Genomic DNA, 57671 nt, shown 5'->3' with positions numbered 1-57671 from the left:
GGGAGTTGGCGAAGTCGCGGCTGCCCCGCGGGCGGGCGGGACGCACGGACGAGGCGGCGGCGCGGGCCACCGCCGCGCACGGCACCACGGCCGCGTTGCCGTGGTTCACCCCGGACTCGGCTCCGGGCGCACCAGGAGCACCGCACCGGCTCTCCGCACCGCAAGAGGACCGACCGACGGCACCAGGGAAGGGAAACACGTGACCACTCAACGGAGAGCGAGTGCGCTCGGTGTCGCGCTCATGCTCGGCGGCGCGGGGATCGTCCTCGCCGCGAGTCCGGCGCAGGCCGCCGAGACCGCGTACAAGACGGAGTGCATACCCCCGGCGATCTCCGGGATGGACCCGGTGCACGGCACCACGAAGGTGGAGATCGTGGCGCCGGCCGAGGCGAAGGTCGGCGACGAGGTCGAGGTGGTGTGGAAGACCACGCAGGCCGCGTCGAAGAACCCCGACGTCATCGACCTGGAGAAGGACACCGTCAAGCCGACCGGCACCGTGAAGGTCGGCGGCGCGCAGACCGCCGACCTGGCGATGGAGGGCGAGCGGAAGAACCCGCCGATCAAGAAGAACAGCCCGATGGTGCTGTCCGACATGAAGGGCAAGTTGAAGCTGACGGCGCCCGGCGAGGTCACGCTGACCCCGGACGCGTACAACATCAACGTCAGCAAGCCGATGTCGACGGACACCAAGTGCAGCCCGGAGGAGGCGGTGCAGTCCGCCCACACCATCAAGGTCTCGGGCGGCGGCCCCGGCGGGGTGACGGGCGGGCTGCCGACGACACCGCCGACCGGCCTGCCCACGGGCCTGCCGACCGGGCTGCCCACCGGCGGCGCGGCGGGCGGCGGCGACGCGGGCGGCTCGGACTCGGGCGGCGGCGACAGCGGCGGAAGCGCGGGCGGGGGCGACTCCGGCGGCTCGACGGGCGGTGACTCCGGCGGCGGGAGCGGCCAGGCGGACTTCAAGGGCAAGGAGGTCCAGGTCCCGTACAAGTGCAAGACGCCCATCGGCGACAAGGAGGCCACGTCGCCCGTGCAGATCGACGCGGCGAAGAGCGGCGGGAACTTCGACCTCACCGTGAAGTTCAAGAAGTCCGTGATGGACAGCCCCGCCGACATCCCGAAGGACTCGGTCAAGCCGTCGATGGAGGTGAAGCTCGGCGGCGCCGACAAGGGCACCGTGCACGTGGAGGGGCCCACCAACAAGGAGGCGATCAAGTCCGGCGACCCGATCGAGATCCCGGACCTGAAGGGCACGTACAAGCCGGGCGCCGACGGCAAGTCCACGCTGTCGCCGGGCGTCCTCACGGTGAAGGCCCTCGGCACGACGACCACCTGCACCCCGGCCAGGACCGAGGTCTCCCTGGAGCTGGACACCTCGGCGCAGCCGGGCGGCGCGGCGGGCGGCTCGGGTTCGGGCTCGGCGGGCGGCTCGTCCGGCGGCGGCCTCGCGGAGACCGGCGCGAGCGACGACGGGGCGCTGCGCGCGCTCGGCCTGGTCGCCGGGACGGTGATCCTGCTCGGCGGCGCGGTCTTCACGTTCATGCCGCGCCGGTTCGCCACGGGCCTCGCGAGCGTCCGCAGGCGCTAGCCGCCCCCTCCGCGCGGGCGGGCCCCTCCGCGCGGGCGGGCCCGCCTCGACCGGCCGGTCCCGCCCGCGAGTTGGGCGTACGTATTCGGGCGGGGCGGAGGCTCAGGCGTGTGTGCGCAGCCAGCGCAGCACGGAGCGGCGGATGCCGGGGTCGTCCAGGAGCTTCGCCCCGTGCGCCGAGCCCGGCACGACGCGCAGCCGGGTGTCCTCGCTCCCGGCGACGCTCTGCGCGACGGACAGGTCGTGGGAGTGCGTCGACGGCACGAAGTCGTCGGCCGAGTGCAGCAGGAACAGCGGGGCGTCCTCCTCGCCGGAGGCGTGCGTACGGGCCGCCATGTCCGCCCAGCGCAGCCAGCAGCGGCGCCCCTGCCGTTCCGGGTCGCAGCCGGCGAGCCTGCGGGCCTCCCGGCGGAGCCGTCGCCGGTCCCGGTCGGCGTCGGCGCGGGCCCCGTCGACCCAGGCGCGGTACGGCGTGGCCACCGGGGAGAGGGCGACGACGCCGCGGACCCGGGACTTCCCGGCGCCGTACGTCCCGGCGACCGTGGCGATCTGGCCGCCCGCCGACGAGCCGAGGAGCAGCGGGCGGGCGCCGCCGTTGCGGTCGGCGACCCAGCGCAGGGCGGCCACGGCGTCGTCGCGCTGGGCGTCCCAGGTGGCGTCGGAGTTGAGCCGGTAGTCGGCGTCGTACACCCGGAAGCCGCGCTCGGCGAACCAGCGGGCCCAGTCGCTCCAGTCGGTGTCGTCGGCCCAGAAGCCGCCGTGCAGGATCACGAGGGCGGGCCCCTTCGTGCCGTACACGGTGATGGTCTGGCGGGGGTGCTGCCCGTACGCGTAGCCCCGTACCGCGGGACCGGGGGAGGCCTGGACGGCGACCGAGCTGCCGGAGAGCAGCGTTCCGCAGACGGCGAGGGCGAGCAGGGCGCGGCGCATGGCGTGATGCTGCCCTCCGGCCGGGTGCGGACCGACCAGAAACGGCGGAGGGCCACCGCACCGAGTGGTGCGGCGGCCCTCCGTTCGACCCAGTGGGCGGTCCGATTCGAACCGGCCGCCCTCATCGGGGGACGGGCGTCAGCGGACGTTGCCCATCAGTGCGATGACCTTCTTGCGGTACGTGAAGATCCCGAGACCGGCGAGGCAGGCCACGGCCGCCTCGGCGGCGACCACCGGCCAGGTGTTGAGGTCGACGCCGCCGATGGACAGGAGGCTCATCACGGAGTCACCGGCGGTGACGGCGAGGAACCAGACACCCATCATCTGCGAGGCGTACTTGGCCGGGGCCAGCTTCGTGGTCACGGACAGGCCGACCGGGGAGAGGCAGAGCTCACCGATGGTCTGCGCCAGGTAGATGGAGACCAGCCACATCGGGCTGACCTTCGTACCGTCGCCGGCCATCAGCATCGGCACGACGAAGATGAAGAACGAGACGCCGATCAGCCACAGGGCCATGGCGAACTTGACCGTGGTGCTGGGCTCCTGGTTCTTACGGGCCAGCCACAGCCACACCCAGGCCAGGACCGGGGCGAGCGCCATCACGAACAGCGGGTTCAGCGACTGGAACCAGGTGGCCGGGAAGTCGATGCCGAAGACCTGGCCGGAGGTGGAGCCCTTGCCGAAGACGGAGAGCGTCGAGCCCGCCTGGTCGAAGATCATCCAGAAGATCGCGGCGACGGCGAAGAACCAGATGTAGCCGCTCATCTTGGACTGCTCGGTGGTCGTCAGCTCCTTGTCGCGCTTGATGCGGACGAGGACGGCGATCGGGATGATCAGGCCGATGAGCGCGAGCGGGACCAGCGCCCAGTTCAGGGTGAACGCGCCGAGCGCCACGACTCCGCCGTAGAAGACGGCGGCGACGACGACCGCGATCAGGGACTTCAGCAGGACGCCCTTGCGCTCCGCCGGGGTCAGCGGGTTCGGGACCTCGCTGCTGCGCGGGTTGAGGTGCTTGGTGCCGAGCAGGAACTGGATCAGGCCGAGCGCCATGCCGACGCCGGCGAGCGCGAAGCCGACGTGCCAGTTGACGGTCTCGCCGACGGTGCCGATGACCAGCGGGGCCACGAAGCCGCCGATGTTGATCGACATGTAGAAGACGGTGAAGCCGCCGTCCCGGCGCGGGTCGTCCGGGCCGTCGTAGAGCTGGCCGACCATCGTCGAGATGTTGGCCTTCAGCAGACCGGAACCGGCCGCGACGAGCGCCATGCCGACGAAGAACATCGCCTGGCCGGGCAGCGCGAGCGTGAGGTGACCGGCGATGATCACGACGCTGGCGATCGTGACGGTCTTGCGCGGACCCCAGACCCGGTCGCCGAACCAGCCGCCGGGCATGGCGAGCAGGTACACCATCGCCAGGTACACGCCGTAGATAGCCGTCGCCGTGGCCATCGTCATGGCGAGGCCGCCGCCGTGGATGCCTTCCTTGCTGCCGTCGGCACCGCCCGAGATCAGGTAGTACACGAGGAGAGCCCTCATGCCGTAGAAGCTGAAGCGCTCCCACATCTCGGTCATGAAGAGAGTGGCCAGGCCGCGGGGGTGGCCGAAGAAGGTCTTCTCGGCGCCGGGGGTACCGGCCGAGTCCTTCGTCAGGCTGGACGCCATGGGTGTTCCTTCTACGCTCGGGGAAGCGCCGCGCAAGCGCACGCGCGCCCGGGTGGGGGTGGCCGGCACAGCGCGCGGTGGCGCGGGAGACGGCTAACGGTCAATCACTAGCTGGATCACTAGCTGGAGACTGAACAGTCAGTGCCCGTACACCGCGGTTCAGGGGCGGAGCGGAACTCCGGAATTTCCGCAATGTACGCAAGGGCGTTGACACTCCATTACGGCATCTTAAAGCGGGCTATGTGAAGACCTTGAGAGATGGATCACAGGGATCGATGGAACCATGCCCGCGAATTCGAAGGTAATGCGTGGACTTTCCGCCCATAGCCGCAGGGCCGTAAGTCCCGGCCCCGCCCGCCCTTGGTCCCGCCGCCCCGGCCGTGGCCCGATCCACCCGATCCGCCCAAGTCGGCGCTGTGGCGCGGATTACCATCACTGCATGACCCGTGTACTGCTCGCCGAGGACGACGCATCCATCTCGGAACCACTGGCCCGCGCCCTGCGCCGCGAGGGGTACGAGGTGGAGGTGCGGGAGGACGGGCCGACCGCCCTCGAGGCCGGGCTCCAGAACGGCTCCGACGGCGTCGACCTGGTGGTCCTTGACCTCGGCCTGCCCGGCATGGACGGTCTGGAGGTGGCCCGCCGGCTGCGCGCCGAGGGGCACACGATCCCGATCCTGATCCTCACCGCCCGCGCGGACGAGGTGGACACGGTGGTCGGCCTGGACGCCGGCGCCGACGACTACGTGACGAAGCCGTTCCGCCTCGCCGAGCTCCTCGCCCGGGTGCGGGCCCTGCTCCGCCGCGGCGCCGCCGAGCCCGTCCAGGCCCCGGCCACGCACGGCGTCCGCATCGACGTCGAGTCGCACCGCGCCTGGATGGGCGAGGAGGAACTGCAGCTCACGGCGAAGGAATTCGACCTCCTGCGCGTCCTGGTCCGGGACGCGGGCCGGGTCGTCACCCGCGACCAGCTGATGCGCGAGGTCTGGGACACGACGTGGTGGTCGTCCACGAAGACCCTCGACATGCACATCTCCTGGCTCCGCAAGAAACTCGGCGACGACGCGGCGAACCCGAGGTACATCGCGACGGTCCGCGGGGTGGGCTTCCGCTTCGAGAAGAGCTGAGCCTCATCGGGTACGGGGGTTCCCACTGGAGCCCGTCCGGCGATTGAGGACGAGGCCGCAGGCCGATCGACGGCGCCCACGTCAAGGGCAACCAGAACACCCCCGTAAGACACCGCACCCCCCGGAGAGAACATGCGGCGCCGTCTGATCAACTCCACCCTCGCCGTGGTCCTCGTCGTGATCGCCGTCTTCGGGGTCTCCCTGGTGATCGTCGAGACCCGCACCATCACCGCCGGCGCCCAGGAGCGCGTCGAGTCCGAGGCGGGCCGGCTCGTCGCGATCGTCGACAGCCGCCTGATGGCCGCCGACCGCATCACCGAAGGCGTACTCCAGGACCAGGTCGGCACCGAGCGGTACGCGCGCATCGAGATCCCGGAGCGCGCCCCCATCGAGATCGGCTCCAAGCCCGCGGGCGACGTCATCCAGGCCACCGCCACCGGCGAACAGGGCGAGACCGTGACCGTCCAGGAGCCCCGCTCCGCCGTGACCGGCGAGGTCGGCCGCACCATGCTCATGATCGGCCTGGTCGCCCTGCTCGCCGTGATCGCCGCCGTACTCCTCGCCCTGCGCCAGGCCAACCGGCTCGCCTCCCCGCTCACCGACCTCGCCCAGACCGCCGAACGCCTCGGCTCCGGCGACCCGCGCCCCCGGCACCGGCGGTACGGAGTGCCCGAACTCGACCGCGTCGCGGACGTGCTCGACAGCTCGGCCGAGCGGATCGCGCGGATGCTCACCGCCGAACGCCGGCTCGCCGCGGACGCCTCCCACCAGCTGCGCACCCCGCTGACCGCGCTGTCCATGCGTCTGGAGGAGATCACGCTCACCGACGACCCGGAGACGGTCAAGGAGGAGGCGACGATCGCGCTGGCGCAGGTCGAGCGCCTCACCGACGTCGTCGAGCGGCTGCTCACCAACTCCCGCGACCCGCGCACCGGCTCCGCCGTCACCTTCGACCTGGACGAAGTCGTCACCCAGCAGATCGCCGAGTGGCTGCCCGCCTACCGCAGCGCCGGCCGCGCCCTCGTCCGCTCCGGCAAACAGCACCTGATGGCGACCGGCACGCCCGGCGCGGTCGCGCAGGTGCTGGCCGCGCTGATCGAGAACTCGCTGATGCACGGCGGCGGCACCGTCGCCCTGCGCACCCGCGTCACCGGCAACCAGGTCGTCATCGAGGTGACCGACGAGGGCCCCGGCGTCCCGCCCGAGCTCGGCGCGCGGATCTTCGAGCGCACCATCAGCGGCCGCAACTCCACCGGCATCGGCCTCGCCGTGGCCCGCGACCTCGCCGAGGCGGACGGCGGACGCCTGGAGATGCTGCAGCAGAAGCCGCCGGTCTTCGGCCTGTTCCTGTCCCGCTCCCGCCCCGAGCCCGGCGACCGCGCGGAACACGAGCCGACGGTCCGCTGAACCCCGGCAGGGCCCCTACGGGTTCAGTTGACCCGCTGGTGATGCCGCCGCTGCTCCCGCTCCAGATGCCGCACACCCGTGCTCCCCGACGGGACGGGCGCGCCGCCCGACCCGCTCCTGGCCGACGGCGCCGGGGCGCTCTCCGACCTCAGGAACGATTCGGCATGCGCCACCGTCTCCCGGGCGGGCAGCGCCTTGAACACCCAGGTGCGGTACGACCAGAAGCGGAACAGCGTCGCGATGCCGATGCCGAGGAACTTGAAGACGTTGCTCTGCAGCCGGCTGTCCCAGCCGAACCCGTACGTCGCCGCGTAGAGCACGCCGTTCTCGATCACCAGGCCGACCACGGAGAACAGCAGGAAGAGCGTCATCTCCTTCGTACGACCGCTCTTGTCCCGGTCCCGGTACGTGAAGTAGCGGAAGCCGATGTAGTTGCAGCCGATCGCGACGACCGTGGCGATGATCGAGGCCCGGACCACCGGGATCTCCGTGGTGTTGCGCACGAGGTTGAACACCCCGAGGTTCACCAGCGTGCCGATCCCGCCCACCACGCCGAACTTGGCGATCTCTCGGATGAGCTGATCCAGTCGCACGCGCAGCGCGCCCCGCTCACTCATGGTGACGCTCAGCCCCGTCCGTTCGGTGGTCGGCCTCTCGGATAACGCGTTCATGCTAACCAGCGCGCCCATCCGGTGCCCGGCCTGTGGACAACCCGCGCACACGGTGTGACGCGCGTAGCCCTTCCGCCGCAGGCCGAGCGGGCCCCGCTGCTGTGAGATGTGACGCAGGACTCGTGGCTCTCTACGTATCTCGGGGCCCCTTACTCTGGAGGATGTGACGTTCCCCGTAGTCGGCATGGTCGGCGGTGGGCAGCTCGCGCGCATGACGCACGAAGCAGGCATCCCGCTCGGCATCAGGTTCAAGCTCCTCAGTGACACTCCCCAGGACTCGGCGGCCCAGGTCGTGAGCGATGTCGTGATCGGCGACTATCGCGATCTGGACACGCTGCGCGAGTTCGCGCGCGGCTGTGACGTGATCACCTTCGATCACGAGCACGTCCCCACCGAGCATCTGCGCGCCCTGGAGGCGGACGGCATTCCCGTGCGCCCCGGCCCCGATGCGCTGGTGCACGCCCAGGACAAGGGCGTGATGCGGGCGAGGCTCGACGCGCTCGGCGCCCCGTGCCCGCGCCATCGCATCGTGAGCGATCCGCAGGACGCGGTCGCGTTCGCGGAGGAGGGCGAGGGTTTCCCCGTCATCCTCAAGACGGTGCGCGGCGGGTACGACGGCAAGGGCGTGTGGTTCGTGCGCTCCGCCGACGACGCGGCGCTCGCCGAGCCGTTCAAGGCCGGCGTCCCGGTCCTCGCCGAGGAGAAGGTCGCGTTCGTGCGCGAGCTCGCGGCCAACGTGGTCCGCTCGCCGCACGGCCAGGCCGTCGCGTACCCGGTGGTCGAGTCCCAGCAGGTCGACGGCGTCTGCGACACGGTCATCGCGCCCGCGCCCGGCCTCTCCGAGGAGCTGGCGGGCCGCGCCCAGGAGCTGGCCCTGCGGATCGCGGACGAGCTCGGCGTGGTCGGCCACCTCGCGGTCGAGCTCTTCGAGACCGAGGACGGCCGCATCCTCGTCAACGAACTCGCCATGCGGCCGCACAACTCCGGGCACTGGACCCAGGACGGCGCGGTCACCTCGCAGTTCGCCAACCATGTGCGCGCGGTCCTCGACCTGCCGCTCGGCGACCCGCGCCCCCGCGCGCAGTGGACGGTCATGGCGAACGTCCTCGGCGGCGACTACCCGGACATGTACCAGGCGTACCTGCACTGCATGGCCCGCGACCCGCAGCTCAAGATCCACATGTACGGCAAGGACGTGAAGCCCGGCCGCAAGGTGGGCCACGTCAACACCTACGGCGACGACCTGGACGACGTGCTGGAGCGCGCCCGTCACGCAGCCGGCTACCTCAGGGGAACGATCACCGAATGAGCACGTCCACGGACAGGACCGCGGTTCAGCCCGTCGTAGGCATCGTCATGGGCTCCGACTCCGACTGGCCGGTCATGGAGAACGCCGCGAAGGCCCTCGACGAGTTCGAGATCCCCTACGAGGTCGACGTGGTCTCCGCGCACCGCATGCCGCGCGAGATGGTCGCGTACGGCGAGAACGCGGCCGAGCGCGGACTCAAGGCGATCATCGCCGGCGCGGGCGGCGCGGCCCATCTGCCCGGCATGCTCGCCTCGGTGACGCCGCTGCCGGTCATCGGCGTGCCGGTGCCGCTGAAGTACCTGGACGGCATGGACTCGCTGCTGTCCATTGTGCAGATGCCCGCGGGCGTGCCGGTGGCGACGGTCTCGGTCGGCGGCGCGCGCAACGCGGGCCTCCTCGCGGCCCGCATCCTCGCCGCGCACGACGCCGAACTCCTCGGCCGCATGCGGGAGTTCCAGCAGGAGCTGAACGACCAGGCGACGGAGAAGGGCAAGCGGCTGCGGGCAAAGGTCGAGGGCGCGAACTCGGGCTTCGGCTTCGCGCAGTAGCCCTGCCGGTTCTGCCCTCGCACCTGCTTCGGCCTGCGGCCTCGCGTCCTCAAATCGCCGGACGGGCTCCATCCCGGTCGTTCATTCGTCTGCGGCGCCGTCGTGGTCGCTCGCGCAGTTCCCCGCGCCCCTATCGGGGCACGTCCCCTCCCCGCCCCCGCTGTGGGCAGGCGGGGCGAGTACGGAGTCCCACCCGCCCCCGCTGTGGGCAGGCGTTCCGCAGGGCGGAACGGGTGGGCACAGCGCCACGACGGCGGGAAAGCCGAACGACGAACCCCGGGAGCCCCTCCGGCGTTTGAGGAGCGGGGGCTTCGGGGGCGGAGCCCCCGTGACGGTGCGGGGACAATGGCCCGCATGGCTACCGATCACCTGCACGACGCGCGAGCGCTCCTCACCGAGTTCCCCGTCGCCGACGGCCACAACGACCTCCCCTGGGCCCTGCGCGAGAAGGCCCGGTACGACATCGACCGGCTGGACATCGCCGCCGACCAGACCGGCCGCCTGCACACCGACCTCGCCCGCCTCCGCGCCGGCGGCGTCGGCGCGCAGTTCTGGTCGGTGTACGTACGCACCGACCTGACCGGCGACTCTGCGGTCAGCGCGACACTCGAACAGATCGACTGCGTACGCCAGTTGCTCGACCGGCACCCGGGCGAGCTGCGCCGCGCCCTGACCGCCGCCGACATGGAGGCGGCACGCGCCGAGGGCCGGATCGCCTCCCTGATGGGCGCCGAGGGCGGCCACTCCATCAACAACTCGCTGGCCACGCTGCGCGCCCTGCACACCCTCGGCGTCCGCTACATGACGCTCACCCACAACGACAACATCGCCTGGGCGGACTCGGCCACGGACGAGCCGGGCGTCGGCGGCCTCTCGCCCTTCGGCCACGAGGTCGTACGCGAGATGAACCGCATCGGCATGCTCGTCGACCTGTCGCACGTCGCGGCGACGACGATGCGCGCGGCCCTCGACACCTCCGAGGCGCCGGTGATCTTCTCGCACTCCTCGGCCCGCGCGGTCTGCGACCACCCGCGGAACATCCCGGACGACGTCCTGGAGCGGCTGCCCGGCAACGGCGGCGTCGCGATGGCCACGTTCGTGCCGAAGTTCGTGCTGCAGGCGGCGGTGGACTGGACGGCCGCCGCGGACGACAACATGCGGGCGCACGGCTTCCACCACCTGGACACCACGTCCGAGGCGATGAAGGTGCACGAGGCCTTCGAAGCGGCCAACCCCCGCCCCGTCGCGACGACTTCGACGGTCGCCGACCATCTGGACCACATGCGCGAGGTCGCCGGTATCGACCACATCGGCATCGGCGGCGACTACGACGGCACGGCCTTCACCCCGGACGGCCTCGACGACGTGTCCGGCTACCCGAACCTGATCGCCGAGCTGCTCTCCCGCGGCTGGTCGCGCCCCGACCTCGCCAAGCTGACCTGGCAGAACGCGGTACGGGTGCTCGGCGCGGCCGAGGACGTCGCCCGGGACCTGGGCGCGCGCCGCGGCCCGTCCGTCGCGACCCTCGACCAGCTGGACGGCTGACCCGCGCACCGGAGCCGTACGGGGGACGTGTCCGCACCCCGGCGTGTCCCCCGTACGGCCCACACCGCCGAGACCCGGACCTGGTCCCGTGCCACGGTTGGCGTACAGATCGCAGTACCAGCCGACCGGAGCTCCACATGGCCGAACTTCAGGACGACGACGACATCCCGCTCGTATCCGGGGGCGCGAGCGAACGCGCCGACGAGGAGGCGGACGACCACAGACCCGGCGCGCGGCCGCCCGAGGAGCGGGCCCGCGCGCTGCTCACCGCCCACCCCGTCGCCGACGGCCACAGCGGGCTGCCCTGGGCGCTGTCCCGACTGCCCTGGTACGACCTGGAGTTGGGCGACACCGCGCTGCAGACCGACCTGCCGCGGCTGCGCGAAGGCGCGGTCGGCGCGATGTTCTGGTCGCTGCGGCTGCCCCCGGAGTACGCGGGCGACCGCGCCGTCAGCGCCACCCTCGCCCTGATCGACCTCGCCGAGTGCGTGGTGCGCGCCCACCCCGAGGGGCTGCGGCTCGCGCACACCGCCTCGCACACCGCCGACGCCCGCGCGCACGGGCGGATCGCCTGCCTGCTCGGCCCGGCGGCCGCCGCCGCGATCGACGACTCCCTCGGCACGCTGCGCGCCCTGCACAAGCTCGGCGTCCGCAGCCTCACGCTGTCCGGCACCCGCTGGGCGGGGGAGCGGGGCCTCACCCGCTTCGGCGAGGAAGTGGTCCGCGAGATGAACCGCCTCGGCGTCCTCGCCGACCTCAGCGGCAGCTCGCCCGAGACGGTCCGGAACACCCTGGCCGTCTCCAAGGCCCCCGTGCTGTTCTCCCGCTCGGCGGCCCACGCGCTCACCCCGCACCCGGACAACGTGCCCGACGACCTGCTCGCCGCCCTGGGCACCCACAACGGCCTGTGCCTGGTGCCCTGCACGGCCGCGCAGACCGGGCCCGGCCTGCGGGACGTGGCGGACCATCTCGACCATGTGCGCCGCGTGGCGGGCCCGGAGTGCGTCGGCATCTCCGGGATGTACGACACCGAGAGCGCGCTGCCGGACGGGCTGCACGACACGTCCCGCTACCCGCAGCTGATCGCCGAGCTCCTGGACCGCGGCTGGTCCGAGTCCGACCTGTCCCTCCTCACCTGGGGCAACGTCCAACGCGTGCTGCGCGAGGCCGACTTCACGGCGAAGGCCGCCCAGATCCGCCGCGCCCCGTCGACGGCGACCCTGGAGCGGCTCGACGGCGAGCGGACGGCGGGGGCGGTGACCGGCTAGTCCGCCGCCGGGCCCAGTGCCTCCCGCCCCTCGCCGGGCGCCGTCAGGGCGAGCCAGCCGTGGCCGCGCAGGGCGGTGTGGGGCCCGATCGCCGACGGGTCGAGGGAGAGGCGGGCGCAGGCCTCCGTCACACCGGCCTCTCCGGGCGGCCCCGGGACCTCGTCGTCGGCATCGTCGTCGTCCGCATCGCCGGAATCGAACTCGCCGCCTCCCTCCGTGAGTTGCTCCCAGGGCAGCGGGCGGCCGACCCACTCCGGGTCGCTGTCGAGCGCGTACCGCCGTCGTATGCGGCCGTGCTCGGCGACGACCCAGAGGTCGGAGCCGCCCGCCTCGTCCTCGTAGAACATCTGGGCCTCGCCGCAGTGCGCGCTGAGCCGTCGCACCGTCGCCATCCAGTCGTCCCAGTCGTCGCCGATCGCGCTGTCCAGGTTGCCGAACACCAGCCGCCAGCCGTCCAGTTCGGGCGTGACGAACACCGGCAGCGCCCCGCCGCGCCACGACCGGTCCTCGACGTCCGCGCCCTCGTCGAGCGTCACCGGGACCCGCTCGTGCAGCCCGAGGGCGGTGAATATCCCCTCGTACGCGGCGCCGGGCACGGCGAACCACCAGCCGCGCGGGTCGAGCGGGAAGGGTGCGTCGGGGCGTGCGACGGGGCTGCTCTCGGTCATGCCGAAACCCTAACTACCGCCACTGACAACGCCGTTCACCTGCCGGGATGCACCTCGGGCCCGCCCCCGGCCCCCTCCGCTCAGCCGGAGCAGAGGCAGAACGGGTGGCCCGCCGGGTCCGCGTAGACGCGCCAGCTGCGGGTGCGGTCGGCCGCGTCCAGGACCGTCGCGCCGAGGGCGAGCACCTGTTCCTCCGCCGCGTCCAGGTCGTCCACCGTCAGGTCGAGGTGGAACTGCTGCGCGCCGTCCGGCGAGGGGAACTTCGGCGGCACGTGGCCGGGGGAGGCCTGGAAGGCGAGGGTGCTGCCGCCGTGGCCCTCCAGGTCGACCCACACGTCCTCGCCGTCCCGCTGCTCCCTCGTCGTGCCCCCGAGGATCGCCGCGTAGAACTCGGCCAGGGCCAGGGGATCGCGACAGTCGAGGACGACGGAGCCGAGCTTTCCGATGGGCATGGTCGATCCCTCCGTAGACGGGGTTACCGATACAGGACTTCAACCGGTAACGGTTACCTCATGGTCCCGCATAGGGAGTAACGTCGCAACCATGAACGAGCAGGCGTCCCCACCCGGAGAGCTGGCGTTCGTGGCGGCCCTGGTCAACACGCTCGACGTGGAGAGCGGGCGTGACGCCCTGGACACCGCCGAGGGCCGCGCGGAGTTCGGTGTGCCCGAGCGGGAGGTCGACGACGCGAAGGAGTTGCGCGAGGCGCTGCGCGTCGCGTGCCTGGCGCACGCGGGCCATGCCCCGCACCGCACGGTCCGCCCGCTGTCCCAACTCCTCGCCGCCGCCCCGCTGTTGGTGACGGTCGACGCCTCCGGCGCGGCCGGGCTGCGGCCCGCCGACCCGGCCCCGCTCGCCGCCCGCGTCGCGTACGCGATCGCCGAGGCGACGGCGGCCGGCACCTGGCTCCGGCTCAAGGCCTGCGAGGCCGAGGACTGCCGGTGGGCGTACTACGACCGCAGCCCCGCGGCCCGCCGCCGCTGGTGCTCGATGCAGGTGTGCGGGGCGCGCGCGAAGATGCGTGCGTATCGGAGCCGCAGCAGGTGAACCGGGGCCGCGTGTGCCCTCGATCGCCCGAACGGCTCGTCCTCGAGCGCCGGACGGGCTGAAATCAGCCCACCGACACCGGAGTTGCTCCGCGATCAGGCCGCCGGACGTCCCATCGCCCGGTACGTCCACCCCGCCTCGCGCCACAGCGTCGCGTCCAGGGCGTTGCGGCCGTCGAGCAGGACGCGTCGGCCCGCCACCGCGCCGAGCTCCGCCGGGTCGAGCTCGCGGAACTCGCGCCACTCCGTCAGGTGCAGCACGACGTCCGCGCCCCGCACCGCGCCGAGCGCCGACCCCGCGTACCCGAGGGTCGGGAAGACCTGGCGGGCGTTGTCCATGCCCTTCGGGTCGTAGACCGTGACCTGGCCGCCCTGGAGGTGGATCTGCCCGGCGACGTTCAGCGCGGGGGAGTCGCGTACGTCGTCCGAGTCCGGCTTGAACGTCGCGCCGAGGACCGCGACCCGCTTGCCGAGGAAGGAGCCGCCGCCGAGCGCCTCGCGGGCCAGCTCGACCATGTGGCCGCGGCGCCGCATGTTGATGGAGTCGACCTCGCGCAGGAACGTCAGGGCCTGGTCGGCGCCCAGCTCACCGGCGCGGGCCATGAAGGCGCGGATGTCCTTGGGCAGGCAGCCGCCGCCGAAGCCGATGCCGGCGCGCAGGAACTTCGCCCCGATCCGCTCGTCGTACCCGATGGCCTCGGCCAGCTTCACCACGTCGCCGCCCGCGGCCTCGCAGACCTCGGCCATGGCGTTGATGAAGGAGATCTTCGTGGCGAGGAAGGAGTTGGCTGAGGTCTTCACCAGCTCGGCCGTCGGGAAGTCCGTGACGACCAGCGGGGAGCCCTCGGCGATCGGTGTCGCGTACACCTCGCGGAGGAGCTTCTCCGCGCGTTCGCTCTCGACGCCGACGACGAGCCGGTCCGGGTGCAGGGTGTCCTGGACGGCGAATCCCTCGCGCAGGAACTCCGGGTTCCAGGCCAGCTCGACGCCCTCCGGCAGCACCTCGGTGAGGCGGGCCGCCGAGCCCACCGGGACCGTCGACTTGCCGACGACCAGGGAGCCCTCGCGGGCCACGGGGGCGAGCGAGGCGAAGGCGGCGTCGACGTAACTCATGTCGCAGGCGTACTCGCCGTGCTTCTGCGGGGTGTTCACGCAGACGAAGTGCACGTCGCCGAACGCGCCGAGCTCCTCCCACGACGTGGTGAAGCGCAGCCGGCCGCTGGAGCCCTCGATGCCCGCGACGTGCTTCTGCAGCAGCTCCTCCAGGCCGGGCTCGTACATCGGCACGCGGCCCTGCGAGAGCAGCTCGATCTTCTCGGGCACCACGTCGAGACCGAGCACTTCGAAGCCCAGCTCAGCCATGGCCGCTGCGTGCGTGGCGCCGAGATAGCCGGTGCCGATCACGGTGATCTTGAGGGCCATGAAGCTGCTCCAGAGGTTTCCGGGGAAATGCGCTGCCCGAGCATAGTCCGGGCCGTGGCGGGGGACTGAGCCGCCGTGGGGGAGCTGTCGGGAACCTCACGTATCCCGAATCGGGCCCGGGCCCTAAAATCAGGGTTACTTAACGGTAGTTAGCGCTCTTGGGGAGTGAGAGATCTTGGCGGGTACGACCGATTTCGACCTGTACCGTCCGGCCGAGGAGCACGAGATGCTCCGTGAGGCGGTGCGTGCGCTCGCCGAGGCGAAGATCGCGCCGTTCGCCGCCGCGGTGGACGAGGAGGCCCGCTTCCCGCAGGAGGCCAGGGACGCCCTGACCGCGAACGACCTGCACGCGGTGCACGTACCGGAGGAGTACGGCGGCGCGGGCGCCGACGCGCTCGCCACGGTCATCGTGATCGAGGAGGTGGCCCGCGCCTGCGCGTCCTCGTCCCTGATCCCGGCCGTGAACAAGCTGGGCTCGCTGCCGGTGATCCTCTCCGGCTCCGAGGAGCTGAAGAAGAAGTACATGGCGCCGCTGGCCAAGGGCGACGCGATGTTCTCGTACTGCCTGTCCGAGCCGGACGCGGGCTCCGACGCCGCCGGCATGAAGACGAAGGCCGTCCGCGACGGCGACCACTACGTCCTGAACGGCGTGAAGCGCTGGATCACCAACGCCGGCGTCTCCGAGTTCTACACCGTGATGGCCGTCACCGATCCGGAGAAGCGCTCCAAGGGCATCTCCGCGTTCGTCGTCGAGAAGGGCGACGAGGGCGTGTCCTTCGGCGCCCCGGAGAAGAAGCTCGGCATCAAGGGCTCCCCGACCCGCGAGGTCTACCTCGACAACGTCCGCATCCCCGCCGACCGCATGATCGGCGCCGAGGGCACCGGCTTCGCCACCGCGATGAAGACCCTCGACCACACCCGCATCACCATCGCCGCCCAGGCCCTCGGCATCGCCCAGGGCGCCCTCGACTACGCCAAGGGCTACGTCCAGGAGCGCAAGCAGTTCGGCAAGCCGATCGGCGACTTCCAGGGCGTGCAGTTCATGCTCGCCGACATGGCCATGAAGATCGAGGCCGCCCGCCAGCTCACCTACGCGGCCGCCGCGAAGTCCGAGCGCGGCGACGCCGACCTGACCTTCCAGGGCGCGGCCGCCAAGTGCTTCGCCTCGGACGTCGCCATGGAGGTCACCACCGACGCCGTCCAGCTCCTCGGCGGCTACGGCTACACCCGCGACTACCCGGTCGAGCGCATGATGCGCGACGCCAAGATCACCCAGATCTACGAGGGCACCAACCAGGTCCAGCGCATCGTCATGGCCCGCAACCTGCCGTAACGGCACGGGAGTTGTACGCGAAGGGCCCCGCCGGACGTGCCGGCGGGGCCCTTCGCATGTGCCGCGGAGGCTCACTCGTCGCTGACGGTGACCTTCTCGTCGTTCTTGAGCTGCTCGACCAGCTGCTGCAGCTTGGCCTTGTCCCAGACCAGGTTGCCGTTGACGCTGCCGGAGACCGGCATGTTCATCGACTTGCCCTCGCCGCCGGAGACGCTCTTCATCGCCCAGAACATCTCGGCCAGGTCGAAGAGGCTCATGTCCTTGTCCACGACCAGCGTGTCCAGGCCCGCGCCCATCGTCGGGTACAGCTTGAACGGGTTGATGATCGTCGACGGGGTGGCCGTCTGGTTGGCGAGCGCCGAGAGGAACTTCTGCTGGTTCTTCGTCCGGTCCAGGTCGCCGCCGGCCAGGCCGTAGCGCTGGCGGACGAAGGCCAGGGCCTGCTCGCCGTTCATGGTGTGCGTGCCGGGCTCGAAGTCCGCGCCGGACTTCTTGTCCTTCATCGGCTGCTCGACCTTGATGTCCACACCGCCGACCGCGTCCACGATCTTGGCGAAGCCGCCGAAGCCGATCTCCGCGTAGTGGTCGATGTGCAGACCGGTGTTGTGCTCGACGGTACGGACGAGGAGCTCCGGGCCGTCCTCCGCGTACGCGGCGTTCAGCTTGGTGGTGCGGCCGGTGGCGGGGTACTTCTTGCCGGAGTCCGAGCCGACGAAGGACGGTATCTCCACGTTGGAGTCACGCGGCAGCGAGATCAGGGTGTCGCCGTTGCTGCCGGTGTGCAGGATCATCATCGAGTCCGTGCGCTTGCCCTCGGCCGAGCCGGTGTGCAGACGCTTCTTGTCCTCGGCGGTCATGCCCTCGCGGCTGTCGGAGCCGACGATCAGGTAGTTCGTGCCGTCGCCCGCCTCGGGCCGCTCGATCACCTTCGCCAGGTCGACCTCGCGCTTGAGCTGCGAGTCCGCCCAGAAGTACGTGCCGACGCCCCAGACCAGGACGACGACCAGGAGCGTGACGAGGATCCGCTTGAACCGCCGGCCCCGGTTCGGCGCGGGACGGGTGTCGTATGGGTCGTCGTAGTAGCCGTCGTCACGGCCGCGGCCACGGCCACCACGGCCGCCGCCGTAGACCTGGCCCTCGCTGTAACCGTCGTCGTAGCCGTACCCCTGCTGCTGGGGCACGGCCGCCCGCGGCGGGGCGGCGGGGGGACGGGGGGCCGCGCCGCGCTGCACGTGGCGCATCACGCGGGCGCCCTCGGGCTCCGGGCTCGCGCTGCCGCGTCCGTACCCCTGGTCTCGGTTGGGCCAGTCATTCATGCGCACCAGTGTGCAGGTCTCGACGAGGCGCCCCACAAGCCCCCCGGGGGCTTCTGGGCCCGGCTGTTGCAGAGCTGATGCAAAGCGCCCAGGCATAAGGTGGACGGCATGACAGACCAGGCCCGTAACGCGGAGGCGGATATTCCGGGCAAGCCGACCGCGGCTTCCCGGACCACGCTGAGCCACATCATGACCCACAACGACACCAACCTCCTGGGCACGGTGCACGGTGGCGTGATCATGAAACTCGTCGACGACGCGGCGGGCGCCGTGGCCGGCCGGCACTCCGGCGGCCCCGCCGTCACCGCGTCCATGGACGAGATGGTCTTCCTGGAGCCGGTCAGGGTCGGCGACCTCGTCCATGTGAAGGCCCAGGTCAACTGGACCGGCCGGACGTCCATGGAGGTCGGCGTCCGCGTCCTGGCCGAGCGCTGGAACGAGTCGACGCCCGCCCAGCAGGTCGGCTCCGCCTACCTGGTCTTCGCCGCGGTCGACGCGGACGGCAAGCCGCGGGCGGTGCCGCCGGTGCTGCCGGAGACGGAGCGCGACAAGCGGCGCTACCAGGAGGCCCAGATCCGCCGCACACACCGCCTGGCCCGCCGCCGAGCGATCAAGGAGCTGCGGGAGCGGCGGGTGGCGGAGGGCATCCAGGACTAGCGGTCGGCCCCGGACCGACCGGAGGCGGTCACTTCGACCCGCACACCACCTGGTCCCCGGTGGCCACCCCGAACTCGCCCTGGTACGGGTCCTCCGCACGCACCTTCCGTACGCCCTTGAAGTCCGCGCCCGCGATCACCTTGAGCAGCGAGCCCTGACCCTTGACCGGCTTCAGCTGGGCGCCGGGCAGCGCCGCCGCGAGCGACTTCGCCGAACGGTCCCAGCGCGGGTCGTACGCCACCACCGTGCGCAGCGCGTTCGGCTTGGCGGCGGAGACGGGGGCGCCGGTGGTGCGGAAGCCGGTACCGCGCAGTGCCTTGTCGGCCTTCAGGCCCAGGCCCTGCGTCCGCGTGCCGTTCTCCACCTGCACCCGGATCTGCTGCGGCGCCACGTCCACGGCGAGCGCCTTCGGCCTGCGCACCTTGTACGGGGCGAGCGGCCGGTCCTCGCGCAGGGCCTGGAAGAGCTTGCCGGACTTCACCGGGTCCCACTTGATCGTCGAGCCGATGCCCGGCACCGCGAACCCCATCTTGCCGATCGGCACCGACGTGAACTCCGACGACGCCGGCGTGAAGTTCCGCATCGCGCGGCCCAGGTCCAGCATCTCGTCGGTCCCGAAGCTGCGGTCGGCGCGCACCGAGCCGAGCACCGTCTGCGAGACGTCGCGGAACTTGACCGGGTTCAGGAGCACCCCGGACGACGTGGCCTTCGAGATCAGCGCGGCCATGAACCGCTGCTGCCGCTGCATCCGGCCCAGGTCCGCGGCCCCGTCGATGTGCCGCGAGCGCACGTACTGCAGCGCCTCCCCGCCGTTCAGCTGGTGCCGTCCCGCCGGGAGGTTCAGCCCCGTGTACGAGTCCTTCATCGGCCCGACCGTGCAGATCTCCACGCCGCCGACCGCGTCCACCGTCTTCATGAAGCTGGTGAAGTCGACCTCCAGATAGTGGTCGATCTTCACCTTCGTCATGTGCTCGACGGTCCGCACCGTGAGGCCCGGCCCGCCCTCCGCGTACGCCGCGTTCAGCTTGAGCGGGTGGGTGTGGTGCTTCTCTCCGGAGTTCTGGTCGGTGTGCGTGGGGGCCTCCGCGTACGAGTCGCGGGGCAGGCTCACGATGCTGGCGCGGTCCCGGTCCTCCGAGATGTGCACGATCATGATCGTGTCCGTGCAGTGGCAGGGCGCGCCGCCCAGGCGGTACTTCTTGCGCTCGTCCTCGGAGATCTTGTCCCGGCCGTCGGTGCCGACGAGCAGGAAGTTGGTGCCGTCGCCGCCGGAAGGCCGGTTCTTCATGTCCTTGAACGGGTCGACGCGGGAGATCCCGCCGTCCAGGCCGGTGACCAGCGCGTGCCCGATGCCCGCGGCCCCGAGCACCACCATGGACAGCGTCGTGGCCACCCGCATGGCCCACCGCGGCTTCGCCGGCGGCCGTCGCCTCCCGCGAGGCGGCTGCTGCGCCTGCGGCCGTGGCCGCTGCCGCGGGGGACGGGCGGGATGGCGGGGCGGACGGGACAACGCGGGACACCTCCGCGGAACGGGCGCAGGAACGCGTGCAACCGTATTGCGATACGAAATGCGGCCCGGGGCAACGACCCGGATGGCGCGCGTTCGTGTCCCCCGTTCGCGGTAACGTGACGTCTGATGAGCGAGAAAATCAAGGAGTCCGAGGTGCAGGCCCCCGCGGTTTCGGTGATCATGCCCGTCCTCAACGAGGAGCGGCACCTGCGGCACGCGGTCGAGGCGATCCTGAGGCAGGAGTACGCCGGCGAGATGGAGGTCGTCGTCGCGCTCGGCCCGTCCACGGACCGCACCGACGAGATCGCCGCCCAGCTGGTCGCCGAGGACCCTCGGGTGAAGACGGTGCCCAACCCGACGGGGCGTACGCCGGCCGCGCTGAACGCCGCGATCAAGGCGTCGACGCACCCGATCGTCGTCCGCGTCGACGGCCACGGCATGCTCTCCGCGAACTACATCGCGACCGCCGTCCGCCTCCTGGAGGAGACCGGCGCCCAGAACGTCGGCGGCATCATGCACGCCGAGGGCGAGAACGACTGGGAGCACGCGGTCGCCGCCGCGATGACGTCGAAGATCGGCGTCGGCAACGCCGCGTTCCACACCGGCGGCGAGGCCCAGCAGGCCGAGACGGTGTACCTCGGCGTCTTCCGCCGCGAGGCCCTGGAGCAGCAGGGCGGGTACAACGAGGAGTTCATCCGCGCCCAGGACTGGGAGCTGAACTTCCGGATCCGCGAGGCCGGCGGGCTCATCTGGTTCTCGCCCGAGCTGAAGGTCTCGTACCGCCCGCGGCCCAGCGTCAAGGCGCTCGCCAAGCAGTACAAGGACTACGGGCGCTGGCGGCACGTCGTCGCCCGGTACCACGAGGGCTCGATCAACCTGCGCTATCTCGCGCCGCCGACCGCGGTGTGCGCCATCGCCGCGGGCACGGTCGTGGGCGCGCTGCTCACGCCGTGGGGCTTCGTGATCCCCGGCGGCTATCTCGCGGCGATCGTCGCGGGCTCGGTGCCGGCCGGCAAGGGGCTGCCGCTGAAGGCCCGGCTGCAGATCCCCGTGGCCCTCGCGACCATGCACATGTCGTGGGGCTGGGGCTTCCTGACCAGCCCGCGCTCGCTCGCGAAGAAGGTCATCGCCTCGCGCCGCCCGGCGGTCCTGAAGCAGGCCTGACCGTACGGCCCCCGCTGAACCCGAACTTCCCCGCTACCAGGTGAAGTTCGGGTTCACGTGCATGCAGGCCCCGTCGTCCGCGCCGTTCATCGCCTCGGCCGACTCCGGCGTCCTGTCGTCCTTCGCCTCCGGCTTCGGCGGTACGTCGCCGGACGGCCAGTCGGCGCCCACGACGAGGGTGACGCCGGTGACGTCCTTGGACTCCTCGACCGAACTCATCGGCAGGCCGAGGGACTTGGCGACCGCCTGCGCGTCCCCTTCGAGCTCGGCGCTCGGGAACCGGACCACCGTGCGCTCCTGCCGCGGCGCCGTCGACTGGTCCGCCGCCGCCCGCGCGTACCCCTCGCCCTGCAGCACCGCCGCCACCGCGGAGGCGCGGCCCGGGACCGACGGGGTGGTGGCGGTCGCCGTGCCGTTGACGACCCGTACGCCGATCTCGGCGGGCTCGGCGGCCGGGTCGTCCGAGACGGACTCCTCGCGCTGCTTCTCCCGCTCCTTCTTCTTGGCCGGGTCGTCCTTGCCGTCGAGCGCCACGTCGTCCCGCACCAGGCGGAACAGCTGCTCGGCGTCGCCCGGCTTGGGCTGCACGCGGACGCCCACGTATTCGTACGGCATGGTCGTCATGGTGATGCGCTCGGGCGGCACGCGCTTCAGTTCGTTCGACAGGTCGTAGAGCTTCTTGACGGTGTCCAGGCCCTCGTCGACCTCCAGGGCCGAGGTGGCCTCCTCGGCGAGCCTGCGGAGCTTGTTCGGGCTGCTCAGGGTGGCGTTCTCGCGCAGCTCGCGGACCATCGAGTTCATGTACATGTGCTGGGCCTTGGCGCGGCCGATGTCGCTGCCGTCCTCGAAGCCGTAGCGGGTGCGCAGCCACTGCAGGGCCTGCTCGCCCTGGATGTACGTCGTGCCCTTCTTCAGCTTCAGGCCCGAGCCCTCGCCCTTGCTGTTGCGCGAGTGGATGTTGGCGTCCACGCAGACCGGGACGCCGCCGATCGCGTCCGCCATCGACACCACTCCGGCGAAGTCGACCATCATGAAGTGGTTGATGTGAATGTTCGTCAGCTTCTCCCAGGCCAGCACCGTGCAGCCCGGACCGCCGCGCCCCAGGCTGGCGTTGGTCATCATCCGGCCCTGCGTCTGCGGGTAGACCTTGCCGGTCTCGGGGTCGGTGCACTCCGGCATCTGCAGCAGGGTGTCGCGCGGCATGCTGATCACCGACATGTTGCTGCGGTCCGCGGAGAGGTGGAGCAGCATCTGCACGTCCGCGAGCGGCGTCCCGTTGAAGGTCTCCTTGGCGCCGCCCAGCTTCTGGTTCTCGGCGTTGTCCCGCGCGTCGGAGCCGATGAGCAGGATGTTGAGCGGGGTCTGCCCGGCCGCGTTCGGCGTGGCCTCGGGGGCGCGTTCGCCCTCGGGCATCGGGGAGACGTCGATGTTCCCGTTGAGGTGCTCGTAGTAGAGGTATCCGGCGGCGGCCGTGCCGAGTATCAGTACGGCGAGGACGATCGCGAACCAGCGCAGCACGCGGCGGCGCCTGCGCGGGGGCCGTCCGCCGCCGTCACCCTCGCGGCCCCCCGACCGCTCGCGTGCGTCGCCGTCGCCCTTGTTCTCGCCTTCGTCCTCGTTGTCGTAAAGGCTCTCGTCCCAGCCCAGTTCGTCGGCGCCGCGCTGCTGCGGCACCTCGTCCGTTCTTCGTACGCTGCCCTGCCTCATGCCCCTAGCCCCTCCCCGGGCCCGGCCCGCCCGGGTGGGCGCGTGGCCGGGCCCGGGATGGAGCGCGGATGCTACTTGGCGCAGACCGGCTTGTCTGCCTCGACCTTCTGAATCCCCTCCGGCGCCTTCGACGGAGCGGAGATGGGCGTACCGGCCTCTTCGAAGTCGTCACCGAGGACGAGCTTCATCGCCGGCAGGCCCTGAGAGTTCTGCTCGCTCTTGCCCGGCTTCATGGCGGAGGCGGGCAGGCCCATGATCTCGGCGAGCCTGCGGGCCTGGTCGGCCTGGTCGGGGGCGTACTCCAGGGTCGTCTTCGCCTGCGGCTCGGGTGCGTTGCCCAACTGGCTGGACTTCAGGACGCCTTGCTCGGTCTGCAGCCAGGTGACCGTGGACTGAGCGGCGCCCGCGGTCTCCGAGCCGTTGTAGATGTTGACGCGCACCTCGGAAGCGGCGGACTTGGGGCCCTTGAGGCGGGCCTCCTCTTCCTTCTTCTTCTGCTTCTTCACGTCGGTGAGGGACTTGTCCGCGCGCAACATCGCGAACAGCGGCTTCGCCTTCGGGTCGTCGAGGACGACGGTCGCCCCGTCGGTGTTGTCCCTGACCGGCGCGGTGACGAACGAGATGTTCTCCAAGTCGGCCTTGCTGAGCTCGAGTCCGAGGTCCTTGAGCTTGTTCAGGTCGGAGATCTTGGAGTCGACGGAGAGCGCCTTGGTGGCCGCCTCGGCCAGGTCGAGCATCTTGCCCGGGTCGGTCAGCGTGTCGTTCGACTTCATCTTGCGCATCAGCGACGTGAGGAACTGCTGCTGCAGCTTGATCCGGTCGAGGTCGCCGCCGAAGCCGACCGCGTGCCGGGTGCGGACGAACGCGAGCGCGTCGTCGCCCTTCACCACGTGCGGGCCCTTGGGCAGATTCAGGTGCGACTTGGGGTCGTTGATGTCCTTGGCGAGGCAGATCGGCACACCGCCGACGGCCGTGGACAGCGTCTTCACCGCGTTGAAGTCGGCCACCATGAAGTGGTCGATCTTGATCCCGGTGAGCTCCGTGACCGTGCGCATCGTGCAGCTCGGCGTGCGGCCGCTCTGGCCCAGGCTCTCGTTGAACCGGGTCTGGCTGGTGCCCGGGATGGTCTTCTTCGTGCCGTCGGCCTGGGTGGTCGGGCAGTCCGGGATGTCCGTGATCATGTCCCGCGGAATGCTCAACGCGGTCGTGTTCGTACGGTCCTTGGAGACGTGCAGCAGGATCGTGGTGTCCGCGTGCCCCGCGCTGCCGGCGTCGCCGTAGCCCGAGTTGCCCTTGCCGGTGCGCTTGTCCGTGCCGATGAGCAGGACGTTGATCGGGCGGTCCTTGCTGAAGCCGCCGGTGCCCGCGCCGTCGTCGTCGATGGACGTGAGGTTGTCGTTGAGGTGCTGCCAGTACAGGTAGCCGCCGACGCCGGCGATCAGCAGCACGAGGACCAGGACGATGAGCGCCCAGCGGACGACCTTCTTGCCCTTGGACGGCCGCGGCCTGGGCCTGCGCCTGCCGGTGGTCGGCGGAGCCTTGTCGTCCGGGCGGCCGCGGCGCCTGCTGCGCGGGCCGGGCACCTCCCGGTTCGTGGTCTCCGGCTCGTCCGGCTCCTCGGGCACGCGGGGGCCGCGCGGTCCGCGGGGCCCGGCCGGTCCGGTCTGGATGCCCGAGCCCGGGCCGAGGGGGCCGCCGGATCCGCCGGGCGCGTCCGGTCCGGTGGGCCCGACGGGACCCGTGGGGCCGGTGGGGCCCGTGGGGCCGGTGGGGCCGACGGCTCCGCCGACCGTCGGGAAGCGGCGGGTCGTGGCGGAGAAGCGCGGGCGTTCACCCGGAGCCGGCTGCTCCACGCCCGGGGATCTGCGGGGCGCCGGAATGCCCGACGATTGCCCTGCGGAGGGGCCCAGTCGCAGTTCGTAGTCGCCGGTCTGCGGGTTCAGTACCCACTGGTCTGCGGGGTCGATGTTCTCCGCCCGCCCACGGCCTTGCGCGTCCACGGTTGCTTGAGTCCTCCGTCGGGGCCACGCGGCGCCTCCCCCTCCAAAGGCGCCCGGTCACACGTACGCGGTGCGTGGCCACGGGGTGGCCGGACGCACCGGATCGCTCACGCTATCCGACCAGTTCAGCCACCGGCGACGGCGGTGACAAATTCCACGTCCCTACAACTGGGCAATACGGGCCTTAACCGGCCCCGGGTTCTCCTCGTTTGGTGACGCTTTTACTCACAACTCGTTCTCGCGGCGGTGTTTCCGCGGAACGTGGGCTCCGGACTCGGTGAACGCGAGGGGTCCTCGGCCTTGTCGTCGCCGGTCGCGCGGGGGGTGATCCGGTCCACGCCGGAATCACGGCCTCCGGCCTTTTCGTCGTCCGAGCCGCCCCCGCCGTCACCCCGGCCGCCCCCGGACGAATCCTCCTCGAATCCCCCGGATTCCTCGGACTCGGAGGCGGAATCGCTCTCGGAGCCGTCCTCCGAATCCTTCTTCCCGCCCTCGGAATCCCGCTCGCGCGGGGCGACTTGGACAGGTGCGTCGTGCCGCAGCCGGTCGAAGAGCCGCCCCGCGTCGGGCTGGACGAGCTCGTCCCGGTTGGGGTCGTAGGTGTACGAGCGACGGGGGACCGTGAGGAATTGCACCCGGTCTGTGGGGATGTTGCGCATGCTGCGCACCAACTCGTACAAGTCGGTCAAACCGGCGAGCGCGGGGTCCGTGGTGAGCGCCGACGTGGCCGCGTCGAGCACCGGGTAGAGCCGTGTCGGGTTCAGCAGGACGCCGTTGCTCTTCACCTTGTTGACGAGCGCCCCGAGGAACTGCTGCTGGCGGTCCATGCGTTCGGTGTCGCTGCCGTTCCCGATCGACTTCCGGGCGCGTACGTAGCCGAGCGCCTCCTCGCCGTTCAGCTTCTGCCGGCCGGCCTTGAGCCTGAGCTTGGCGCCCTTGTCGTTGATCGGCTCCTTGAGGCAGACCTCGACCCCGTCCACGGCGTCCACCATCTTCTTGAAGCCCTGGAAGTCCACGATCATGTGGTGGTCGACGCGGATCTTGGTGAGCTTCTCGACGGTACGGATCGTGCAGGCGGCCCCGCCGAACTCGAACGCCCAGTTGAACTGGGCGAATTGGGCGCGGGTGCGGGAGCCGTCGGGCCTGCGGCAGCCCGGGATGTCCACCATCAGGTCGCGCGGCAGGGACACCGCGGTCGCGCTCTTCCGGTCGGCGGCGAGGTGCAGCAGGATCGTGGTGTCGGACCGCTGCGTGCCCGGGTCGCGGCCGTAGGGGCGGTTGCCCTTCCCGGAGCGGGTGTCCGAGCCGATGAGCAGGATGTTCTGCGCGTCGTGCACGGCGGGCTCGGGCCGCTCCCGCTCGTACCGCTCCAACTCGGCGGCGGTGCCGGTGTCCTGGGTGATGTTGCCTTCGAGCTTCTTGTAGAGACTCCAGCCGATCCCGGCCGCCGCGAGCACGACCACCGCCACGCCGAGGGCGGCCCAACGGAGCCAGTGGTGGTGCGGACGGGCGCCCTCGCCGTCAGGGGCGCCGTCTCCGTCGGTCGTGCCGTCGCCGTCGCTGTCGCCGTCTCCGGTGCCGCCGTCGTCGGAGGGCTCGGGCGGTGTGTCCGAGGGAGGGAGCCGGCCGGTGTCGACGGGTGCGTCCGCTATGTCGGCCGCCTGCTCCCCGCTGCCCTCGTCCGCCGTCCGACTCGCCTCAGACACGTCGTCGGCCGGCTGGTCCGGTTCGGCGGGGGTGCCTGCGGTGTCGGTCACGTCGTGGTCCACCCCTCGTGGCATAGGCAGCGCGGCGGCGCTCCCCTCGAAGCGCTCCTACGACCATGACCCGCCGCCCCCGCCCCGCGCCTGCGCACCGGGCCCCGACCTGCGCCGGACGGGTGGACTTTCCACGTACCGGAACACGCGCCGGACACGTGCCGAACGGCGCACGGGAAAGCGGGGGAGGTCAGTCGACCGTGAGCGTGACCCGCTCGCTCTCGATCCGCTTCTCCAGGCCGCCTTCCGCCACCTGCTCCAGGTTCCGGCACAGCACCACCGAGCCGCCGGCCGCGAGCGCCGCGAACAGTCCGGCCGACAGCCCCTCCCAGGTGTCGTACGAGCGCCCCGTCAGCAGGCGGCCGCCGGGGCCGAGCCCGAGCTCCGCGGCGTCGGCGAGCGCGCGCCGCACGACCTCCGCACCGGTCAGCTCCACGCCGTCGACGGCCAGCGCGGGCGCGTCCGCGTCGACCGGGGCGTACGGCGCGAAGCGGTCGCCCTGGCTCGGGACCTCGACCGCGTAGTCCATGAACCCGTCCGGCGGCTGCGGGAAGCGGCCGCCCAGCGGGCGCAGCGCGAGGGCGACCCGCTCGCCGGAGCAGGCGCGGGCCGCGTCCAGGGAGTCGGGGCCGCTGACGACGAGGTCGGCGTCGGCCGCCGCCCCGCCCACGTCGGCGAGCACGCCGACCGAGGAGCAGGCGAGCAGCCAGACCGCGGTCTGCCAGTGCGCGGGCAGCAGCAGCGCGAGGCGGTCGCCGGGCTCGGCGTTCAGCTCGTCCTGGAGCAGATTGGCTGTCTTGGCCACCCAATTGGCGAAGGTGGCGACGGACAATTCCACGCGTTCGCCGGTGGCGTCGTCGTAGAACGTCACTAGGGGGCGGGCCGGATCGGCGGCGAGCGCGGATCGCAGCAGGTCGGCGGGGGTGCGGTCGGTCGCGTTCACAGGCGCAAGGGTACGCGCGGACGGCGGGCCGCGTCCGCCCGGTCGGCGCAGCGGAGCGACCGGATCGGGGCCGACGGCCCGTCAGATCCCTTCGCCGGGCGTACATCCCGATGTGTCCCACGAAGTGCGGGTATGCCCGGTCTGCCGCACGATCGACGCCATGCGTGGATACCTTGCTTCCTCGATCGGCGTCGCCTGTGCGGCGGCCCTGGCCCTGCCGCTCGCCGTGCCGCAGGACGTACGTGCCGCCGCGGCCCCGGCGGCGGAGTCGGCCGCGGGTTCCGTGCCCGGCTCCACCCAGTCGCTTCCGCTGACCCCTCTCACCTCCGAGCGCTCCTCGGGCGGCGCCCCGGCGCAGGGCCTGACCCGGCGCGACGTACGGCCGTTCTCGCTGGTCGGCGTCGTCTGGGACGACCCGTCGGCCGAGCTGCACGGCCGCGTCCAGGTCCGCACCCGGGCCACCGGCACCGGCCGCTGGTCACACTGGCAGGACGTCGACACCCACAACCAGGAGCACTCCGCCGACCTCGACAGCCCCGAGCGGGCGGGCGCCAAGCTGCACGGCTCGACGGCGCCGCTGTGGGTCGGCGACTCGGACGGCGTGGAGATCCGGGTCGAGAGCGCCCCGGCCGACGGGGACCGGCACGACCACGCGGCGGAGCGCCCGGGAGCCTCCCGGCAGGGCGCGGCGGACGACGGCGTCACCGCGCAGGCCTCGGCGTCCGCTTCGGCCCCCGCCTCGTCGGCCGTCTCCACCGCCCACTCCCACCCGAACTCCCCCTCTGCCGCGCACTCCGTCGCCGGGCCGCCGGCCGCCGCGGTGCAGGCGGTCCAGCCGCTGCCGAGCGGGCTCCGGCTCGAACTCGTCGACCCCGGCGAGGACCCGCCCGCCCAAGGCCCGCAGTCCGACACCGCGAAGTCCCCGGCGCTCAGCGCGGAGGGCGCGGCCAGCTCGGCGGTCAACGCGGACCTCGCCGAACTCGGCGCCTCCGTCATCCCCGCGCTGACCAAGGAGCAGACGGAGAGCGACCTCGTCGAGTCGCGCGGCATCGTCCAGGCCGCCGCCTCGAAGCCGTACATCGGGCCGCGTCCGCGCATCGTCACCCGCAAGGGCTGGGGCGCGGACGAGAAGCTGCGCGAGCGGAACTTCGTCTACACGAAGTCGGTGCGCGCGGCCTTCGTGCACCACAGCGCGTCCGGCAACAACTACAGCTGCTCAGAGGTCCCTTCGCTGCTGCGCAGCATCTACCGCTACCACGTCAAGAGCAGCGGCTGGCGGGACTTCGGCTACAACTTCGCCGTCGACAAGTGCGGAAACATCTACGAAGGACGTGCCGGAGGTGTGGCCAAACCCGTCCTGGGGGCCCACACTCTCGGTTTCAACAGCAACAGCATGGGCATCGCGGTCCTCGGCACGTACAGCAACGACAACCCGCCCGAGGCCGCGGTGACCGCGGTCGCCAGGCTGACCGCCTGGAAGCTCGGGCTGTACGGGGCGAACCCGCGCGGCACTGCCGTCCTCAAGTCGGCCGGCAGCAACCTCTACAAGAAGGGTGCGAACGTCCGCCTCAACGTGATCTCCGGGCACCGCGACGGCTTCGCCACGGAGTGCCCGGGCGGACGGCTGTACGACAAGCTCGGCACGGCCCGCGCGTCCTCGGCCCGCTACCAGGGCCGGTGAACCCTCACCGGGAACACGGCTGAACCACGGCCGGGGCGGCTCGCACAGCCGCCCCGGCCGTACGCGTGGAGGCACGGAACACGGACGCGGGAAAGGCACGGAACAGCGGCACGCCGAGGTCAGCAGACGTAACAACACGCACACAGACGCAACTGAAAACGCCCATGAACGGTCTGCCTACACTGACCGGCCGGACCAGACCAGTCCGGCGTACCGGACCCGACCAGTCCGGTGCAGTGACCGGTGTACGAGACAGGCCCCGCCCCCGGCAGGAAGCAGAGGCGACAGGTGACAGAAGCGATCCTCCTGGTCGGTGGCAAGGGGACCCGGCTCAGGCCGCTCACCGTGCACACGCCGAAACCGATGGTCCCGGCCGCGGGAGTGCCGTTCCTCACACACCAGTTGGCGCGGGCGCGCGCCGCGGGCGTCGAGCACATCGTGCTCGCCACCTCGTACCTGGCGGAGGTCTTCGAGCCGTACTTCGGCGACGGCTCCGAGCTCGGCCTGCACCTGGAGTACGTCACCGAGGAGGAGCCGCTCGGCACCGGCGGCGCCATCCGCAACGTCGCCTCGCGGCTGCACTCCGCGCCCGAGGACCCGGTGCTGATCTTCAACGGCGACATCCTCACCGGCCTGGACATCCCCGCCCTCGTCACCACCCACGAGACCTCCGGCGCCGACGTCTCGCTGCACCTGACCCGCGTCGACGACCCACGCGCGTACGGGCTCGTGCCCACCGACGACACCGGCCGCGTGCAGGCCTTCCTGGAGAAGCCGCAGACGCCCGAGGAGATCGTCACCGACCAGATCAACGCGGGCGCGTACGTCTTCCGGCGCTCGGTGATCGACACCATCCCCGCGGGCCGCCCGGTCTCCGTCGAGCGCGAGACGTTCCCCGAACTCCTCGCGTCCGGCGCGCACTTGCAGGGCATGGTCGACTCCACGTACTGGCTGGACCTCGGCACCCCGCAGGCCTTCGTGCGCGGCTCGGCCGACCTCGTCCTCGGCCGCGCACCCTCGCCCGCCGTGCCGGGGCGGCGCGGCGAACGGCTCGTGCTGCCCACCGCCGAGGTCGCCCCCGACGCCAAGCTGACCGGCGGCACCGTCGTCGGCGCGGGCGCGCGGGTCGGCGCGGGCGCCCGGATCTCGGGCAGCACCGTTCTGGAGGGCGCGGTGGTCGAGCCCGGCGCGGTCGTGACGGACTCGCTGATCGGCGCGGGCGCCCGCATCGGGGCCCGTACGGTCCTGGCCGGCGCGGTCGTCGGCGACGGCGCGCGCATCGGGGCGGACAACGAGCTGCGGGACGGGGTCCGCGTGTGGTGCGGGGCGGAACTCGCGGACGGCGCCGTGAGGTTCTCCTCGGACCAGTAAGGGCTTTTCGCCTTCGGCCTTCCGCCTTCGGCCTTCCGCCCGGCATGTGGCGCACGGGGGCCCGCGCAGCGCCTACGCTCGGAGGGTCGTCCGTTCGACCCCGAGGACCCCCGTGGCAGGTCGCTTCGTCCAGCAGCCGGTGCCGGCGCGCCCGCACCGCGGCTCCCGCGTACCCGCACGCACCGGGGCCGTCCCGCGGCAGGCCGCCGCCGAGTCCCGCCGCCTCACGCCGACCGGGCCCCTCGACCTCCGCCTGGTCCTCGGCCCGCTGCGGCGCGGCCCCGGCGACCCCACGTACCGGGCGACGCCCGACGGCTCGTTCTGGCGGGCCAGCCGCACGCCCGACGGGCCGGGCACGCTCCGGGTCGCGCTGCGCTCGGGGACCGTGCACGCGGACGCCTGGGGGCCCGGCGCGGGCTGGCTGCTCGGGCGGCTCCCCGACCTGGTCGGCGAGGCGGACGAGCCCGACGTGTTCGAGCCGCGGCACCGCCTCGTCGCCGCGACGCACCGGCGGCGGCCCGGCCTCAGACTGATGCGGACCGGGCTCGTCCTGGAGTCGCTGATCCCGTCGGTCCTGGAGCAGAAGGTCACCACCGACGAGGCGTACCGCGCCTGGCGCCTCCTGGTCCGCAAGTACGGCGAACCGGCGCCGGGCCCCGCCCCCGACCGCATGCACGTGATGCCCGAGCCGCGCGCCTGGCGCATGATCCCGTCCTGGGAGTGGCACCGCGCGGGCGTCGACGACAAGCGCGCCTCGACGATCCTGCGCGCCGTGCGCGTCGCCCACCGCCTGGAGGAGGCGGTCGGCATGGAGCCCCGACAGGCCCGGGAACGCCTGGAGTCGGTGCCCGGCATCGGCCCCTGGACCTCCGCCGAGACGGTGCAGCGCAGCCACGGCGCCCCGGACGAGGTGACCGTCGGCGACCTGCACCTGCCCGGCATCGTCGGGTACGCCCTGGCGGGGGAGCGGGACAGCGACGACGCGCGGATGCTGGAGCTCCTGGAGCCCTACCGCGGCCAGCGGCACCGCGCCGCCCGCCTGATCCTCCTGTCCGGCCGCACCCCGCCCCGGCGCACACCGAAGATGCCGCGCGTCGACATCGGCGAACTCTGACCCGCCCGCCGGCCAGGCCGGCGCGCCTACGCGCCTCCGTCCCGCTAGCGCACCTCGATGAAGTCCGCCACCTCGCGCGGCGGGCGTTCACGCGGCTCCTCCGCCGCCCGGCCCACCGCGACGGCCCCCATCGGGTCCCAGTTCTCCGGCAGCCCGAGCACGCCTCGTACGACGTCACGGCAGAACATCGTCGACGAGATCCACGCCGAGCCGAGGCGCTCACCGGCCAGGGCCACCAGGAAGTTCTGGATGCCGGCGCCGGTCGCGACCACGAACATCTCCCGCTCGGCGGCGTCCCTGCGCGCGTCCCCGTACGTGTGCGCGCCGTCCGTCACCAGGCAGGGCACGACCAGGTACGGGGCGTTCCGCAGTACGTCGCCGCGGCGCACGCGCTTGGCGATGGACTCCTCGGACTTGCCGTCGGCCCGCAGGTCCGCGATCCACTTCTCCCGCATGGCGTCGAGGAGTTCGGTCCGCGCCTTCGGGCTCTCCAGGAGCACGAACCGCCAGGGCGTCGTGTGGTGCGGCGCGGGCGCGGTCACGGCGGCGGCCACCGCGCGGCGCACGGCCCCGGGGTCCACCGGGTCGTCGGTGAAGCTCCGCACGGTACGGCGCCCGGTGACGGCCTCGCGCACCGCCTCCGACGTGCCGAGCCGGAACATGTCGTCCGCGGCGCCCCGCACCATCGCCCGCGCGCCGGTGTCGTCCTCGCCCCCGCCCACGGCGTGGGGCAGCCCGCGGACCACGGCGACCGGCAGCCCGGCGGCCTTGCCCTTCACCAGGTCGCCCGCCGCCGCGAGTTCGTCCGCGGTCGCCACGACGGTCGCGCTCAGCGGGTTGCCGTACGCGTCCGTGCCGCCGCGCAGATCGTCCAGGACGCGCACGCCGGCGGCGCCGATGGCCACGTCCGTCAGGCCGGTGCGCCAGGGGCGGCCGAAGGTGTCGGTGACGAGCACGCCGACGTCCACGCCGAGCGCGTCCCGCAGCCCTGTGCGGATCGCGCGCGCCGAGGCGTCCGGGTCCTCGGGCAGCAACAGGACGGTCCCCTCAGGGGTGTTGGAGGCGTCCACTCCGGCGGCGGCCATGACCAGGCCCTGCCGGTTCTCGACGATCCGGAGCGTCCCGCGCCGCGCGACCACGCGCACCGTCTCGGCGTCGATCGCCGCCTCCCGGTCGGCGGCGTCGAGGATCCGCCCCTCCGCCTTGGAGACGATCTTCGACGTGACGAGCACGACGTCCCCGTCCACCAGGCCAGGCTCGGCGGTCGCGATCAGCTTCGCCAGGTCGTCCCCGGCCTTCACCTCGGGCAGCCCCGGCACCGCCCACACGCGGTACGCGGGCGCGCTCACGCGCGTACCTCCGCGGCGAGCGCGAGGGCCTCGCGGGCCATGGCGGCGGTGGCGTCCACGTCGGTCATCATCAGCGGCACCGCCCTGCAGCGGATCCCGGCGGCCTCGACGCGCTCGACCGCGCCCTCGTCCACCGTGTCCACCAGCCAGCCGTCCAGCAGGCCCGAGCCGTAGTGCTCGGCGACCGCGGCGGCGCTCGACTCGACGCCCACCGCGGCGAGCACCTTGTCCGCCATGCCGCGCACGGGCGCGTCCCCGACGATCGGCGAGAGCCCGACGACCGGCACCCCGGCCTCGGCGATGGCCTCGCGGATCCCCGGCACGGCGAGGATCGTGCCGACGCTGACGACCGGGTTGGACGGCGGGAACAGCACGACGTCCGCCGCTGCGATCGCCTCCAGGACGCCCGGAGCGGGCTTGGCCTGCTCGGCGCCGACGGGCACGACGGCCAGCGCGTCCACGGAGGCGCGCAGCCGCACCCAGTACTCCTGGAAGTGGACGGCCTTCCGCTCGCCGTCGATCTCCACCGCGACATGCGTCTCGACCCGGTCGTCCGACATCGGGAGCAGCCGCACGCCGGGCTGCCAGCGCTCGCACAGCGCCTCGGTGACGGCGCTGAGCGGGTAGCCGGCGCCCATCATCTGCGTCCGCACGATGTGCGTCGCGAAGTCCCGGTCGCCCAGGCCGAACCACTCGGGCCCGACGCCGTACGCCGCGAGCTCGCCCTTGACCTGGAACGTCTCGTCGGAACGGCCCCAGCCCTGCTCCTCGTTGATGCCGCCGCCCAGCGTGTACATCACCGTGTCGAGGTCGGGGCAGACCTTCAGGCCGAACAGATGGATGTCGTCACCGGTGTTGCCGATGACGGTGATGTCGGCGTCGGGCGCGGCGGCCTTGAGACCGCGCAGGAAACGGGCACCACCGATGCCTCCGGCCAGAACCACAATGCGCATGCGCCCAGCATGTCAGGTGGCTGTGACAGCGGTTCAGGCGGTGACGGCATCCCGTACGGTCTCGGCCACGCCGCCCGAGCACTGCGCCGCGTGCATCGGCATCTCGGTGAGGCCGGGGTAGTAGATGTGCAGGCTGACGGCGGGTTCGAGGGCGTCGTTCACGACCTCGTGGACGTAGCCGGGCGCGAAGACGCGCTGCGCGCCGGCCGCCAACGCGCGCGTGCCGCGCTCGGTGCGCTCGGTCAACTCGCCCTGGAGCACGGTCAGTACGCCGGACGAGGGGCCGTGGTCGTGCAGTCCGCTGCCCTGCCCGGGCACCCAGCTGAGCAGCCAGATCTCGTAGCCGATCGGGGTCTCCCCTGCTCGAGCGGAGCCGAGAGCTTGGGGAACGGTGCGCAGGCGGTGGTACCAGCGGCTCGTGGCGTCGTACTCCACGAGGTGCTCCCACTGGGAGCGGTCGGCGGCGACGGCGCGGGCGAGCCCGGCGAATTCGGCGACGGTGGCGGGGTGTTCACGGGCGGGCTGCAGGAGGTGCTGGACCTCGAGGATGTCGCCGGCGATCTGCAGGTCGCTGTCGCTGTTCATCGGTGCGGTGTTCCTCGGCGGGGAGAGGTGCGGGGACGTCACTGTCCGTGATCCTGGACAGTCGCTCGGGTCACGAGCGGGAGGGGCGGCCCGGGTGCGGGCGAGGGGTGCGGAGCCCGGGGCGGGGGCTCGGCGGTGCGGAACGGCTGGAGCGCGATGGGCTCAACAGCAACAGGAACAGCGACAGCTCTCCAGGGCAGCACAGAGGGATCCACCGGTGTGGATCCGAGTGAGCGCCAAGTTCGCGAGCATGCCCAACAGGAGACCGGTTCACACGTCTACTGTCAACCTGATGTCCGGATTGCGGGATATGGTTCACCGTATCCGGTTGTTCGTTATGCCGAAAGGTTTGTGCATCGGCCGGATCGGACAGGTGGCGCTGCATCCGGACGCGTAAACGTCGTTGCCTTCTCGTGACTCGTTCGTGATCGGGATCGCTTCGGTGTGCGTCTCGGCAACGCGACCGTCCTCCGGTGCGTCTTTACGGGTATCGGCAGGGTGTGCGGGATCGTCGCCGAGAAGTGTCCGGGTTTAAGGCGATTTGAACACTTTCCGCAAAGCCTTGGTTCCGCAGAGTGAATAAGGGACCCAATAGCAGATCTCGGCTTGACTGGCCCGGATCGGCACACTTGTAATTTCACTCGTGTCGTTCGGCCGAAATCGGTAACGGCAGCATCACGGGGACTGCACAGACAGACGAGGGGCGCACATGACCGAGCTGTTCCAGCAACTGCTGGTCGAGGACGCGGACGAAGAACTCGGCTGGCAGGAGCGCGCACTGTGCGCCCAGACCGATCCCGAGTCCTTCTTTCCGGAGAAGGGCGGCTCCACGCGCGAGGCCAAGAAGGTCTGTCTCGCCTGTGAGGTCAGGTCCGAATGCCTCGAATACGCACTCGCCAACGACGAGCGATTCGGCATCTGGGGCGGCCTGTCGGAGCGAGAACGCCGACGGCTGAAAAAGGCCGCCGTCTGAGCCGCCGATCGAGCCGACGTCCGAGCCGACGTCCGAGCCGACGTCCGATCCGCATCAGGCGCCGACTCCGGTGACCGCACCGGTCGTTCGGCGACCGAAGACCATCCGACCCCGACCCGCGCCGAGCAAAAGGCGCACACCCCGACGTAACGAACGGTCCGCCGCTTGTGGGTTGTCCACAGGCGGCGGACCGCTGTGTTTCCCAGCCGTTAGTGTGGCCCCCGTCCGAGACGCCCCCCGAGCACAGCCCGGCCCAGGCGTCCACCGCAGTCCATCGAACCGGGGCCCGTACCTCGATGTCCGTGCACAGCCATTCGGCAGGCCAGTACGACGCTGCCGCAGCCGCGTCCCCCCAGGCCCAGACGCCTGAGTTCCCCAGGCACGTCGTCACCGCGGTCCTCGTCTCGCACGACGGCGCCCGGTGGCTGCCCGACGCCCTCGGCGGCCTGCTCGGCCAGGAACGCCCCGTGCAGAACGTGATCGCCGCCGACACCGGCAGCGCCGACGACTCCGCCGCGATCGTCACGGACGCCCTCGGCCCCGACCGCGTCCTGCACCTCGCCCGCCGCTCCGGATTCGGCACCGCCGTCGACGAGGCCGCCCGCACCGCGCGCGTGCTCACGCCCGACGACCTGCCGTACCTGAAGCGCCCCAGCGGCTGGGACCCGGTCACGCGCACCTGGCGCGACGAGGCGTACGACATGCCGGAACTCCCGTACGGGGAACCGGTCCAGTGGCTCTGGCTGCTGCACGACGACTGCGCCCCCGAGCCCGGCGCCCTCGCCGAACTCCTGCGCACCGTCGAGCGCGAGCACGAGGCCAACCGCGAAGTCGCCGTCGTAGGACCCAAACTGCGCGGCTGGTACGACCGCAGGCAGCTGCTCGAGGTCGGCGTCTCCATCGCGCACAGCGGCCGCCGCTGGACCGACCTGGACCGCCGCGAGCAGGACCAGGGCCAGCACGACCAGGTGCGCCCCGTCCTGTCGGTGTCCACCGCGGGCATGCTCATCAGGCGGGACGTGTACGAGGAGCTGGGCGGCTTCGACCGGCGCCTGCCCCTCATGCGGGACGACGTCGACCTCTGCTGGCGGGCCCAGGCGGCCGGCCACCGCGTCCTGATCGCACCCGACGCCGTCATGCGGCACGCCGAGGCCTCCGCCCGCGAGCGCCGCACCGTCGACTGCGTCGGCCGCACCGCCGCGAGCCCGCACCGCGTCGACAAGGCCGGCGCCGTCTACACGCTGCTCGCCAACACCCGTACGGCGATGCTGCCCTGGGTGCTGCTGCGCCTCGTGCTCGGCACCCTGCTGCGCACGCTCGCGTACCTCGTCGGCAAGGTGCCCGGCCAGGCGCTCGACGAGGTCGCCGGTCTCTTCGGCGTACTGCTGCGCCCGGAGCGGATCCTCGGCGCCCGCAAACGCCGCGGCAAGCCACAGGTCGAGGCCGCCGAGCTGCGCCCGCTCTTCCCCTCGCCCGGCGCGACGGTCCGCCTCACCGTCGAGCAGGTCGCCTCCAACCTGGTCGGCCGGTCCGACCCGGAGGCCTCGTCCGGCGGGCGGCACGGCGCGGTGGAGTCCGGGCCGGGCGGGGACGACGCCGAGTTCCTGGAGGTCGAGCAGTTCGCCCGCCTCAAGCGGATCGCCCGCAAGCCGGGCCCTGTGCTCTTCGGCGTGCTGCTCCTGTTCTCGCTGATCGCCTGCCGCGCGCTGCTCGGCGGCGGCGCCCTCGCAGGCGGCGCGATGCTGCCGGTCCCGGCCGACGTCTCCGAGCTCTGGGGCCGGTACGCGGACGCCTGGCATCCGGTCGGCACCGGCGGCACCCAGTCGGCCCCGCCCTACCTCGCGTTCGTCGCCGCCCTCGCCACCGTCCTGCTCGGCTCGACCGGGCTCGCCGTCACGGTCCTGCTCGTCTGCTCGGTCCCGCTGGCCGGCCTCGCGGCTTACTTCGCGTCCCGGCCGCTCGTCGAGTCCCGCCTGCTGCGCGCCTGGGCGGCCGTCGCGTACGCCTTCCTGCCCGCCGCCACGGGCGCGCTCGCGGGCGGGCACCTGGGCACCGCCGTGCTCGCGACGCTGCTGCCGCTCATCGCGCGGGCCGGGCTCGCCGCGAGCGGACTGCTGCTGAAGACCGAGGGCGCGCGCGGCAGTTGGCGCGCCACGTGGGCGTACGCATTGCTGCTCACGATCGCGACCGCCTTCACGCCGGTCGTCTGGCCCGTCGCCCTGGTGCTCGGCCTGGCCCTGCTCGCGGTGCGCCGCGGGGACCTCGCCGCGTACGGGCTGCGCTTCCTGGCCGCGCTCGGCGTGCCGCTGCTCGTGCTCGCGCCCTGGTCGCTGTCGCTGCTGCCCTTCGGCTTCTTCCGGACGACGGGGCTCGACTTCGGTGCGGGTTCCGCCTCCGGGCTCGACCTGCTCGGCCTCAGCCCCGGCGGGCCCGGGGCCGGTGGCGGGCTGCTCCTGATCGGCTTCGTGCTCGCCGCGCTCGCCGCCCTGCTGCGCGGTGAGCGGCAGCTCGCGATCCGCACCGCCTGGGCCGTCGCGCTCACCGGTTTCGTCTTCGCGGCCCTGAGCAACGGCTCGGCCTGGGCGGGCCCGGCGACGCTCGTGTACGGCATCGCGCTGCTCGCCGCCGCCGTGGTCGGCGCCGAGGGGGCGCACGCGCGCGTGGCCGAGCAGAGCTTCGGCTGGCGCCAGCCCGTCGCCGCACTGATCGCCGTCGCGGCCGTCCTCGGCCCGCTGGTCGCCGCCGTCGGCTGGATGGTCCGCGGCGCCGACGGTCCGCTGGAGCGGCGCGACCCGGCGCAGGTCCCGGCCTTCGTCGCCGAGGAGTCCGGCACGAAGGACCAGCCCCGCACGCTCGTCCTGAACAGCGACTCCGAGGCCCGCGTCGGGTACGTGCTCGTGCGCGGCCCCGGCGCCCGGCTCGGCGACGCGGAGCTGGCCGCGGCGGGCGAGGGCAACGACCTCCTCGACCGGACCGTCGCCCACCTGGTCGCGGGCTCCGGCGCCGACCAGGTCGACCAGCTCGGCGACTTCGCGGTGCGGTACGTCCTCCTGGAGGCGGGCGCGCCCCGCGGGATGAGCCGCACGCTCGACGCCACACCCGGCCTGACCCGCCTCAGCCGGCAGGACGGCAGCTCGCTGTGGCGGGTCGACCGGCAGGTCGCGCGCGCCGCGATCGTGCCCCCGTCGGGCACGCCGCAGCCGGTCGCCGCGGGCCCCGTCGAGATCCACACGGACGTCCCGGCGGGCCCCGAGGGCCGCACGCTCCGCATCGCCGACTCCGCCGCCGACGGCTGGACGGCGACCCTGGACGGCGAGCCGCTCACCCGCAAGACCGTCGACGGCTGGGCGCAGGGCTTCGAACTGCCCCCGTCCGGCGGCCGGTTGGACGTCACGTACGACACTCCCGGTACGCACACGGGCTGGCTCTGGGCGCAGGGCGCGCTCGTCGTGGTGCTCGTGGTCCTGGCCCTGCCGGGCCGCCGTGACACCGTGGACGACGACCTTCCGGACGAGCCGCTCACCGTCCCCGCGCAGCCCGTCGAGGGCGAGGGCCGCCGCGCCCGCCGGCTCCGTGCCGCTCAGGAGGCCGAGGCGGCCGCCCAGGGCCACGCCCCCGAGCCCGCACCGGCTCCGGCCGCACCCGCCGCCCCGCCCGCTTCCCCGCCCGTCGTCCCGCAGCAGCAGCCGCAGGACGACTGGGCCACGGCGGCCTACGCCGCGACCCCGCCCGCGCGGGCGCAGTACCCGGCGGGCGGGTACGATCAGCAGTACGCGCCGGGGGCGTACGAGCCGGATGCCTATGCCCAACAGGGCGGTGCGCCGGGGACGTTCGACCAGCAGGCGCAGCAGGCGCAGCAGGCGCCGCAGGCCCACCCGGGCCAGTACGGAAGCGGAACCTTCGACTACGGCGACTACGGCGGCTACGGCGCCCAGGCGGCCCAACCGGTCACGCACGACCAGCCCGCCGACCCGGCCATGCCTCCGCCCCCGCCGCCCGTGCCGCCGCAGGCCCCGCCGTACGCACCGTACGAGGGCTATGAACAGCCGTACGGCGGCGGCGACTTCAGGTCCGACAGTGAGCGCCCCGACGGGAGCCAGCAGTGAACCGCACGACCCTGTCCCTGATCGCCGCGGGTACAGCGCTGGCCGCCGTCACCGGGTTCGCCGCGCTCACCGCACCCGACGGCAGCGCGGCCGCCGGCAGCACCGCCGAGGCGGAGCAGCGGCCCGTGGACCGCAGCAGCCTGCTGTGCCCGGCGCCGAGCACGTCCGACCTGGCGGACACGGCGTACACGTCGTTCACACCCAAGTCCGCGGGGCAGGCCGGCAAGGGCGCGGCCGAACTCGTGGGCGCCGCGCGGGAGTCGGGCAGCGGCGGTTCCGGCAAGGACGACGGCAAGGGCGACGAGAAGGCGAAGGAGAAGCGGCCCGGCAAGCCCGTGCCGACCGTGAAGAGCCCCGGCAAGCCGGTGACCGAGGAGGTCTCCGGGGCCGACGCGCCCGCGCTCGTCGGCTCGGCGGACGGCGCGCTCGCCCCCGGCTGGACCGTCCAGCAGACGACGACGGTCGCGGCGGGCAGCGGCCGCGGCGTGCACGGCCTGGCCTGCGGCGCTCCGGACACCGACTTCTGGTTCCCCGGCGCGAGCACGGCGGAGGAGCGGAGCGACTACGTCCACCTGACGAACCCGGACGACACGGCCGCCGTGGTCGACATCGAGCTGTTCGGCTCGCGCGGCGCCCTGGAGTCGGACGTCGGCGAGGACATCCAGGTGCCGCCGCACTCCAGCGTCCCGGTGCTGCTCTCCACGCTCACGGACGAGCCGCAGACCAATGTGACGGCGCACGTCACGGCGCGCGCGGGCCGCGTGGGCGCCGCCGTGCAGTCCGCCGACGACAAGCTGGGCGGCGACTGGCTGCCGGCCTCCGCCGACCCGGCGGGCAGCGTCGTCCTGCCCGGCATCCCGAAGGACGCCACCTCCGTGCGCCTGGTCGCCTTCGCGCCCGGCGAGCAGGACGCGGACCTGAAGCTGTCCCTCGCGGGCCCGACGGGCTCGATCGTCCCGGCCGGCAACGAGACGCTGCACGTCAAGAGCGGTATGACGGCGGCGGTCGACCTCGGCGACATCACGAAGGGCGAGCCGGGCTCCCTGCTGCTCACGCCCACGGAGGATTCCGTTCCGGTGGTGGCGGCGCTGCGTGTCACGCGTGGCGAGGGCGCCCGGCAGGAGACGGCGTTCATCCCGGCGACGGCCCCCGTGGGCGAGCGCGCGACGGTCGCGGACAACCGCGCCAAGGGTTCGACGCTCTCCCTGGTCGCCCCGCCCGGCAAGACCGCCAAGGTCCGCGTCACGGCCTCCGCGGGCTCGGAGGGCGGCTCGCCGGCCACGAAGACGTACACCGTGCGGGGCGGCACCACGCTCGCCGTCAGGCCGCCCGTGCCGAGCGGTCTGAAGGGCTCGTACGCGCTGACGGTGGAGCAGCTCTCCGGCACGGTGCACGCGGCGCGGACGCTGGAGCTGCCGGAGGACGGCGTGCCGATGTTCACGGTCCAGACGCTGCCGGACGACGGCGGCACGATCACGGTGCCGCACGCCGAGCAGGACCTGTCGATCCTGCAGAAGTAGCGGATGCCGCGGGAGCGGCGAAAGCGGCCGGGTGCCGGGCGGGTCTGCACCCCCGTCCCGGCCCCCGGGTGCGCGCGTCAGTCCGCGCCGCGTCAGTCCTCGCCGTAGCGCGGGTCGACCGCGTCCGGGGTCAGGCCGAGGAGCTCGGCGACCTGCTCCACGACCACCTCGTGCACCAGGGCGGCGCGCTCGTCCCGGCTCTTCGTGCGGATCTCGACCGGGCGGCGGTAGACGACGATCCGCGCGGGTGTGTCGTCCCGCGCGGCGAGCGTCCCGCCCAGGGGCACGCCGTCCTCGCCGAGCGCCTCGCTCGCGCCGTTCATGTACGGCACGTCCTGGACCAGGAACTCGATGTCGGCGAGCTGCGGCCAGCGCCGCTCGAGCCGCTCCACGGAGTCCTGCACGAGGTCGGCGAAGACCTCGCCCCGGCTCGCGGCGAGCGGCACCTGCGGCGGCGCCACGGGTCCGCGCATGCCGCGGCCGTGCCGGTCTCTGCGGCGGATCCTGGGCTCGGTCGCGCGGGGCGGTACGGACTTGTCCATCACCGGTGAAGCGTAATCCTCCGCACTGACACCGGGCGGCCACGCGGGCTCCACGCGCGCGTGGAGCCCGGAACTGCGGCCCCGGCGGCGTCAGCCGCGCGACCGGACGGCGGCGGGCTTGTCGCCCGATGACCATTCCAGCCAACCTTGGGCTCGTTTGCGTAACCCACCGAGACCACCGGACTCATGGCAAATGACGGCATTTGCACCGAGTGTGGTCCGGTTTCAACCCCCTTGATCCTGGCTCTTCTTGGGGTCTGCGCAGGTCAGAACGGGCTCCCCGGAGGGGCCTGTGTGAGGGATCACACCGCGACACGGGGGAGTGACCTCGGGGAGAGTCGTCGCGGCCCGCTCAAGAGTGCGGTACCGTCCAACGTCGTGAGCCCTGTACGTCGCTGTTCGCGCACCGCTTGCGGCCGTCCCGCCGTCGCGACGCTGACGTACGTCTACGCCGACTCGACCGCGGTCCTCGGCCCCCTCGCCACTTACGCCGAACCCCACTGCTACGACCTGTGCGCCGAGCACTCCGAGCGCCTCACCGCGCCGCGTGGCTGGGAGGTCGTCCGGCTGGCCGACACGTCGGCGCCGGGGCGCCCGAGCGGGGACGACCTGGAGGCGCTCGCCAACGCCGTCCGTGAGGCGGCCCGCCCCCAGGAGCGTGCGGCCGAGGCCGGCGGCAGCGGGGCGCGCTCGGCGGACCCGATGGAGGTCGCCCGCCGCGGCCACCTCCGCGTCCTCCGCTCGCCGGAGAACTGAGAACTCCTCCCCAGCAGCGTCTTTCCGCCTCCCTCTGAGGCTGACGTTTTCTCTTCAACAATCGTTGCTGTACGGACCATTGACTTCCCCTTGTCGCGGACACGACGATTCCGCCACCCGTGAGTGATCGCTTTCCGCATGCCGGAATGGACGGGAAGTGACGGAACCTCATGGGGCCCGGGAGGCCCGTGTGTTCGTACAGGAACTGGAACCCGTCGCCGACTCGCTCGGCCTGTCCGCACTGATCGCCGCACTACCCCTGGTCACCGTGCTCGTCCTGCTCGGCGCGGTCCGCATGAAGGCCCACCGCGCGGGGCTCATCGGCCTCGCCGTCGCCGTCCTCGTCGCCTGGCTCGCGTACGGGATGCCGCTCGGGCAGACGCTGTCGAGCGGCGCGCAGGGCGTACTCTTCGGCCTCTTCCCGATCATGTGGATCGTCGTCAACGCCCTGTGGGTGTACCGGATGACCGTCCGCACCCAGCACTTCGACATCCTGCGCCGCTCCTTCGGGCGGCTCTCCGACGACCCACGCATCCAGGCGCTCGTCATCGCCTTCTGCTTCGGCGCGCTCCTGGAGGCGCTCGCGGGCTTCGGCGCGCCGGTCGCCATCAGCGCGGTGATGCTGGTCGCGCTCGGCTTCCAGCCGGTGCGCGCGGCCGTCGTCGCCCTCGTCGCCAACACCGCGCCCGTCGCCTTCGGCGCCATGGGCACACCGGTCGTGACGCTCGCTCAGGTCACCGGCCTGCCCCTGGAGTCGGTCGCCTCCGTCGTGGGCCGTCAGACGCCGCTCCTGGCCCTTGTGGTGCCGCTCGTGCTCGTCGGCCTGGTCGACGGCAAGCGCGGGCTGCGCGAGACCTGGCTGCCCGCCGTGGTGTGCGGAACCGCCTTCGCCGCCGCCCAGTTCGTGGCGTCCAACTACGTCTCCGCCCAACTCGCCGACATCGGGGCCGCACTGGCCGGCGCCGCCGCCCTCGTGGCCCTCCCCAGCGCCCGCAAACCGGCCGCCGAACCGGTGCGCGCCGCGGTCCTCACCGGCGTACGCAGCGAGGACCTGGACACCGAGGACCCGCGCCGCGAAGTGGTGCGCGCCTACGCGCCGTACGCGCTCATCGTGGTCGTGTTCTCGCTCGCGCAGATCCCGGCGGTCAAGGACCTGCTCGCCGGGGCCACCCAGGTCTTCGACTGGCCGTTCCTCAACGTCGCCGACCCCGAGGGCAACCCGGTCGGCGCCAACGAGTTCTCCCTTCCGCTGATCGCGACCGGCGGCACGCTCGTGCTGTTCGCCGGGGTCCTCACGGCCGGCGTGATCGGGGTGCACGCGCGCGTGGCGCTGCGCGAATGGGGCGCCACTGTGCACGAACTGCGCTTCGCGATCCTCACCGTCACCTCGGTGCTCGCCCTGGCGTACGTCATGAACCTCTCCGGACAGGCCGCCGTCATCGGGCACTTCGTGGCCGCGGCGGGCGCGGGGCTCGCGTTCCTGTCGCCGGTGCTCGGCTGGTTCGGCGTCGCCGTCTCAGGTTCCGACACCTCCGCCAACGCGCTGTTCGGCGCCCTGCAGGTGACGGCCGCGCGGCAGTCCGGACTCTCGCCCGAACTCCTCGCCGCCGCCAACAGCTCCGGTGGTGTGCTCGGCAAGATGATCTCGCCGCAGAACCTCACCATCGCCTGCGCGGCCGTCGGACTCGCGGGCAAGGAGGGCGACTTGCTCCGCAAGGTGCTGCCCTGGAGCCTCGGCCTGCTCCTGGTGATGTGTCTGATCGTCGTCGCCCAGAGCACGTTCCTGCTGGGGTGGATGCTGCCCTGAGCCGTTGCTCCCTGAGTCGTTGCTCCACGAGCTGTTCCTCCGCTGAGCCGTTGCTCCCAGGGGTACTGGTCCCAGGGAGCGCGGCGACCGCCCGGACACCGACCCGACACCGTCCGGCCACCGCCGGGACACGGCCCGGACATCGCCGTGTCCCGGCGGCCGGGCTCGTGCCGGACTGTCAGCGGCGAGCGGTACGTTGGGGGGCACCGCACAGGATTCCAGGAGGGTTGGCAGTGGCTGATCTGTCGCAGATCGTGAAGGCGTACGACGTACGCGGGGTGGTCCCCGACCAGTGGGACGAATCCCTGGCCGAGCTGTTCGGCGCGGCCTTCGCGCAGGTCACGGACGCGCGCGCGATCGTGGTCGGGCACGACATGCGACCGTCCTCCCCGGGGCTGTCGCGGGCCTTCGCGCGCGGTGCGGCCGCCCGCGGGGTCGACGTCACCGAGATCGGCCTGTGCTCGACGGACCAGCTGTACTACGCCTCCGGCGCCCTCGACCTGCCCGGCGCGATGTTCACCGCCTCGCACAACCCGGCGCAGTACAACGGCATCAAGATGTGCCGCGCGGGCGCCGCCCCGGTCGGGCAGGACACCGGTCTCGCCGAGATCCGCCGCCTCGTCGAGGAGTGGTCGGCCGCCGGCGCCCCCGCCCCGGCCGACACCCCCGGCGAGATCACCGGCCGCGACACCCTCAAGGACTACGCGGCCCACCTCCGCCACCTCGTGGACCTGACGGAGATCCGCCCCCTGAAGGTCGTCGTGGACGCGGGCAACGGCATGGGCGGGCACACCGTCCCGACCGTCTTCGAGGGCCTGCCGCTCGAACTGGTGCCGATGTACTTCGAGTTGGACGGCACGTTCCCCAACCACGAGGCCAACCCGCTCGACCCGGCGAACATCGTGGACCTCCAGAAGCGCGTCCGCGCCGAGGACGCCGACCTGGGCCTCGCCTTCGACGGTGACGCGGACCGCTGCTTCGTGGTGGACGAGCGCGGCGAGCCGGTCTCCCCGTCGGCGATCACCGCCCTGGTCGCCGCCCGCGAGCTGGCCAGGAACGGCGGCAAGGGCACCGTCATCCACAACCTGATCACCTCCTGGTCGGTCCCCGAGGTCGTACGGGAGAACGGCGGCACGCCCGCGCGCACACGCGTGGGGCACTCCTTCATCAAGGAGGAGATGGCCAAGACCGGCGCGATCTTCGGTGGCGAGCACTCCGCGCACTACTACTTCCGCGACTTCTGGAACGCCGACACCGGCATGCTGGCCGCCCTGCACGTCCTCGCGGCCCTCGGCGGCCAGGAGGGCCCGCTGTCGGCACTGGTCGAGGAGTACGACCGGTACGAGGGCTCGGGCGAGATCAACTCCACGGTCGACGACCAGGCGGGCCGCGCGGCGGCGGTCAAGGAGGCCTACGCCGGCCGCGAGGGGCTGACCCTGGACGAGCTGGACGGCCTGACGGTCACCGGCGCGGACTGGTGGTTCAACCTCCGCCCGTCCAACACCGAGCCGCTGCTCCGCCTGAACGTGGAGGCGCGGGACGCCGAGACCATGGCCCGGGTGCGGGACGAGGTCCTGGCGATCGTCAGAGGCTGAGTGGCAGCGCGGCCTGCGTACGGCCTGGGCCACCGCCGTACGCAGCCCCTGCCGCGTACCCGGACGCACTCTCCCCGCGGCTGTCATGCACACCACCCACGCAGTCCCGGAACCGCCCAGGTCAGGCCGTCACAGCGGGCCCGGGGCCGCCCCTGCGGCCCGGCGTCGGGCCTCGTGCGGCGGTAGGCTGACCAGGCGCAATCCATAGTCCTGACCCGGGCGCCCGCCCAGGTCGGGCCGAGGCCCGCGCGGCCTCGGGCGCAGGTCGGACGGACCTCGGACACCCGAGCCGCCCGCCGACCGAGCCCGACCGCCGCCGACCGCCCCGACCCACTCCGACACACGCTCTGACCACCGGCCCGCCCGACGGTCAGTCACCGAAGGGAACCGTTCCATGGCGCTCGAAGCCGGCCTCCTGGAGATCCTCGCCTGCCCGGCCTGCCACGCCCCCCTCAAGGAGGCGGACGCCGAGCTGCTCTGCACCGGCGAGGGCTGCGGCCTGGCCTACCCGGTGAAGGACGGCATCCCGGTGCTGCTCGTCGACGAGGCCCGCCGCCCCGCCTAGCCGCCCCCGCGCGGGAGCCGGCCGGGCCGACGGCGCCAGCGAAGCCGCCCTCGTCCGCTCCCGCCCCATGCCGTACGCACGCACGACCCCACTGCCGTACGCATCGGCGATCGGAGGCTCCCACCCGTGCTCGACGACTCGCTGCTGGAAGACCCCGAGGCGCTCGGCCGCGCCGACCGCAGAGGCCTGCTGCGCGGCGCCGCGGAAGCAGGCGCCAGAGTGCGCACGGCACTGCGGCACGCCACCGAGTCCGGCCTCACCGAACTCAAACCCGACGGCCGCCCCCGCGCCGTCCTCGTCGCCGGACCCGGCACCGCCGCCGCCGGAGTCGCGGACCTGCTCGACGCGCTCGCCGGCTCGAGCTCCCCGGTCCTGCGGCTCCGCCCCACCGGCGTGGCGCCCGCCGCCGGAGCCCTCCGCTGGGGCCTGCCCGGCTGGGCCGGCCCCGTCGACCTGCTGCTCATCGCCACCCCCGACGGCACCGAACCCGGCCTCGAGGTCCTCGCCGAACAGGCCTACCGGCGCGGCCTCACCGTCGTCTCCGTCGCCCCCGCCAAGGCCCCGCTCACCGAGACCATCGGCGGCAAGCACGGCCTGGCCGTCCCCATGGCGACGCCGCTGCACGCCGAGTACGAGGAGTTGGCCCTCGTCGGCCCCGACGTCCTGTGGGCCCTCCTCACGCCCCTCCTCGTCCTCCTCGGCCGCACCGGCCTGATCGAGGCCGCCCCCGACGCCCTGCAGAAGGTCGCCGACCGCCTCGACGCCACCGCCGAGCGCTGCGGCCCCGCCGTCGCCACGTACAGCAACCCGGCCAAGACCCTCGCCGCCGAGCTGTACGAGACGCTCCCGCTGCTCTGGACCGAAGGCCCCGGCGCGGGCCCCGTCGGCCGCCGCTTCGCCGCCGCGCTCGGTGAGCTCGCCGGCACCCCTGCCCTCGCCGCCGAACTGCCCGAGGCCCTGCCCGCCCACGGTCCGCTGCTCACCGGCGACCTCGCGGCGGGCGGCGACCCCGACGACTTCTTCCGCGACCGCGTCGAGGAAGAACAGGCACTACGCGCGCGTGCCGTCCTGTTGCGCGACCGCTCCGACGGCGGGCTCAGCGCCGCCCCCGCCGCCCGCGAACTCGCCCTCAGCCACGACACCGCGGTCAGCGAACTCGAACCCCAGGACGGCACCGAACTGGAGATGCTCGCCGAGCTGATCGCCGTCACGGATTTCGCCGCCGTTTACCTGGCGCTCGCTTCCGGGGCCCGATGATGACCCACGCCGACCGACCGCAACCGGCCCCGCGGAACCCCGCCCGCCCCCGCCGCCCAGGACAGCCCGCTGCCCGAGCCGGGTCCGGGCCGTCCGCGCCGGCCGCGTGACCCACGTACGAAAGAAGTCCCGCATGGACCGCCTCTCCAACACCGTCCGCCCCTACGCCTGGGGTTCGACCACGGCCATCCCCGAGCTCCTCGGGGTGGAACCGACCGGCGAACCGCAGGCCGAGATGTGGATGGGCGCCCACCCCGGCGCGCCCTCGCGCCTCGAACGCGGCCCGTTGAACGAGGTGATCGCCGCCGCCCCGGAGGCCGAGCTGGGCCCCGAAGCGGTCGCGAAGTTCGGCCCCCGCCTGCCCTTCCTGCTCAAGCTCCTCGCGGCCGGCGCCCCCCTCTCCCTCCAGGTCCACCCCGACCTCGCCCAGGCCAAGGAGGGGTACGAGGACGAGGAGCGCCGCGGCGTCCCCGTCGACGCCCCGCACCGCAACTACAAGGACGCCAACCACAAGCCCGAACTCATCTGCGCGCTCACGCCGTTCGACGGCCTGTGCGGCTTCCGCGACCCCGACGACACGGCCCGCCTCCTCGAAGGCCTCGACGTCAACTCCCTGAAGCCGTACGTCGATCTGCTGCACGCCCACCCCGAAGAGGCCGCCCTCCGCGAGGTCCTCACCGCCGTACTCAGCGCGGACCGTGACGAGATGGCCGCCACGGTCACCGAGGCCGCGGCCGCCGCCGAACGCATCGGCGGGCACTACGAGCCGTACGCGCGCATCGCCCACGACTACCCGGGCGACCCCGGCGTCATCGCCGCCATGCTGCTCAACCACGTCCGGCTCCAGCCCGGCGAGGCCCTGTTCCTCGGCGCCGGCGTCCCGCACGCGTACCTGAACGGCCTCGGCGTCGAGATCATGGCCAACTCCGACAACGTGCTGCGTTGCGGCCTCACGCCCAAGCACGTCGACGTCCCCGAACTCCTGCGCATCGTCCGCTTCCAGGCCACCGACCCGGGCGTCCTGCGGCCGGAGGCCGACCCGGACGGCGAGGAGGTCTACGAGACGCCGATCGACGAGTTCCGCCTCTCCCGCTTCGTCCTGCCCACCGGGTCGACGCCGCGCGACCTGACCGCCCGTACGCCCCAAATCCTGCTCTGCACCGCCGGAAACGTGCACACAGGAGAGCTCGAACTCGCTCCCGGAGAGTCGGTTTTCGTCCCCGCGGGGGAGAAGACGGAGATCTCCGGAAACGGCACCCTGTTCCGGGCGACGGTAGTGGCCTGACATTCCGCGCTCCGGCCGTGCTGCAACAATGACCCACCGCACGGCATGGGCACGGCGAGTTTTGGGACGTACGAGACGTACGTGAACGTACGAAGGGACAACGGGCACTCATGAGCGCGTCAGGCGGGACCAAGGCGATCGTGGCGGCACTGGCCGCCAACCTCGCGATCGCGGTAGCGAAGTTCGTGGCCTTCCTCTTCAGCGGCTCGTCGTCGATGCTCGCGGAGAGCGTCCACTCGCTGGCCGACTCCGGCAACCAGGGCCTGCTGCTGGTCGGCGGTAAGAAGGCCAAGCGCGAGGCGACCCCGCAGCACCCCTTCGGGTACGGCCGCGAGCGCTACATCTACGCGTTCCTCGTCTCGATCGTGCTGTTCTCGGTCGGTGGCATGTTCGCCATCTACGAGGGCTACGAGAAGATCAAGCACCCGCACGAGCTCGAGCACTGGTACTGGCCGGTCGGCGTCCTGGTGTTCGCGATCATCGCCGAGGCCTTCTCGTTCCGTACGGCGATCAAGGAGTCCAACGCGGTCCGCGGCGGGCTCTCCTGGAAGGAGTTCGTCCGCCGGGCCAAGGCGCCCGAGCTGCCGGTCGTGCTCCTGGAGGACCTCGGCGCCCTCGTCGGCCTGATCCTCGCGCTCGGCGGCGTCGGCCTGGCCCTCGCCACCGGCAACGGCGTCTGGGACGGCATCGGCACGCTCTGCATCGGTGTCCTGCTCATCGCGATCGCGATCGTCCTCGCGGCCGAGACCAAGTCGCTGCTGCTCGGCGAGGCCGCCGGCACGGACGAGGTCGAGAAGATCGAGAAGGCGCTCGTCGACGGCGAGACCGTCACCCGCGTCATCCACATGCGCACGCTCCACCTCGGCCCGGAGGAGCTCCTCGTCGCCGCGAAGGTCGCCGTCCGGCACGACGACACGGCGAGCGAGGTGGCCGCCGCCATCAACAACGCGGAGGACCGCATCCGCGCGGCCGTCCCGATCGCCCGCGTCATCTACCTGGAGCCGGACGTCTACAGCGAGTCCGCGGCCGCCGCCGGCGTCAACCCGGCCAAGGCCCCGGGCGGCCCGGGCACGGGCGACGAGCACTGACGCCGCCGCACTGCTCTTGAACGAGTCGGGCCCCGCACCACCGAGACCTCGGTCTCCCGGTGCGGGGCCCAACTCTTCTTTGTAGTACGTGATTTCGGAGCGCTCTAGTGCCTGGCGCGGGTGCCGAAGTGCCTCACGCGGGCGCCGTAGTGCCTGATTTCGGCGCCGCAGTGCGTGGTTTCGGTGCCGCAGTGCGTGGTTTCGGCGTCCTGGAGCACGATCACTGGATCTCCCGCAGTACGTCGACCACCGCCTGCTTGTCCGGCGCCGACATCAGCCGCTCGCGGAAGCCGGGGTCCATGAGCTTGCGGGAGAGCAGCGCCAGGATCCGCAGATGCTCGTCGCCCGCGGCCGCCTCCGGCACCGAGATCATGAAGATCAGCTTGGCCTGCGTACCGTCCAACGCGCCCCACTCGATGCCCTCCGGCGACCGGGCGAAGCCCACCACCGGCGACGTCACCGCGTCCGTCTTGGCGTGCGGGATCGCGATCTCCTCGCCGAGGCCCGTGGTGCCCTGCGCCTCGCGCCGCAGCGCGGTCCGCACGAGCTCCTCGGTGTCGGCGACCTTGCCGGTCGACGCGAGCATGCCCGCCAGCTCGCGGATCGCCGACTCCTTGTCCGTGGCGTCGAGCCGCAGCTTCACGGTCTGCTCGGTGAGGTACCCGGAGAGGACTTCGCCGCCGGCCTCGGAGCCGCCGACGGTCTCTGCGGCAGCGGGCGAGGGCGCGGGCTCAGCAGCCGCCCCGGCCCCGGTCCCTGCCACGGCGGCTGCGCCTTCGCCCTCGGTCGCCCGGCCCGCCGCCTCCGCGCCCTCGTCAGCACCCGTACGAGAAGGCGGCTCGGCGCTCTTCTCCACGGTCGGGGTGGGCGAACTCGCCGGGGGAGCGGCGCTCGCGGCCGCCACACCGGCGACACCGGCGCCGGCCGCACCCGCGCCGACGCCCGCGAGCGCCGGTTCGGCCGCACCGGCCGGAACCGCAGCCGCCCCGCGCCGCCTGCGCTCACTGATGTCGACCAGCGTGACCGTGGTCAGCGCCGTCACCACCGCGCCGATCGCCACCGCCACGAAGAACATCGCCACACCGCCGATCGCACCCAGCACCGCGACGATCGGACCGCCGTGCGGCACCGCGTCCTCGACCCCGGCCAGACCCGCGATCGCACCGGCCACCGCACCGCCCAGCATGTTCGCCGGAATCACCTGCGCGGGCCGCGCCGCCGCGAACGGAATGGCACCCTCCGAGATGCCGAAGAAGCCCATGAACAGCGCGGCCAGACCCGTCTCGCGCTCCTGCTCCGTGTACAGCTTCTTCCGCAGCAGCGTCGCCAGGCCCTGGCCGAGCGGCATGACCGGAATGGCCGCCGCGCACATGCCCATGACCGTCTGGTTGCCGCTCGCGATCAGCCCCGCACCGAACAGGAACGCCGTCTTGTTGACCGGCCCGCCCATGTCGAAGGCGATCATCAGGCCGAGGATCGCGCCGAGCAGGATCGCGCTCGTCCCCGTCATCCCGCTGAGCCAGCTGGTCAGGTGCTCGAAGACCCACGCGATCGGCTTGCCGATGACGTAGATGAAGAACAGCCCGAGCGCCGACGTCGCCACGATCGGGATCACGATGATCGGCATGATCGGCTGGGCGAACTTCGGGACCTTGACCTTCTTGATCCACAGCACCAGATATCCGGCCAGGAAGCCGGTCACGATCGCCCCGATGAAGCCGGCGCCCGCCTCCGAGTCGTACAGCTCACCGGTGTTGGCGATCCAGCCGCCGATCATGCCCGGCACGAGCGCGGGCCGGTCCCCGATCGCGTACGCGATGTACCCGGACAGGATCGGCACCATCAGCGTGAAGCCGATGACCCCGATGTCGTTGACGTGCTTCCAGAACGAGCCGTCCGGAATGACCAGACCGCCCTCAGGATCCGTGTGCCCGCCGAGCGACAGCGAGATCGCGATCAGCAGACCGCCGACCACGACGAACGGAATCATGTACGAGACGCCGTTCATCAGCGCCTTGTACGCGAGGCTGCGCTCCTTGCCGCCGCCCCCGCCCGTGCCTATCGCCCCGCCGCCCGCAGGGGCCGAGCCCCCGCCGCCGTGCACGGGCGCGGTCCGCACGCGCTCGATCAGCTCCTCGGGGTGCCGGATCCCCTCCGCGACGCCGACGCTCAGGATCTGCTTCCCGGCGAAGCGTTCGAGGTCGACCTCCTTGTCGGCGGCGATGATGACGCCGTCCGCGTCTCTGACATCGTTGTCGGAGAGTACGTTCTCGGACCCGATGGAGCCCTGCGTCTCCACCTTCATCTCGATGCCGAGCTCCTCGGCGGCCTGCTGCAGCTTCTCCGCCGCCATGTACGTATGGGCGATGCCGGTCGGGCAGGCGGTCACCGCGACCAACTTTCTCTGCCCTGCCTGGCCCGCGGCCTTCGGCGGGTCGCTCGGACTGGTCACGTGGATCTCCTTACGCCTTCATCGAACAGATCGCGCACATGTTCCCGATCTCAGGGCATCCTGCAACACGTACGCCCGTAATCAAAAGTCGAAATGTCCTGATTGTCGGGCGTGCTGAGACCGTCCCGCAGACCTGCCAAGGTAGGAGGCGGACTGGGGCTCGCTGGGCCGATCGGTGTAGATTCGTAACCCAGCCAGACGTCGCTGCTGATGGCGGTCGGGCGGCCCCCGGGCTGTCCGAGGGAGAGAGGGCCTCGGACGACTGCGCTGCGAGTGCCGGGCATTCCTATGCTCGTCGCCGCAGAACAGCCATGCCCAACCTCGACCGATTACGAGGAGCAGCTCGCCATGACGACTGTCGCCAACCGACAGGACTTCAAGGTCGCCGACCTCTCCCTCGCGGAGTTCGGCCGCAAGGAGATCACCCTCGCCGAGCACGAGATGCCCGGCCTGATGGCCATCCGCAAGGAGTACGCGGCCGCGCAGCCGCTGGCCGGCGCCCGCATCACCGGCTCTCTGCACATGACGGTGCAGACCGCCGTCCTGATCGAGACCCTCGCCGCCCTGGGCGCCGAGGTCCGCTGGGCCTCCTGCAACATCTTCTCCACCCAGGACCACGCTGCCGCGGCCATCGCCGTCGGCCCGAACGGCACCCCGGACGCCCCCGCGGGCATCCCGGTCTTCGCCTGGAAGGGCGAGACCCTCGAGGAGTACTGGTGGTGCACCGAGCAGGCCCTGACCTGGCCGAACTCGCCCACCGGCGGCCCGAACATGATCCTGGACGACGGCGGCGACGCCACGCTCCTCGTCCACAAGGGCGTCGAGTACGAGAAGGACGGCAAGGTCCCCGCCGTGGACACGGCGGAGTCCGACGAGCACCGCGTCATCCTCCAGCTCCTGCACCGCACCCTCGGTGAGAACCCGCAGAAGTGGACCAAGCTCGCCTCGGAGATCCGCGGCGTGACGGAGGAGACCACGACCGGCGTCCACCGCCTGTACGAGATGCACCGGGACGGCACGCTGTTGTTCCCGGCGATCAACGTCAACGACGCGGTGACGAAGTCGAAGTTCGACAACAAGTACGGCTGCCGGCACTCGCTGGTGGACGGCATCAACCGCGCCACGGACGTGCTGATCGGCGGCAAGACCGCGGTCGTCTGCGGTTACGGCGACGTCGGCAAGGGCTGCGCGGAGTCGCTGCGCGGTCAGGGCGCCCGCGTGATCGTCACCGAGATCGACCCGATCTGCGCGCTGCAGGCGGCGATGGACGGCTACCAGGTCACGACGCTGGACGAGGTCGTGGAGACGGCCGACATCTTCGTCACGACCACGGGCAACAAGGACATCATCATGGCCTCGGACATGGCCAAGATGAAGCACCAGGCGATCGTCGGGAACATCGGCCACTTCGACAACGAGATCGACATGGCCGGCCTCGCGGCGATCGACGGGATCGTGAAGGACGAGGTCAAGCCGCAGGTCCACACGTGGACGTTCCCGGACGGCAAGGTCATCATCGTGCTGTCCGAGGGCCGTCTGCTGAACCTCGGCAACGCGACGGGCCACCCGTCGTTCGTGATGTCCAACAGCTTCGCGGACCAGACCCTGGCCCAGATCGAGCTGTTCACGAAGCCGCAGGACTACCCGACCGACGTGTACGTGCTGCCGAAGCACCTGGACGAGAAGGTGGCCCGCCTCCACCTGGACGCGCTGGGCGTGAAGCTGACCCAGCTGCGTCCGGAGCAGGCCGAGTACATCGGCGTGAAGGTCGACGGCCCGTACAAGCCGGACCACTACCGCTACTGATCCGACCCAGGCGTCCGGACGGCCCCGGCCACCGGACGCCGCCGGCCGTAGCCTGAAGCAGGCCCTCGCCCTCGCGGCGGGGGCCTGCCCCCTTGAGGGCCGCCCGGAGCGGGCCCGGCCAGACCCGCGGCCTCGGCCGGACACGCGGCCCAGGTGCGCCCCGCACAGCCGACCAAGGCCCCCACGAAGGACCCGTAATCCATGCCTCGCGGCCGCTACTCGCTCCACGATCCCCACGACCACACCCCCCTCGGCGAAGAACACTTCCACTGCGCCCCCGGCCCCTCCGGCTGGCGCTACGTCTCCCAACTCACCACGCCCGCGGGCGATCACGCGGGCTCCGTCGACCTGGCCATCGACGAACTGGGCCGCCCCATCCGCGCCGAACTCCACGCCGCGAGCTGGCAGGTGCGCGGCGCCGCCCTGGACGGCGTCACCTGGGTCCGCACCGACCCCTCAGGCGAGCACGCCACCGAAGGCAACGTCGCCGCTCACGCCTTCACCGGCGCGTCCCCCGCATTTCTGATCGCCACAGCCCGTCTGCTGCGCCTCACCCCGAGCACCCCCGCCACTCGCGTCCGCCTCGTCTGCTTCACCCAGCCGGTCCTCGCCCCGCGCACCCTCGACCAGTCCTGGGCCCTGCTGAAGACAGAACCACACGCCACTGACATCGGCCCGCTGAATGTGGACGAGTACCAGGTCACGGCCCTGGACACGGGCGAGCAGAGCCTCGTGCACATCACCGGCGACGTGGTCCTGGCCGCCCCCGGCCTCGAGCTCGAGCACCTGGACACCCCGCCCTCCCAGTTCCCGCCCGCCGACTGACGGAGGCGCCGGGATCAGGCGGCGCGATTGCCCGGACTCAGGCAGGCGGCACGAACCCGGTGGCAGGCGGAGCCTCACCCTCCGCCTCAGCGACGGCCGGCGGAACAGTCGGCGGAGCCGTCGGCAGAACCTCAGGGGCTTCGAACCCGTACGAGGGCTGCACAACCGGAACCACCGGCTGAGGACCTCCGACGGTCGGCTGCGACCCGACGCCTCCACCCTGGCCGCTCGCATCGAAGGCCCGCCGAACCTCCCGAGCCTGCCGCTCCTGAACGACCGCGGCCAGATACGCCCCGGCCGGCACCCCGTGCGGCAACGGCGCTCCCGTGCACGCCACGAGATCTCCGGCGAGCCGCTCCGCCATCGCGGCACCCACCTGCGGGTCGAGCTGCCCCATCCGCGTCAGGTACTGCCGGATCGCCAGCCACAGCCCGTCCGGCACCCCCGACAGATCGAGCTCGCCGAACCGCCCCACAAGCCACGGCGGCGGAGCCGGCACATAGGAACCCCGACCAGCAGCCACCCGCTCCCGTACGACGAGCGTCCCCGCGAACACGTCCCCGAGCCGCCGTCCGCGCGCGGACACCAAAGAGGCGATGATCGCGACGACGCCGAACGTCGCAAGGATCTCGACCACACCCATCGCCCCACGCACCAGGGCGTGCCGGAACCGAATGGGCCCTCCGTCGTCCCGCACCACTCGCAGCCCACAGGCCAGCTTCCCCAACGACCGCCCATGGCTGAGCGTTTCGACGGCGATCGGCCCACCCACGAGCACCAGCAGAAACGAGGCCACGGACATCGTCGCGACGGCCGCGTCGTCCAACGAGGCGGTGGCGGCCAACAGCACCACGGAAACAGCCACGTACACCGCGAACGCCACAGCGAGGTCGATGATCACGGCCAACGCCCTGCTCGGCAGCCTCGCCGCACGCAGCTCGAGCGCCACCGCCTCGCCCGTCACCAGTTCACTCACGCCCGCCCCTTTCCGCCCTGCCCCCGGAACGGCCAGTCTGCCAAGCTGAGCACCCGGCGCGCCGCCGTACGAGGAGGGGAGCAGCGGCCTGATGGACCTCGACGTGTTCGTGTCCGCCCACCGTCCCGAGTGGGACCGCTTGGACGAACTCCTGCGCCGACGCCGCCGCCTCACCGGCGACGAGGCCGACGAACTCGTCGTGCTCTACCAACGCACCGCCACCCACCTCTCCCTGATCCAGTCCAGCGCCCCCGACCCTCAGCTCACCGCGCGGCTCACACAACTGGTTGCACGCGCGCGTAGTGCCGTCACCGGAACCCGCCGCGCAGGCTGGCGCGACGTCACGCACTTCCTGAGCTCCGGTTTCCCCGCAGCGCTGTACCGAACCCGCCACTGGTGGGTGCCGACCGCCCTGCTCTCGACGGCAGTCGCAGCCCTCATCGGCTGGTGGATCGCGGCCCACCCAGAAGTGCAGTCAGCGATCGCCGCCCCTGAGGAACTGCGCGAGATGACCCGCCCCGGCGGCCGGTACGAGACCTACTACTCGAGCCACCCGGCGGCTTCCTTCGCCGCACAGGTGTGGACGAACAACGCACAGGCAGCAGCGATGTGCCTGGTCCTCGGCGCGTTCCTGGGCCTGCCGGTGATCTGGGTGCTCTTCCAGAACATGCTCAACGTGGGCGTGGGCATCGGCCTCATGTCGTCGGCCGGCCGCCTCGACACGTTCCTCGGCCTGATCCTCCCGCACGGCCTTCTCGAACTGACCGCGGTCTTCGTAGCCGCCGGCACAGGCCTCCGACTCGGCTGGACGGTCATCGACCCCGGTGCACGCACGCGACGCACAGCCCTCGCAGAGGAAGGCCGAGCGGCACTGGGCATGGCGGTGGGCCTCGCGCTGGTCCTGTTCATCTCGGGGGCCATCGAAGGCTTCGTCACCCCCTCAGGCCTCCCCACCTGGGCGAGGATCGGCATCGGCATTGCCGCCGAGCTGGCCTTCCTCGCGTACGTCTACGTGGTGGGCAGGCGCGCAGTACAGCGAGGCGAGACCGGAGACCTGGACCCGATGGAGCGCAGCACGTCCGCCCCCACGGCAGCTTGATGTGCGTCCACCCTCCCTGACCTGCTACTGTCCTCTCCGCCCCACAAAAGCCGTTGACACGGCTCGAGCGGGGAGGTAGATTCGAACAGTTGCCAGGAACTAGACAGGTTCGACCGCAACGGTTAGAATTTATCCGCTTCCGGGAAATTCATCCCGCACGAAGCATCCTTCCGATTAATCAGAATGAAGACGTCGGTAAGATCGACTGAAAAGCTCTGATAAACTCGGGACCACGCCAAAAGGAAGCCGAAAGGCAGCCAACGGCAAAATGGCTCTCCAACAGCCACGGATTCGAATACCGAATCGCTTCCGACAGGAAACGGAACGGAAAAAGGGTCTGGTAAGGTTGGAAACACCGAAGGGAAGCGCCCGGAGGAAAGCCCGAGAGG

Annotated in this window: 47 protein-coding genes (1 of these 47 running past the window's edge); 28 read left to right on the top strand and 19 right to left on the bottom strand. The window is 72.0% G+C overall.

Annotation, left to right across the window (positions count from 1 at the left end):
• Both ACIDOF_RS26050 and ACIDOF_RS26045 read left to right on the top strand, forming a co-directional pair.
• Nucleotides 1-203, top strand: the final stretch of a protein-coding gene (locus tag ACIDOF_RS26050) for a hypothetical protein (RefSeq protein WP_409008525.1). Its footprint begins 952 nt before the window's first position; the window shows 203 of its 1155 coding nt (coding positions 953-1155); its start codon lies beyond the left edge, outside the window; its stop codon occupies nucleotides 201-203.
• A 38-nt stretch (nucleotides 204-241) separates the two neighbouring features.
• The gene (locus ACIDOF_RS26045) at nucleotides 242-1588 is read left to right on the top strand and encodes a hypothetical protein (RefSeq protein WP_409008629.1); all 1347 of its coding nucleotides are present in this window, start codon (nucleotides 242-244) and stop codon (nucleotides 1586-1588) included.
• Between the two features lie 102 nt (nucleotides 1589-1690).
• On the opposite strand, the gene ACIDOF_RS26040 is transcribed toward ACIDOF_RS26045, so the two are convergent.
• Nucleotides 1691-2518: an alpha/beta hydrolase family protein gene (locus ACIDOF_RS26040; protein ID WP_409008524.1), complete on the bottom strand. Its 828-nt coding sequence runs from the start codon at nucleotides 2516-2518 to the stop codon at nucleotides 1691-1693.
• Between the two features lie 138 nt (nucleotides 2519-2656).
• Nucleotides 2657-4180, bottom strand: coding sequence for a peptide MFS transporter (locus tag ACIDOF_RS26035; RefSeq protein ID WP_409008523.1), 1524 nt, complete (start codon nucleotides 4178-4180; stop codon nucleotides 2657-2659).
• A 439-nt stretch (nucleotides 4181-4619) separates the two neighbouring features.
• Here ACIDOF_RS26035 and ACIDOF_RS26030 point away from each other — a divergent pair, with 439 nt between their 5' ends.
• Complete coding sequence (locus ACIDOF_RS26030) at nucleotides 4620-5306, top strand: response regulator transcription factor (protein WP_409008522.1); 687 nt, start codon at nucleotides 4620-4622, stop codon at nucleotides 5304-5306.
• Between the two features lie 132 nt (nucleotides 5307-5438).
• The gene (locus ACIDOF_RS26025; protein WP_409008521.1) at nucleotides 5439-6713 is read left to right on the top strand and encodes an ATP-binding protein; all 1275 of its coding nucleotides are present in this window, start codon (nucleotides 5439-5441) and stop codon (nucleotides 6711-6713) included.
• Between the two features lie 23 nt (nucleotides 6714-6736).
• Here ACIDOF_RS26025 and ACIDOF_RS26020 read toward each other — a convergent pair whose 3' ends face one another.
• The gene (locus tag ACIDOF_RS26020; RefSeq protein WP_409008520.1) at nucleotides 6737-7330 is read right to left on the bottom strand and encodes a GtrA family protein; all 594 of its coding nucleotides are present in this window, start codon (nucleotides 7328-7330) and stop codon (nucleotides 6737-6739) included.
• A gap of 217 nt (nucleotides 7331-7547) precedes the next feature.
• On the opposite strand from ACIDOF_RS26020, the gene ACIDOF_RS26015 reads away from it, so the two are divergent.
• The 4 genes from ACIDOF_RS26015 to ACIDOF_RS26000 all read left to right on the top strand — a co-directional run bounded on the left by ACIDOF_RS26015 (nucleotide 7548) and on the right by ACIDOF_RS26000 (nucleotide 12054).
• Nucleotides 7548-8693, top strand: coding sequence for a 5-(carboxyamino)imidazole ribonucleotide synthase (locus ACIDOF_RS26015; RefSeq protein ID WP_409008519.1), 1146 nt, complete (start codon nucleotides 7548-7550; stop codon nucleotides 8691-8693).
• On the top strand, nucleotides 8690-9241 hold the full coding sequence (gene purE / locus ACIDOF_RS26010) for a 5-(carboxyamino)imidazole ribonucleotide mutase (protein WP_409008518.1): 552 nt from the start codon (nucleotides 8690-8692) through the stop codon (nucleotides 9239-9241). Before ACIDOF_RS26015 ends, purE begins: the two co-directional genes overlap by 4 nt.
• A 354-nt stretch (nucleotides 9242-9595) precedes the next feature.
• The gene (locus ACIDOF_RS26005) at nucleotides 9596-10786 is read left to right on the top strand and encodes a dipeptidase (protein ID WP_409008517.1); all 1191 of its coding nucleotides are present in this window, start codon (nucleotides 9596-9598) and stop codon (nucleotides 10784-10786) included.
• A gap of 137 nt (nucleotides 10787-10923) precedes the next feature.
• On the top strand, nucleotides 10924-12054 hold the full coding sequence (locus tag ACIDOF_RS26000; protein ID WP_409008516.1) for a dipeptidase: 1131 nt from the start codon (nucleotides 10924-10926) through the stop codon (nucleotides 12052-12054).
• Here the strand turns inward: ACIDOF_RS26000 and ACIDOF_RS25995 are convergent.
• Complete coding sequence (locus ACIDOF_RS25995) at nucleotides 12051-12722, bottom strand: hypothetical protein (protein ID WP_409008515.1); 672 nt, start codon at nucleotides 12720-12722, stop codon at nucleotides 12051-12053. The genes ACIDOF_RS26000 and ACIDOF_RS25995 overlap by 4 nt on opposite strands.
• An 80-nt stretch (nucleotides 12723-12802) precedes the next feature.
• Complete coding sequence (locus ACIDOF_RS25990; RefSeq protein ID WP_409008514.1) at nucleotides 12803-13174, bottom strand: VOC family protein; 372 nt, start codon at nucleotides 13172-13174, stop codon at nucleotides 12803-12805.
• 91 nt (nucleotides 13175-13265) lie between these two features.
• Here ACIDOF_RS25990 and ACIDOF_RS25985 point away from each other — a divergent pair, with 91 nt between their 5' ends.
• Complete coding sequence (locus ACIDOF_RS25985; protein WP_409008513.1) at nucleotides 13266-13769, top strand: CGNR zinc finger domain-containing protein; 504 nt, start codon at nucleotides 13266-13268, stop codon at nucleotides 13767-13769.
• A 95-nt stretch (nucleotides 13770-13864) separates the two neighbouring features.
• Here the strand turns inward: ACIDOF_RS25985 and ACIDOF_RS25980 are convergent, their stop codons facing one another.
• The gene (locus ACIDOF_RS25980) at nucleotides 13865-15190 is read right to left on the bottom strand and encodes a UDP-glucose dehydrogenase family protein (RefSeq protein WP_409008512.1); all 1326 of its coding nucleotides are present in this window, start codon (nucleotides 15188-15190) and stop codon (nucleotides 13865-13867) included.
• 175 nt (nucleotides 15191-15365) lie between these two features.
• On the opposite strand from ACIDOF_RS25980, the gene ACIDOF_RS25975 reads away from it, so the two are divergent.
• On the top strand, nucleotides 15366-16523 hold the full coding sequence (locus ACIDOF_RS25975; protein ID WP_409008511.1) for an acyl-CoA dehydrogenase: 1158 nt from the start codon (nucleotides 15366-15368) through the stop codon (nucleotides 16521-16523).
• Nucleotides 16524-16594: 71 nt separating this feature from the next.
• Here ACIDOF_RS25975 and ACIDOF_RS25970 read toward each other — a convergent pair whose 3' ends face one another.
• Nucleotides 16595-17839 carry an LCP family protein gene (locus tag ACIDOF_RS25970; RefSeq protein ID WP_409008510.1) on the bottom strand — a complete coding sequence of 415 codons (1245 nt, stop codon included), beginning with the start codon at nucleotides 17837-17839 and terminating at the stop codon, nucleotides 16595-16597.
• Nucleotides 17840-17947: 108 nt separating this feature from the next.
• Here ACIDOF_RS25970 and ACIDOF_RS25965 point away from each other — a divergent pair, with 108 nt between their 5' ends.
• Entirely contained in the window at nucleotides 17948-18496 is a 549-nt protein-coding gene (locus tag ACIDOF_RS25965; RefSeq protein WP_409008509.1) for an acyl-CoA thioesterase, read from the top strand.
• A gap of 28 nt (nucleotides 18497-18524) precedes the next feature.
• Here the strand turns inward: ACIDOF_RS25965 and ACIDOF_RS25960 are convergent, their stop codons facing one another.
• Entirely contained in the window at nucleotides 18525-19895 is a 1371-nt protein-coding gene (locus ACIDOF_RS25960; RefSeq protein WP_409008508.1) for an LCP family protein, read from the bottom strand.
• A gap of 237 nt (nucleotides 19896-20132) precedes the next feature.
• Between ACIDOF_RS25960 and ACIDOF_RS25955 the strand changes: the two genes are divergently transcribed.
• Entirely contained in the window at nucleotides 20133-21170 is a 1038-nt protein-coding gene (locus tag ACIDOF_RS25955) for a glycosyltransferase family 2 protein (RefSeq protein WP_409008507.1), read from the top strand.
• Nucleotides 21171-21203: 33 nt separating this feature from the next.
• On the opposite strand, the gene ACIDOF_RS25950 is transcribed toward ACIDOF_RS25955, so the two are convergent.
• The 4 genes from ACIDOF_RS25950 to ACIDOF_RS25935 all read right to left on the bottom strand — a co-directional run bounded on the left by ACIDOF_RS25950 (nucleotide 21204) and on the right by ACIDOF_RS25935 (nucleotide 27577).
• Nucleotides 21204-22877 carry an LCP family protein gene (locus tag ACIDOF_RS25950; RefSeq protein ID WP_409008506.1) on the bottom strand — a complete coding sequence of 558 codons (1674 nt, stop codon included), beginning with the start codon at nucleotides 22875-22877 and terminating at the stop codon, nucleotides 21204-21206.
• A 71-nt stretch (nucleotides 22878-22948) separates the two neighbouring features.
• Nucleotides 22949-24877, bottom strand: coding sequence for an LCP family protein (locus tag ACIDOF_RS25945; RefSeq protein ID WP_409008505.1), 1929 nt, complete (start codon nucleotides 24875-24877; stop codon nucleotides 22949-22951).
• Nucleotides 24878-25098: 221 nt separating this feature from the next.
• Entirely contained in the window at nucleotides 25099-26634 is a 1536-nt protein-coding gene (locus ACIDOF_RS25940; protein ID WP_409008504.1) for an LCP family protein, read from the bottom strand.
• A 190-nt stretch (nucleotides 26635-26824) separates the two neighbouring features.
• Nucleotides 26825-27577, bottom strand: a complete 753-nt coding sequence (locus ACIDOF_RS25935) for a TIGR03089 family protein (RefSeq protein ID WP_409008503.1) — start codon at nucleotides 27575-27577, stop codon at nucleotides 26825-26827.
• A 160-nt stretch (nucleotides 27578-27737) separates the two neighbouring features.
• Here ACIDOF_RS25935 and ACIDOF_RS25930 point away from each other — a divergent pair, with 160 nt between their 5' ends.
• From ACIDOF_RS25930 to ACIDOF_RS25920, 3 genes are all read left to right on the top strand, one after another.
• Nucleotides 27738-29258, top strand: coding sequence for a peptidoglycan recognition protein (locus tag ACIDOF_RS25930; RefSeq protein WP_409008502.1), 1521 nt, complete (start codon nucleotides 27738-27740; stop codon nucleotides 29256-29258).
• Nucleotides 29259-29546: 288 nt separating this feature from the next.
• Entirely contained in the window at nucleotides 29547-30629 is a 1083-nt protein-coding gene (locus ACIDOF_RS25925; RefSeq protein WP_409008501.1) for a sugar phosphate nucleotidyltransferase, read from the top strand.
• Nucleotides 30630-30741: 112 nt separating this feature from the next.
• The gene (locus ACIDOF_RS25920; RefSeq protein WP_409008500.1) at nucleotides 30742-31743 is read left to right on the top strand and encodes a DNA-3-methyladenine glycosylase family protein; all 1002 of its coding nucleotides are present in this window, start codon (nucleotides 30742-30744) and stop codon (nucleotides 31741-31743) included.
• A 44-nt stretch (nucleotides 31744-31787) separates the two neighbouring features.
• On the opposite strand, the gene ACIDOF_RS25915 is transcribed toward ACIDOF_RS25920, so the two are convergent.
• From ACIDOF_RS25915 to ACIDOF_RS25905, 3 genes are read right to left on the bottom strand one after another with little or no spacing between them, the layout of a single operon-like run.
• Entirely contained in the window at nucleotides 31788-33092 is a 1305-nt protein-coding gene (locus ACIDOF_RS25915) for a coenzyme F420-0:L-glutamate ligase (protein ID WP_409008499.1), read from the bottom strand.
• Nucleotides 33089-34045 carry a 2-phospho-L-lactate transferase gene (gene cofD / locus ACIDOF_RS25910; protein ID WP_409008498.1) on the bottom strand — a complete coding sequence of 319 codons (957 nt, stop codon included), beginning with the start codon at nucleotides 34043-34045 and terminating at the stop codon, nucleotides 33089-33091. The genes ACIDOF_RS25915 and cofD overlap by 4 nt, the downstream gene beginning before the upstream one ends.
• Nucleotides 34046-34078: 33 nt before the next feature.
• Nucleotides 34079-34630 carry a cysteine dioxygenase gene (locus ACIDOF_RS25905; protein ID WP_409008497.1) on the bottom strand — a complete coding sequence of 184 codons (552 nt, stop codon included), beginning with the start codon at nucleotides 34628-34630 and terminating at the stop codon, nucleotides 34079-34081.
• Between the two features lie 709 nt (nucleotides 34631-35339).
• On the opposite strand from ACIDOF_RS25905, the gene ACIDOF_RS25900 reads away from it, so the two are divergent.
• The 3 genes from ACIDOF_RS25900 (at nucleotide 35340) to ACIDOF_RS25890 (ending at nucleotide 41229) form a co-directional block, all read left to right on the top strand.
• Nucleotides 35340-35603 (top strand): WhiB family transcriptional regulator, encoded by a 264-nt coding sequence (locus ACIDOF_RS25900; RefSeq protein WP_017945871.1) that lies wholly within the window; start codon nucleotides 35340-35342, stop codon nucleotides 35601-35603.
• A gap of 296 nt (nucleotides 35604-35899) precedes the next feature.
• Complete coding sequence (locus ACIDOF_RS25895; RefSeq protein ID WP_409008496.1) at nucleotides 35900-39709, top strand: glycosyltransferase family 2 protein; 3810 nt, start codon at nucleotides 35900-35902, stop codon at nucleotides 39707-39709.
• Nucleotides 39706-41229: a DUF5719 family protein gene (locus tag ACIDOF_RS25890; RefSeq protein ID WP_409008495.1), complete on the top strand. Its 1524-nt coding sequence runs from the start codon at nucleotides 39706-39708 to the stop codon at nucleotides 41227-41229. The genes ACIDOF_RS25895 and ACIDOF_RS25890 overlap by 4 nt, the downstream gene beginning before the upstream one ends.
• 92 nt (nucleotides 41230-41321) lie before the next feature.
• On the opposite strand, the gene ACIDOF_RS25885 is transcribed toward ACIDOF_RS25890, so the two are convergent.
• Nucleotides 41322-41771 carry a metallopeptidase family protein gene (locus ACIDOF_RS25885; RefSeq protein ID WP_409008628.1) on the bottom strand — a complete coding sequence of 150 codons (450 nt, stop codon included), beginning with the start codon at nucleotides 41769-41771 and terminating at the stop codon, nucleotides 41322-41324.
• A 378-nt stretch (nucleotides 41772-42149) separates the two neighbouring features.
• Here ACIDOF_RS25885 and ACIDOF_RS25880 point away from each other — a divergent pair, with 378 nt between their 5' ends.
• The 7 genes from ACIDOF_RS25880 to ACIDOF_RS25850 all read left to right on the top strand — a co-directional run bounded on the left by ACIDOF_RS25880 (nucleotide 42150) and on the right by ACIDOF_RS25850 (nucleotide 50124).
• Entirely contained in the window at nucleotides 42150-42527 is a 378-nt protein-coding gene (locus tag ACIDOF_RS25880; protein ID WP_282546964.1) for a DUF3499 domain-containing protein, read from the top strand.
• A gap of 190 nt (nucleotides 42528-42717) precedes the next feature.
• Nucleotides 42718-44334: an L-lactate permease gene (locus ACIDOF_RS25875; protein ID WP_409008494.1), complete on the top strand. Its 1617-nt coding sequence runs from the start codon at nucleotides 42718-42720 to the stop codon at nucleotides 44332-44334.
• Nucleotides 44335-44561: 227 nt separating this feature from the next.
• A complete protein-coding gene (locus tag ACIDOF_RS25870) occupies nucleotides 44562-45929 on the top strand; it encodes a phosphomannomutase/phosphoglucomutase (protein ID WP_409008493.1) in 1368 nt (455 codons plus the stop codon).
• 394 nt (nucleotides 45930-46323) lie between these two features.
• Nucleotides 46324-46494 (top strand): Trm112 family protein, encoded by a 171-nt coding sequence (locus tag ACIDOF_RS25865; protein WP_282546967.1) that lies wholly within the window; start codon nucleotides 46324-46326, stop codon nucleotides 46492-46494.
• Nucleotides 46495-46620: 126 nt separating this feature from the next.
• Nucleotides 46621-47751, top strand: coding sequence for an SIS domain-containing protein (locus tag ACIDOF_RS25860; protein WP_409008492.1), 1131 nt, complete (start codon nucleotides 46621-46623; stop codon nucleotides 47749-47751).
• A gap of 133 nt (nucleotides 47752-47884) precedes the next feature.
• Nucleotides 47885-49036 (top strand): mannose-6-phosphate isomerase, class I, encoded by a 1152-nt coding sequence (gene manA / locus ACIDOF_RS25855; RefSeq protein WP_409008491.1) that lies wholly within the window; start codon nucleotides 47885-47887, stop codon nucleotides 49034-49036.
• A gap of 110 nt (nucleotides 49037-49146) precedes the next feature.
• The gene (locus ACIDOF_RS25850; protein ID WP_409008490.1) at nucleotides 49147-50124 is read left to right on the top strand and encodes a cation diffusion facilitator family transporter; all 978 of its coding nucleotides are present in this window, start codon (nucleotides 49147-49149) and stop codon (nucleotides 50122-50124) included.
• 220 nt (nucleotides 50125-50344) lie between these two features.
• Here ACIDOF_RS25850 and ACIDOF_RS25845 read toward each other — a convergent pair whose 3' ends face one another.
• The gene (locus tag ACIDOF_RS25845) at nucleotides 50345-52576 is read right to left on the bottom strand and encodes a fructose-specific PTS transporter subunit EIIC (RefSeq protein WP_409008489.1); all 2232 of its coding nucleotides are present in this window, start codon (nucleotides 52574-52576) and stop codon (nucleotides 50345-50347) included.
• Between the two features lie 348 nt (nucleotides 52577-52924).
• On the opposite strand from ACIDOF_RS25845, the gene ahcY reads away from it, so the two are divergent.
• Together ahcY and ACIDOF_RS25835 are read left to right on the top strand one after the other, a co-directional pair.
• Entirely contained in the window at nucleotides 52925-54382 is a 1458-nt protein-coding gene (gene ahcY, locus ACIDOF_RS25840; protein WP_409008488.1) for an adenosylhomocysteinase, read from the top strand.
• Nucleotides 54383-54583: 201 nt separating this feature from the next.
• Nucleotides 54584-55207, top strand: a complete 624-nt coding sequence (locus ACIDOF_RS25835) for a hypothetical protein (RefSeq protein ID WP_409008487.1) — start codon at nucleotides 54584-54586, stop codon at nucleotides 55205-55207.
• A gap of 37 nt (nucleotides 55208-55244) precedes the next feature.
• Here ACIDOF_RS25835 and ACIDOF_RS25830 read toward each other — a convergent pair whose 3' ends face one another.
• Nucleotides 55245-56183 carry an RDD family protein gene (locus ACIDOF_RS25830; RefSeq protein WP_409008486.1) on the bottom strand — a complete coding sequence of 313 codons (939 nt, stop codon included), beginning with the start codon at nucleotides 56181-56183 and terminating at the stop codon, nucleotides 55245-55247.
• Between the two features lie 91 nt (nucleotides 56184-56274).
• Here ACIDOF_RS25830 and ACIDOF_RS25825 point away from each other — a divergent pair, with 91 nt between their 5' ends.
• On the top strand, nucleotides 56275-57282 hold the full coding sequence (locus ACIDOF_RS25825; protein ID WP_409008485.1) for a stage II sporulation protein M: 1008 nt from the start codon (nucleotides 56275-56277) through the stop codon (nucleotides 57280-57282).
• A gap of 122 nt (nucleotides 57283-57404) precedes the next feature.
• Here ACIDOF_RS25825 and ACIDOF_RS25820 read toward each other — a convergent pair.
• Nucleotides 57405-57671, bottom strand: a 267-nt coding sequence (locus tag ACIDOF_RS25820) for a hypothetical protein (RefSeq protein ID WP_409008484.1), incomplete at its 5' end; no start/stop codon positions are given.

The organism is Streptomyces sp. Da 82-17, from assembly GCF_046098215.1.
Lineage (GTDB): Bacteria > Actinomycetota > Actinomycetes > Streptomycetales > Streptomycetaceae > Streptomyces.
This window is presented reverse-complemented; position numbering and strand designations above follow the sequence as displayed.

Bases quoted from the DNA above. Each gene is read 5' to 3' on its own strand.
- ACIDOF_RS26045 (WP_409008629.1), top strand. From the start codon at position 242: ATGCTCGGCGGCGCGGGGATCGTCCTCGCCGCGAGTCCGGCGCAGGCC.
- ACIDOF_RS26040 (WP_409008524.1), bottom strand. From the start codon at position 2,518: ATGCGCCGCGCCCTGCTCGCCCTCGCCGTCTGCGGAACGCTGCTCTCC.
- ACIDOF_RS26035 (WP_409008523.1), bottom strand. From the start codon at position 4,180: ATGGCGTCCAGCCTGACGAAGGACTCGGCCGGTACCCCCGGCGCCGAG.
- ACIDOF_RS26030 (WP_409008522.1), top strand. From the start codon at position 4,620: ATGACCCGTGTACTGCTCGCCGAGGACGACGCATCCATCTCGGAACCA.
- ACIDOF_RS26025 (WP_409008521.1), top strand. From the start codon at position 5,439: ATGCGGCGCCGTCTGATCAACTCCACCCTCGCCGTGGTCCTCGTCGTG.
- ACIDOF_RS26020 (WP_409008520.1), bottom strand. From the start codon at position 7,330: ATGAGTGAGCGGGGCGCGCTGCGCGTGCGACTGGATCAGCTCATCCGA.
- purE (WP_409008518.1), top strand. From the start codon at position 8,690: ATGAGCACGTCCACGGACAGGACCGCGGTTCAGCCCGTCGTAGGCATC.
- ACIDOF_RS26005 (WP_409008517.1), top strand. From the start codon at position 9,596: ATGGCTACCGATCACCTGCACGACGCGCGAGCGCTCCTCACCGAGTTC.
- ACIDOF_RS26000 (WP_409008516.1), top strand. From the start codon at position 10,924: ATGGCCGAACTTCAGGACGACGACGACATCCCGCTCGTATCCGGGGGC.
- ACIDOF_RS25995 (WP_409008515.1), bottom strand. From the start codon at position 12,722: ATGACCGAGAGCAGCCCCGTCGCACGCCCCGACGCACCCTTCCCGCTC.
- ACIDOF_RS25990 (WP_409008514.1), bottom strand. From the start codon at position 13,174: ATGCCCATCGGAAAGCTCGGCTCCGTCGTCCTCGACTGTCGCGATCCC.
- ACIDOF_RS25985 (WP_409008513.1), top strand. From the start codon at position 13,266: ATGAACGAGCAGGCGTCCCCACCCGGAGAGCTGGCGTTCGTGGCGGCC.
- ACIDOF_RS25980 (WP_409008512.1), bottom strand. From the start codon at position 15,190: ATGGCCCTCAAGATCACCGTGATCGGCACCGGCTATCTCGGCGCCACG.
- ACIDOF_RS25970 (WP_409008510.1), bottom strand. From the start codon at position 17,839: ATGAATGACTGGCCCAACCGAGACCAGGGGTACGGACGCGGCAGCGCG.
- ACIDOF_RS25965 (WP_409008509.1), top strand. From the start codon at position 17,948: ATGACAGACCAGGCCCGTAACGCGGAGGCGGATATTCCGGGCAAGCCG.
- ACIDOF_RS25960 (WP_409008508.1), bottom strand. From the start codon at position 19,895: ATGCGGGTGGCCACGACGCTGTCCATGGTGGTGCTCGGGGCCGCGGGC.
- ACIDOF_RS25955 (WP_409008507.1), top strand. From the start codon at position 20,133: ATGAGCGAGAAAATCAAGGAGTCCGAGGTGCAGGCCCCCGCGGTTTCG.
- ACIDOF_RS25950 (WP_409008506.1), bottom strand. From the start codon at position 22,877: ATGAGGCAGGGCAGCGTACGAAGAACGGACGAGGTGCCGCAGCAGCGC.
- ACIDOF_RS25930 (WP_409008502.1), top strand. From the start codon at position 27,738: ATGCGTGGATACCTTGCTTCCTCGATCGGCGTCGCCTGTGCGGCGGCC.
- cofD (WP_409008498.1), bottom strand. From the start codon at position 34,045: ATGCGCATTGTGGTTCTGGCCGGAGGCATCGGTGGTGCCCGTTTCCTG.
- ACIDOF_RS25905 (WP_409008497.1), bottom strand. From the start codon at position 34,630: ATGAACAGCGACAGCGACCTGCAGATCGCCGGCGACATCCTCGAGGTC.
- ACIDOF_RS25900 (WP_017945871.1), top strand. From the start codon at position 35,340: ATGACCGAGCTGTTCCAGCAACTGCTGGTCGAGGACGCGGACGAAGAA.
- ACIDOF_RS25895 (WP_409008496.1), top strand. From the start codon at position 35,900: ATGTCCGTGCACAGCCATTCGGCAGGCCAGTACGACGCTGCCGCAGCC.
- ACIDOF_RS25885 (WP_409008628.1), bottom strand. From the start codon at position 41,771: ATGGACAAGTCCGTACCGCCCCGCGCGACCGAGCCCAGGATCCGCCGC.
- ACIDOF_RS25865 (WP_282546967.1), top strand. From the start codon at position 46,324: ATGGCGCTCGAAGCCGGCCTCCTGGAGATCCTCGCCTGCCCGGCCTGC.
- manA (WP_409008491.1), top strand. From the start codon at position 47,885: ATGGACCGCCTCTCCAACACCGTCCGCCCCTACGCCTGGGGTTCGACC.
- ACIDOF_RS25850 (WP_409008490.1), top strand. From the start codon at position 49,147: ATGAGCGCGTCAGGCGGGACCAAGGCGATCGTGGCGGCACTGGCCGCC.
- ahcY (WP_409008488.1), top strand. From the start codon at position 52,925: ATGACGACTGTCGCCAACCGACAGGACTTCAAGGTCGCCGACCTCTCC.
- ACIDOF_RS25835 (WP_409008487.1), top strand. From the start codon at position 54,584: ATGCCTCGCGGCCGCTACTCGCTCCACGATCCCCACGACCACACCCCC.
- ACIDOF_RS25825 (WP_409008485.1), top strand. From the start codon at position 56,275: ATGGACCTCGACGTGTTCGTGTCCGCCCACCGTCCCGAGTGGGACCGC.